This window comes from Candidatus Phytoplasma meliae (genome assembly GCF_016876135.2).
Genome location: NZ_JACAOD020000018.1, coordinates 1 through 52,656 on the forward strand (window position 1 = coordinate 1; position 52,656 = coordinate 52,656).

The 52,656-nt window shown below is 26.7% G+C and carries 46 protein-coding genes; 35 read left to right on the top strand and 11 right to left on the bottom strand.

Annotated features, from left to right (window positions below; all coding sequences use genetic code 11):
* Positions 1–319 precede the first annotated feature (319 nt).
* The 5 genes from CHTY_RS03260 to CHTY_RS03275 form a co-directional block, all read right to left on the bottom strand.
* On the bottom strand, positions 320–655 hold the full coding sequence (locus CHTY_RS03260; protein ID WP_203552451.1) for a single-stranded DNA-binding protein: 336 nt from the start codon (positions 653–655) through the stop codon (positions 320–322).
* A 158-nt stretch (positions 656–813) separates the two neighbouring features.
* Positions 814–1,374 carry a DNA adenine methylase gene (locus CHTY_RS03265; protein ID WP_281411826.1) on the bottom strand — a complete coding sequence of 187 codons (561 nt, stop codon included), beginning with the start codon at positions 1,372–1,374 and terminating at the stop codon, positions 814–816.
* Positions 1,358–1,666, bottom strand: a complete 309-nt coding sequence (locus tag CHTY_RS03590; protein ID WP_281411827.1) for a DNA adenine methylase — start codon at positions 1,664–1,666, stop codon at positions 1,358–1,360. The genes CHTY_RS03265 and CHTY_RS03590 overlap by 17 nt, the downstream gene beginning before the upstream one ends.
* Positions 1,650–1,844, bottom strand: a complete 195-nt coding sequence (locus tag CHTY_RS03270) for a hypothetical protein (RefSeq protein ID WP_203552452.1) — start codon at positions 1,842–1,844, stop codon at positions 1,650–1,652. The genes CHTY_RS03590 and CHTY_RS03270 overlap by 17 nt, the downstream gene beginning before the upstream one ends.
* A gap of 31 nt (positions 1,845–1,875) precedes the next feature.
* Complete coding sequence (locus CHTY_RS03275) at positions 1,876–2,490, bottom strand: sigma-70 family RNA polymerase sigma factor (protein ID WP_203552453.1); 615 nt, start codon at positions 2,488–2,490, stop codon at positions 1,876–1,878.
* A gap of 709 nt (positions 2,491–3,199) precedes the next feature.
* Here CHTY_RS03275 and dnaA point away from each other — a divergent pair.
* The 10 genes from dnaA to CHTY_RS03320 all read left to right on the top strand — a co-directional run bounded on the left by dnaA (position 3,200) and on the right by CHTY_RS03320 (position 15,545).
* A complete protein-coding gene (gene dnaA / locus CHTY_RS03280; protein WP_203552398.1) occupies positions 3,200–4,630 on the top strand; it encodes a chromosomal replication initiator protein DnaA in 1,431 nt (476 codons plus the stop codon).
* A gap of 145 nt (positions 4,631–4,775) precedes the next feature.
* On the top strand, positions 4,776–5,912 hold the full coding sequence (gene dnaN, locus CHTY_RS03285; RefSeq protein ID WP_203552399.1) for a DNA polymerase III subunit beta: 1,137 nt from the start codon (positions 4,776–4,778) through the stop codon (positions 5,910–5,912).
* Positions 5,913–6,141: 229 nt separating this feature from the next.
* Entirely contained in the window at positions 6,142–7,800 is a 1,659-nt protein-coding gene (locus CHTY_RS03290) for an AAA family ATPase (protein ID WP_203552400.1), read from the top strand.
* 261 nt (positions 7,801–8,061) lie between these two features.
* On the top strand, positions 8,062–9,189 hold the full coding sequence (locus tag CHTY_RS03295) for a metal ABC transporter solute-binding protein, Zn/Mn family (protein WP_203552401.1): 1,128 nt from the start codon (positions 8,062–8,064) through the stop codon (positions 9,187–9,189).
* 19 nt (positions 9,190–9,208) lie between these two features.
* On the top strand, positions 9,209–9,973 hold the full coding sequence (locus CHTY_RS03300; RefSeq protein WP_203552431.1) for a metal ABC transporter ATP-binding protein: 765 nt from the start codon (positions 9,209–9,211) through the stop codon (positions 9,971–9,973).
* 13 nt (positions 9,974–9,986) lie between these two features.
* Complete coding sequence (locus CHTY_RS03305; RefSeq protein ID WP_308705375.1) at positions 9,987–11,051, top strand: metal ABC transporter permease; 1,065 nt, start codon at positions 9,987–9,989, stop codon at positions 11,049–11,051.
* The gene (locus CHTY_RS03310) at positions 11,051–12,133 is read left to right on the top strand and encodes a metal ABC transporter permease (protein ID WP_203552402.1); all 1,083 of its coding nucleotides are present in this window, start codon (positions 11,051–11,053) and stop codon (positions 12,131–12,133) included. The genes CHTY_RS03305 and CHTY_RS03310 overlap by 1 nt, the downstream gene beginning before the upstream one ends.
* Positions 12,134–12,432: 299 nt before the next feature.
* Positions 12,433–13,782: a coiled-coil domain-containing protein gene (locus CHTY_RS03315; protein WP_203552454.1), complete on the top strand. Its 1,350-nt coding sequence runs from the start codon at positions 12,433–12,435 to the stop codon at positions 13,780–13,782.
* Between the two features lie 802 nt (positions 13,783–14,584).
* Entirely contained in the window at positions 14,585–14,707 is a 123-nt protein-coding gene (locus tag CHTY_RS03595; protein ID WP_281411824.1) for a hypothetical protein, read from the top strand.
* A 169-nt stretch (positions 14,708–14,876) separates the two neighbouring features.
* The gene (locus tag CHTY_RS03320; RefSeq protein WP_203552404.1) at positions 14,877–15,545 is read left to right on the top strand and encodes a hypothetical protein; all 669 of its coding nucleotides are present in this window, start codon (positions 14,877–14,879) and stop codon (positions 15,543–15,545) included.
* A 143-nt stretch (positions 15,546–15,688) separates the two neighbouring features.
* Here CHTY_RS03320 and sufU read toward each other — a convergent pair whose 3' ends face one another.
* From sufU to CHTY_RS03335, 3 genes are all read right to left on the bottom strand, one after another.
* Positions 15,689–16,111 carry a Fe-S cluster assembly sulfur transfer protein SufU gene (sufU, locus tag CHTY_RS03325; RefSeq protein ID WP_246454098.1) on the bottom strand — a complete coding sequence of 141 codons (423 nt, stop codon included), beginning with the start codon at positions 16,109–16,111 and terminating at the stop codon, positions 15,689–15,691.
* A gap of 25 nt (positions 16,112–16,136) precedes the next feature.
* The gene (locus CHTY_RS03330) at positions 16,137–17,051 is read right to left on the bottom strand and encodes a metal ABC transporter substrate-binding protein (protein WP_203552405.1); all 915 of its coding nucleotides are present in this window, start codon (positions 17,049–17,051) and stop codon (positions 16,137–16,139) included.
* A gap of 79 nt (positions 17,052–17,130) precedes the next feature.
* Complete coding sequence (locus CHTY_RS03335; protein ID WP_246454099.1) at positions 17,131–17,997, bottom strand: MetQ/NlpA family ABC transporter substrate-binding protein; 867 nt, start codon at positions 17,995–17,997, stop codon at positions 17,131–17,133.
* 910 nt (positions 17,998–18,907) lie between these two features.
* Here CHTY_RS03335 and CHTY_RS03340 point away from each other — a divergent pair.
* The 12 genes from CHTY_RS03340 to CHTY_RS03395 all read left to right on the top strand — a co-directional run bounded on the left by CHTY_RS03340 (position 18,908) and on the right by CHTY_RS03395 (position 30,052).
* The gene (locus CHTY_RS03340; protein WP_203552406.1) at positions 18,908–20,290 is read left to right on the top strand and encodes a DEAD/DEAH box helicase; all 1,383 of its coding nucleotides are present in this window, start codon (positions 18,908–18,910) and stop codon (positions 20,288–20,290) included.
* 75 nt (positions 20,291–20,365) lie between these two features.
* The gene (locus tag CHTY_RS03345; protein WP_203552407.1) at positions 20,366–21,250 is read left to right on the top strand and encodes a deoxyribonuclease IV; all 885 of its coding nucleotides are present in this window, start codon (positions 20,366–20,368) and stop codon (positions 21,248–21,250) included.
* A 620-nt stretch (positions 21,251–21,870) separates the two neighbouring features.
* The gene (locus CHTY_RS03350) at positions 21,871–23,325 is read left to right on the top strand and encodes a 2-hydroxycarboxylate transporter family protein (RefSeq protein ID WP_203552408.1); all 1,455 of its coding nucleotides are present in this window, start codon (positions 21,871–21,873) and stop codon (positions 23,323–23,325) included.
* Positions 23,326–23,431: 106 nt separating this feature from the next.
* The gene (alaS, locus tag CHTY_RS03355) at positions 23,432–26,026 is read left to right on the top strand and encodes an alanine--tRNA ligase (protein ID WP_203552409.1); all 2,595 of its coding nucleotides are present in this window, start codon (positions 23,432–23,434) and stop codon (positions 26,024–26,026) included.
* Positions 26,027–26,133: 107 nt separating this feature from the next.
* Positions 26,134–26,571, top strand: a complete 438-nt coding sequence (ruvX, locus tag CHTY_RS03360; RefSeq protein WP_203552435.1) for a Holliday junction resolvase RuvX — start codon at positions 26,134–26,136, stop codon at positions 26,569–26,571.
* A 24-nt stretch (positions 26,572–26,595) separates the two neighbouring features.
* Positions 26,596–27,186, top strand: a complete 591-nt coding sequence (locus tag CHTY_RS03365; protein WP_246454102.1) for an O-methyltransferase — start codon at positions 26,596–26,598, stop codon at positions 27,184–27,186.
* Between the two features lie 69 nt (positions 27,187–27,255).
* Positions 27,256–27,726, top strand: coding sequence for a transcription elongation factor GreA (greA, locus tag CHTY_RS03370; protein WP_203552411.1), 471 nt, complete (start codon positions 27,256–27,258; stop codon positions 27,724–27,726).
* On the top strand, positions 27,716–28,285 hold the full coding sequence (locus CHTY_RS03375) for a YqeG family HAD IIIA-type phosphatase (protein ID WP_203552412.1): 570 nt from the start codon (positions 27,716–27,718) through the stop codon (positions 28,283–28,285). The genes greA and CHTY_RS03375 overlap by 11 nt, the downstream gene beginning before the upstream one ends.
* 1 nt (position 28,286) lies before the next feature.
* Complete coding sequence (gene yqeK / locus CHTY_RS03380) at positions 28,287–28,868, top strand: bis(5'-nucleosyl)-tetraphosphatase (symmetrical) YqeK (protein ID WP_203552413.1); 582 nt, start codon at positions 28,287–28,289, stop codon at positions 28,866–28,868.
* Positions 28,865–29,434: a 16S rRNA (guanine(966)-N(2))-methyltransferase RsmD gene (gene rsmD / locus CHTY_RS03385; protein WP_246454103.1), complete on the top strand. Its 570-nt coding sequence runs from the start codon at positions 28,865–28,867 to the stop codon at positions 29,432–29,434. Before yqeK ends, rsmD begins: the two co-directional genes overlap by 4 nt.
* 56 nt (positions 29,435–29,490) lie before the next feature.
* Positions 29,491–29,703, top strand: coding sequence for a YneF family protein (locus tag CHTY_RS03390; RefSeq protein ID WP_203552414.1), 213 nt, complete (start codon positions 29,491–29,493; stop codon positions 29,701–29,703).
* Between the two features lie 7 nt (positions 29,704–29,710).
* Positions 29,711–30,052, top strand: coding sequence for a hypothetical protein (locus tag CHTY_RS03395; protein WP_203552415.1), 342 nt, complete (start codon positions 29,711–29,713; stop codon positions 30,050–30,052).
* A gap of 51 nt (positions 30,053–30,103) precedes the next feature.
* Here the strand turns inward: CHTY_RS03395 and CHTY_RS03400 are convergent, their stop codons facing one another.
* Positions 30,104–30,532: an OsmC family protein gene (locus CHTY_RS03400; protein WP_203552416.1), complete on the bottom strand. Its 429-nt coding sequence runs from the start codon at positions 30,530–30,532 to the stop codon at positions 30,104–30,106.
* Positions 30,533–30,873: 341 nt separating this feature from the next.
* Between CHTY_RS03400 and rsgA the strand changes: the two genes are divergently transcribed.
* From rsgA to CHTY_RS03425, 5 genes are all read left to right on the top strand, one after another.
* Positions 30,874–31,827 carry a ribosome small subunit-dependent GTPase A gene (gene rsgA, locus CHTY_RS03405; protein ID WP_203552417.1) on the top strand — a complete coding sequence of 318 codons (954 nt, stop codon included), beginning with the start codon at positions 30,874–30,876 and terminating at the stop codon, positions 31,825–31,827.
* A gap of 144 nt (positions 31,828–31,971) precedes the next feature.
* Positions 31,972–33,063 carry a redox-regulated ATPase YchF gene (gene ychF, locus CHTY_RS03410; protein WP_203552418.1) on the top strand — a complete coding sequence of 364 codons (1,092 nt, stop codon included), beginning with the start codon at positions 31,972–31,974 and terminating at the stop codon, positions 33,061–33,063.
* A gap of 194 nt (positions 33,064–33,257) precedes the next feature.
* The gene (gene ileS, locus CHTY_RS03415) at positions 33,258–36,002 is read left to right on the top strand and encodes an isoleucine--tRNA ligase (RefSeq protein ID WP_203552419.1); all 2,745 of its coding nucleotides are present in this window, start codon (positions 33,258–33,260) and stop codon (positions 36,000–36,002) included.
* Positions 35,992–36,804, top strand: coding sequence for a YitT family protein (locus tag CHTY_RS03420; protein ID WP_203552420.1), 813 nt, complete (start codon positions 35,992–35,994; stop codon positions 36,802–36,804). The genes ileS and CHTY_RS03420 overlap by 11 nt, the downstream gene beginning before the upstream one ends.
* A 187-nt stretch (positions 36,805–36,991) precedes the next feature.
* Positions 36,992–39,733 carry a cation-translocating P-type ATPase gene (locus CHTY_RS03425; protein ID WP_203552421.1) on the top strand — a complete coding sequence of 914 codons (2,742 nt, stop codon included), beginning with the start codon at positions 36,992–36,994 and terminating at the stop codon, positions 39,731–39,733.
* Positions 39,734–39,897: 164 nt separating this feature from the next.
* Here the strand turns inward: CHTY_RS03425 and CHTY_RS03430 are convergent, their stop codons facing one another.
* Positions 39,898–40,167, bottom strand: coding sequence for a hypothetical protein (locus tag CHTY_RS03430; protein ID WP_203552422.1), 270 nt, complete (start codon positions 40,165–40,167; stop codon positions 39,898–39,900).
* Positions 40,168–40,223: 56 nt separating this feature from the next.
* Positions 40,224–40,508: a hypothetical protein gene (locus tag CHTY_RS03435; RefSeq protein ID WP_203552423.1), complete on the bottom strand. Its 285-nt coding sequence runs from the start codon at positions 40,506–40,508 to the stop codon at positions 40,224–40,226.
* A gap of 620 nt (positions 40,509–41,128) precedes the next feature.
* On the opposite strand from CHTY_RS03435, the gene rpsD reads away from it, so the two are divergent.
* From rpsD to ftsH, 8 genes are all read left to right on the top strand, one after another.
* Positions 41,129–41,725: a 30S ribosomal protein S4 gene (gene rpsD / locus CHTY_RS03440; RefSeq protein ID WP_203552424.1), complete on the top strand. Its 597-nt coding sequence runs from the start codon at positions 41,129–41,131 to the stop codon at positions 41,723–41,725.
* 319 nt (positions 41,726–42,044) lie between these two features.
* A complete protein-coding gene (mgtA, locus tag CHTY_RS03445; protein WP_203552425.1) occupies positions 42,045–44,702 on the top strand; it encodes a magnesium-translocating P-type ATPase in 2,658 nt (885 codons plus the stop codon).
* An 86-nt stretch (positions 44,703–44,788) separates the two neighbouring features.
* Complete coding sequence (locus tag CHTY_RS03450) at positions 44,789–45,562, top strand: diadenylate cyclase (RefSeq protein ID WP_203552426.1); 774 nt, start codon at positions 44,789–44,791, stop codon at positions 45,560–45,562.
* A gap of 21 nt (positions 45,563–45,583) precedes the next feature.
* Positions 45,584–46,450 carry a DegV family protein gene (locus tag CHTY_RS03455; RefSeq protein ID WP_203552427.1) on the top strand — a complete coding sequence of 289 codons (867 nt, stop codon included), beginning with the start codon at positions 45,584–45,586 and terminating at the stop codon, positions 46,448–46,450.
* Between the two features lie 60 nt (positions 46,451–46,510).
* Positions 46,511–47,497, top strand: coding sequence for a tRNA (adenosine(37)-N6)-threonylcarbamoyltransferase complex transferase subunit TsaD (gene tsaD / locus CHTY_RS03460; protein WP_203552428.1), 987 nt, complete (start codon positions 46,511–46,513; stop codon positions 47,495–47,497).
* Positions 47,498–47,719: 222 nt separating this feature from the next.
* Positions 47,720–49,237 (top strand): DUF2963 domain-containing protein, encoded by a 1,518-nt coding sequence (locus CHTY_RS03465; RefSeq protein WP_203552429.1) that lies wholly within the window; start codon positions 47,720–47,722, stop codon positions 49,235–49,237.
* Positions 49,238–49,267: 30 nt separating this feature from the next.
* Entirely contained in the window at positions 49,268–50,800 is a 1,533-nt protein-coding gene (locus tag CHTY_RS03470; RefSeq protein ID WP_203552430.1) for an ATP-binding protein, read from the top strand.
* Between the two features lie 3 nt (positions 50,801–50,803).
* The gene (ftsH, locus tag CHTY_RS03475) at positions 50,804–52,609 is read left to right on the top strand and encodes an ATP-dependent zinc metalloprotease FtsH (RefSeq protein ID WP_246454105.1); all 1,806 of its coding nucleotides are present in this window, start codon (positions 50,804–50,806) and stop codon (positions 52,607–52,609) included.
* The last annotated feature ends 47 nt before the right edge of the window (positions 52,610–52,656 follow it).

Here is a 52,656-nt window from a genome sequence, read left to right on the forward strand (position 1 = left end):
GAGTTTTTTAATTAATTCTTTTTTAGTCATTTTTAATTTTCTCCTTTTTGTTTTTGTTTTCGTTGGTTTTAGTTTTTGGTTTTAATTTACTGCGGTCTTTGAAGTAAGTACCGCGGTAGATTTCAGTCATGGCGTCGCTCATATGATTTTCTCCTTTGTTGGTTTATTTAAAAAAATTAAGATATTTAATACAATATGTTTTTTCATTTTAAAATCAAAATAACGGTCCAAAAAAAGACCGTTATTATAGAAATAGCGCCTCTACCCGAGGCTCTATTCTTTTATCTCCTTGATAAGGAGGATATAATAATATGTTGTTTTAAAATGGTAAATTATCAGCTGGAGTAGGTTTATTATCTAAAAAGATGACATTATGTACGATCACTTTTGTATTTGTTTTCTTTTGACCTTCGTTATTGGTGTATTGTTGAATAGATAATGTTCCTTCTAAATAAACTTTAGAACCTTTATATAAGTATTTATGGCAGTTGTCCGCTTGGGTTCTAAAAACCACACAAGGAATAAAAAGAACTTTATCTTTGTTGTTAATTGCTAAATTGAAATCTATTTTAGGGATTTGTTCGTTGTTGCTGTTAATATATTGTTTTTCGAGATTATGAGTGATACGACCTATTAATTGAACTTTATTTAACATAAAATTTATCTCCTTTAATTTGTATTTTTTTTAATATTAATAATTGATTAAGTTTTGGTTTTGGTGAATTTTAAAACTAATTTTATTTTTTTTTGGAATTTTATATTTCGTTGATACCAAAACTTAATTTTTTTCAATAGTTTAAAGACTTATTGAGGTCAAAAGGGAGTAATTTGATAATTGGTGATAATGATTTCGTTCTTATTATTTTTATTGGTTAAATTATAATTAGTGGTTGTTTTCACACTTTTAAAACGATAATCATTAAACAAATTTCTAATTTCGGGCGTATCATAATTGGTATATAACCATTTAGCTCCTCTTTGATGAGCTTGTTCAAGGCAATGAAATAAATTAATTTGTTCTTGGAAATTAAAGGGTTCTTTATAAAAAGTTGATGTCTTTATATCTTGACCATTGTAATAAGGTGGATCGATGAATAAAAAATCATCTTTTTTAGCATTTTTTATTATTTTTTGATAATCAACACATAATAAAACATGTTTATTTTTGAAAAAATGTTTTTGTAATGTAATTAAATCATTTAAATTTAATATATTAGTTTTTTGTTTTGGATTGTAACCAAAACTTGTATATAATTTGTTGTTTTTATATCTTAAAATTCCTCGAAAAGAATATTTGCCTAAAATAAAGAAAATAACAGCCTTTGTTAACCCTTTTTTTCTTTTAGATGATAAATAATTATAGTAACTTAACAACGTTTGAAAAGCAGTTTTTTTGTTCTATTTGGGAAGAAGTTTGATAAATCAAATTTTCAATTGATAATGTTTTTTTGTTAAAAGATTGAGGGTTATAAAGTATATTTTTCCAAATCCTCATAAGGTTAACATCGTTATCGTTCAAAACCGCCTTTTTAGGTTTTAAGGAAAGATAAAGAGCACCACTACCTAAAAACGGTTCATAATAGGTTTTGAATTTTTTGGGAATTAAAGGTAAAAGCTGAGGTAATAATTTCTTTTTAGAACCTACCCAATTAATGAAATTTTGCATGTTTGTTCTCTTTTAACCATAAATAAAATAAAAAAACGATATCTGAGATCAGGCTTATTAAGGTGTTTGCTTTAATTCCTAAATGGAAACCAAAACATAAAGTCATAATGTTGGTTATAATGAAACCAAGGTAAGTGAAAGTTAACATTATTAAAATTATTTGAGGGTTTATTTTCATTTTGTAACTCCTTTTCTTAACAAAAAAGACCTTATTTAAGGTCTTTTTGTTTTTTTAATTTATTAATTGCTATTTTTTTAATATTTTCTACTTGTCTTAAAGTTAAATTAAGTTTATGGCCTATTTCTTGATTGGAATAACTAGGTTGATAATCTTCATTAATATTGCCTAAAGGAACACCGAAACTTAATCTAATGACATTAAATTCATTTCGACTTAATTTGGTTTTAAGTTTTTTAAGCAGTAATTCATGGTTTACTTGTTTTAACCACAATTGATGAGGATTAGGAATTTGATAATGCCAAACGTGTTTATCTTCTTGAAAAGAAGTGTTATTAGATTGATATGTTTTTTGAGGGATTGAAGGGGAGTGACTTTTTCTTATTAGTTCTCTTATTTCTGATTTGATAGTTGGAGTGGCATAAGAGATAAAGTCATAACCTAAATCTTGGTAATTATTTAAGGCTTTAATTAATCCTAAGATTCCTTCTTGATATAAATCCTCTCTAGTTAATAAACGCGGATAATATTTAAATTTGTTTGCTATTTTTTTTACTAAGGGTAAATGTAAATCGATTAATTGATTCCGAATTTCTAAATTCTTTTTATTTTTTAAAAATTCTTTAAATAATTCTTGTCTTAACATTTTATTCCTTTCCAAAAATATTTTTTTGAAAAGATATGAAAATTATTTTAGTCTTTGAAAAGAAAAAAGACTAATGACTTAATCATTAGTCTTAAAGAATTTTTAAAAAATAAAAAGTGTCTAAACTTTTGGAACACCTCAAATATTTAAAATTTAGTAAATAAAATAAAAAAATATTTAATGTGGAAAAGTTACATAAAATAAGCATCATTTTTTTAAAAATAAATCATTAAAATAAAAGTTAAGAAAAATGAAAATTTTGTTTCCTAAATGGATTAAAAAAGTTCCTATAAAAATTAATAACATCTTTTTTATAATTATAAAAGGGTATTTTTTTAAAAGAAATAAAATTATTATTTGTTCCTAAAATTTATTATTTTTTTCAAAAAAATCACCTTTTTTCAAGTTAGGAAAAGTAAAAAATTTTTGTTCCTAAAATTTATTATTTTTTATGTTATGATTTTATGTGAATAAAGTTATTTTTCTTGAAAATAAGGAAATTCTCTTTATCTAAAAAAAGAGAAAAAAATGTTACTTAATGATAAAAAAAGTTACTAAAAAAATCCTTCTTTTTTAAAAAAAATAAGGAATTAAAAGCTGATTTTAAACTTAAGTGTACAAAAAAATCTATTACAATAATAAAATAATAAAATAATAAAATAATAAAATAATAAAATAATAAAATAATAAAATTTAAAAAGGTAAAATAATGGAATCTTATATTAAAATTTGGAAAGAAATTTTAGAAAAATTATCTAAAATTTATAGTGATGAAGCTTTTAAAGAAACATTTTCTAATATAAAACAAATTTATCAAAACGATAAAGAAAAAAAAATAATCATTTTAGTAGAAACAGATTTTATCAAAAACAAAATTTATAAAATGTATTTTAAAAAAATAAAAGAATTAATAAAAAATGAAATTAAGAAAAAAATAATCATTGAATTCATTTCCAAAGAAAAATTTTTATCAAATAATATTAATGAAGAAAATATAGAAATTAAGAAAAATCAAGAAAAATCAGAAGTAGAAATTAAAAATTCTCTTTTAAATATTCCAATAGAAGAAAGAAAAATAAAATTTAACAAATATAATTGCGGAAATATAAATCATAAATATAATCTAAATAATTTCGTAATTGGAAAAAGTAACAAATTTGCATTTAATATAGCTAAAAAAATAATTAAAGAAACTAAAATTTCAATTAATCCTTTTTATATTTTTGGCAAAACTGGTATCGGTAAAACTCATCTTATACAAGGAATTGGAAATTATATTATAGAAAAACAAGCTAAAAAAGTAATATATGTAAAAGCAGATGATTTTATTGAAGAATTTACTAACCAATTAAGAAAAGCTAAAATAGAAGATTTTAATGAAAAATATCGTGATATTGATGTTCTTTTAGTTGATGATATCCAAATTATGGCAGGAGCTATAAGAACTCAAATGGAATTTTTTAAATTATTTGATTATCTTTATTTAAATCAAAAACAAATCATCATTACAAGCGATAAACCTGCATCAGAATTAAAAAATATTATGAATAGATTAATTTCGCGTTTTGAAGGTGGATTAATGGTTGATATTCAAAAACCTGATTTTTCACATCGTGTCAATATTTTAAAGAAAAAAATATTAGAATTTCAAGAAGAAAATCAAAATCCCATAAAAGTTAAAAAAGAAATTTTAGAATTAATTGCTTCTTTTTTTATCAATAATATTAGAGAAATGGAAGGAGCTTTATTAAGATTATTAAATTATGCTCAAATATTTGATTATGAAATTGATTTAAAAATCGCCAATGATGCTTTAGAACCTTTAATTAAAAGTAAAAAAAATATTTCTTATGATGAAGATGTTTTAGAAAAAATAAAATTAGTAGTTAGTAATTTTTTCAATATTAGTATTCGTGATTTAATGGGAGAAAAAAAACAACATAAATATACTTTTCCACGTCATATTGCAATGTATTTAATTAAAGAAATAAAAGGATTTCCTTATAATATTATTGGTAGTTTTTTTAAAAAAAAACATTCAGCAGCTTTTAAAGGTTATCAAAAAATTAAAAAGAAATGTGAAAATGACTTGGAATTAAAAAAGTCAATTGAACTTATTTTAAAAAAAATCAATTCTTAATTTGATTTGAAAAAGTAAAAAAATAAAAGATTAAAAAGATTAAAAAGATTAAAAAGATTAAAAAGATTAAAACAAGAATTAAGATGAAAATAATAATAATAATAATTGATAATAAAAATAAAAAAGAAAGGATAAACTAAATTAAATGTATTTAGAAATTAACAAAAATATCTTTTTAGAGCAACTTTTAAAAATTCAAAAAATTTTACCACAAAAAACATTTTTCCCTATTTTTAATGCTTTAAAATTAACAGCTTGTAAAAATAATTTAATTTTAGAAGTTAATAATGGTCATATTGCTATCAAAATAAAAATTAATGATTCAAGTTTGAAAATCAAGAAAGAAGGACAAATAGCTTGCTTAGGAAAATACTTTATTGAAATAATTAAAAAAATTAATGATTCTTTAATTAAAATTACAATTACAGAAAATAATTTTTTAGTAATTAAAACTAACTTTTGTGAATATAAATTAAAATTAATGGAAATTTTAGATTTTTTATCACTTGATTTTGCTTTCCATAAGTTAGCTTTTTTTGAAATTGAAACTTTACGTTTTAAAAATATGATTAAAGAAATAAATATTGCTAATGCTAAAAATGAAAAAAGACCTATTTTAATGGGAATGAATTTAATTTATCAAGAACAAACGTTAAAAGCTTTGGCAACTGATTCTTTTAGAATGAGTCGTAAAAATATTAAATTAGATATCACTTATAATGATTTTAATATTGTTATTCCTAATAAAAGCTTAGAAGAATTAATTAAAATATTGGAAAATTGTGGAACTAAAACTTTAAAAATTTATTCAGATAATCATAAAATTTTTTTAGAAATTGATAATTTATGGTTTCAAACTACTCTTTTAGAAGGTAATTATCCTAAAATTCAAGAATTTAATTTTTTAAATTCTGCTTCTAAAATTGTTTTAAATAGAGAAGAATTAATAAAAATTTTAGAAAGGGTATCTTTATTTTTCGTTAAAGAAGAAGGGAATAACAATATTATTACATTTGTTTTAACTGAAGAAAAAATAATTGAAATATCGACTTCAAGTCAAAATTTAGGAACTGCTTTAGAACAAATTATCCCTTTAGAAGTTGTCTCTTCCAGTTTTAAAATAGCTTTTAATGCTAAATATTTAGAAGATATTTTAAAAGTTTTAACCATGAAAGAAATTATTTTTTATTTTGAAAATCCTTTAAAACCATTTATCATTACTACTTTAGAAAAAGAATCTTCTATTCATTTAATTTTCCCAATTTTAATAGAAAATAATTAATTTCTTTATATTTTTATATAATGATAAGATCATTGAAATATTAAATATAACTACTTTTTGTGTTATAATATAAGTAAGTTACTATTTTATATTATCGATAAATTAATAATTTTTTTATATTTTTATTTCTAATGTATTATTTTTTTATTTAATTTCAATATTTCAATATCAAGGTTTAAGAAAACAAATAAATATAAATAAAATTTTAAAAAAAAGGAGATTATAATTTATGAAATGGGAACCTCAAAGATTTGAAGATGAAATAAATCAACAACCCTCTCAAACACCACAAAACCCAATTTATCCCTTTCCTAAATCTCCTAAAAGAGATTATTTATCAATTATTGCTCGTATTTCAACTATTATTGTTAATTTATTTGTTATCTTTTTTTTAATGATGTTGATGGCAGGAGCTAAAGAATTGCACAAAACTTTAGAACAAACAAAAGAAAAAGATACTAATTGGGCTCGTGATAAACAATATCAACCTTCTAAAGATGGTAAAAAGTTAAGTATAGATAATTTTGTTGGATATGATGAATTAAAAACTCAACTGAAAGAATATATTGATGTAGTAAATAAAAAAACAAATAAGAAAATAAATGAGGATTTGCCAAGAGGAATTTTATTACATGGACCTCCTGGAACAGGTAAAACTTTTTTAGCTAAATGTTTAGCTGGTTCTGTTTGTGATAATGCTCCTTTTTTTATTACAACTGGTTCGGATTTTGTTGAAAAATATGTTGGTGTTGGGGCTCTTCGCATAAGATCGCTTTTTGAAACCGCTTTCAAAACTGCTCAAGAAAAAAATCAAAAATATTTCTTTATTTTTATTGATGAAATCGATGCTGTAGGTTTGAAAAGAACAGGAGATTCTCATAGAAACTCAGAACAAACATCAACCCTAACTGCTTTATTAACTCAAATGGATGGTTTTTCATCAAATCAAATTCCTCAACCTATTATAATTGCTGCTACTAATAGAGATGATGTCTTGGATGAAGCTTTATTAAGAGAAGGACGTTTAGGAAGAAAAATTTTATTAGATTATCCTGATTTTAAAACCACTAAAGATTTACTTCAAAAAATGCTTTGTAAGAATTTCTCTAATGATGATCAAGCTGAAAAATTTTATAAGGAAATAGCAACAGTAATTCATGGTTCTAATTTTTCTCCTGCTCAAATTATGTCTTTGGTGAAAGAAGTGAAAAAAAAAGGTTCGATTGATCAAAATACTATTTATGATGCCATGGATTTAATTTTACTTGGTGCTGTGAAAGAAGAGGAAAAATCTAATAAAGATAAAAAACGAACTATAATTCATGAATTGGGACATGCAGTTATTGCTAAATCTTTAGGTTTTAAAGTTCATCGTGTTACCACTAAATCACGTGGTAAATCAGGTGGTTATACTATTTATTTACCTTCAGAAGATACTAAATTTTTAACTAAAAATGATTTAATTAAAAAAATTATCATTGCTTTAGGAGGACGCGCAGCTGAACAAGAAAATTTAGGAGATATTAGTATTGGCTGTGGTGATGATTTAAATAAAGCTTATCAAATTGCTCGTCAGATGGTTTTAAATTTTGGGATGTCATTAGAAGATAATATGAAAGGATTAAACCCTTTAAAAGAGGTTCCACAAAATGTTGAAACTGAAAAAAAAATTGAAAACATTATTGATGAATCATATAAAATAGCAAAAGAAATTATAAAAAAACAAAAAGATATAAAAAATATATTTAAAGATGATTCAGAACAATATCAAGAACTTAAAAACAATAACAATTTATCTGATAAAGATTTTAAAGATATTACAAAAAATGATATTGAAATTGAAGATAACAAATCACAATTTAAAGATAACAAATTAAAATTAAAATAATCATAATTATTCAATTTAAACTATCCGAACTATTAAAACAACAATTAATAGTTTGGTTTTTTTATTAAATTTATTTACCATATCTTTTGTTTTTAGTGTATAATATTATATTAACAGTTATTTTAAAGTAACATGGTGCACTGTTAATATGATTAATAAAATTAATTCACAAGATATTAATAAAGTTTTAACTGTTTTTGATTTAATAGTTTTAAATAAGTATTAAAGATTAATGAATTAGAAAAAAAGTATTTATAATTTATGAAGGATTTTCAAAAAAATAAGAAAAAGTCAATAATTACAATTTTTTTAATAATTGGAATAACCGCTTTTATTTTATTAATTCCTATAATTGCTTCTTTTCAACAAAAAACCTCTCAAAATTCAAATAAAACAATAGTCACAACAACAACTATGCTTCAAGATTTAGTGAAGCATTTAATTGGCGATGTTAATTCAGCTGAAACTAAAGAAACCAAAGAACAAGAAAAATATCAAAAAATAAAAAACATCGAATGCCAAACTTTAATGGGTGTGGGAATTGATCCTCATAATTATAAAACTAAGTTATCAGATCGTCAAAAAATTAAAGCAGCTGATTTAGTAATTGTGAATGGACTTCATTTAGAAGCTAAAATGCCTGATGCTTTTCAACGTTTTGCTAAACCTAATTGTTTGCTTGATGTAGGTGAATTGTTAAAGGCTGATGATGAAGATAAAGAGTTTTTATTAAAAGAATCAAATTCACAAGATTATGACCCTCATATTTGGTTTCAAATTGATTTATGGATCAAAACTTTTTTAAATTTAAAAGAAGCACTTTTAGAAAGAAAAATAGTTAACTCACAAGAAGACAAAGAAAAATTAAACACCAATTTTGATATTTATAATACTGCTTTAGGAAAATTAAAAGAACATATTATCAATTCAATGAAGCCTTTATCCAATAAAGTTATAGTAACTGCTCATGATGCCTTTTCTTATTGGCAAGATTTTTGTCAACGCCACAAAGTCCCTTTCGAATTAGAATCAATCCAAGGTATTTCTACTCAAACAGAAGCTAGTAATAATAAAATAGTCATTTTAGCACGCAAACTAGCTCAACAAGATGTTAAAGCTATTTTTACTGAAACTTCTATGCCTAAAGATTCTTTAAAAAGTTTGAAAGAAGAGGTTGACAAACAAAGAAGAGTTCAGGGATTCAGTGGTGAAATTAAAATAGTGGAGCAGGAAGAATTATATTCAGATTCTTTAGGAACAGATAAATATCAAGAAAGTTTTCCAGATCCTTCCCATTCCCAAACTTCAAATCAATATTCACACGCAACTTATATTGGAACTTTTTTAAATAATCTTAAAATTATAACGGAGAACTTATCAAGTGAATAATCAAACTAAACTAGATCAAATGGCAATTATAGTTAAAGATTTAACAGTTAGTTATTATTTAAAACCTGTTTTATGGGATATTGATCTTGATTTTTATCAAAGTTCTTTAACAGCCATTGTAGGACCTAATGGAGCAGGAAAATCTACTTTAATTAAAACTTTAATTGAATTAATTCCTAAAGTTTCTGGAGAAATTTTATTTCAAGGAAAAAAGTATAAAAAAGTAAGAAAGAAAATAGCATATGTTCCACAAAGAAATTCAGTTGATTGGGACTTCCCTACTACTGTTTTTGATGTTGTTTTAATGGGTCGTTATGGACATTTAGGTTGGTTTCGTAGACCTAATAATAAAGATCATCAAATAGTCATTCAATCTTTACAAAAAGTAGGGATGGAAGCTTTAAAAGAACGCCAAATCTCAGAACTTTCTGGGGGACAGCAGCAAAGAATTTTTTTAGCACGTGCTTTAGCACAACAAGGAGATATCTATTTAATGGATGAACCTTTTCAAGGAGTTGATATTCAAACTGAAAAAAAAATTATCGCCGTTTTAAAAGATTTACAAAAAGAAAATAAAACTATTATTGTAGTACATCATGATTTAGAAACGGTTCCTCAATATTTTGATCATGTTGTTTTGTTAAATATTCAAAAGATAGCAAGTGGATCTATTGCAACTACTTTTACTGCTGAAAATATTCAAAAAACATATCAAAATTATCAATTAAAAAATATTGCTCCTTCCTCCCCCCCTCCTCTAATCTCAGGAAATAAGAAATATTAAAAGGTAAATTAATGTGATTGCTGATATTATATATATTTTATGTCAAAGTAGTACTTTAAAAATTTTTTTAGGCATTTCTTTATTAGGTTTTGCTGCGGGTATTTTAGGAGTTTTTGTTATTTTAAAACAAAAAGCTTTATTAGGGGATGCTGTTTCTCATACTGTTTTGCCAGGAATTGCTATATCTTATCTTTTTTTTCATAAAACTGCTATTTGGGTTATTTGGTTAGGTTCTTTTGGGGCCGCTCTTGTTTCTTTATTTTTGATGGAAATTATGAAAAGGTATTCTAAAATTAAAATAGATACTATTTTATCTTTATTGTTATCTTCTTTTTTTGGTTTAGGGAATGTTTTAATAGCTTATGCTCAAAAAGGTTCTCAAGATAGTTCTATTGCTGTTTTAGAAAAATTTATTTTTGGACAAGTGGCGTTAATTTCCAAAGATGATTTGATTTATATAGCTATTGCTTCTTTAATAGTTTTGGTAGTTGTTTTTTGTTTATGGAAAGAATTAAAGATTTTTATTTTTGATGAGGTATTTGCTAAAAGTATGGGTTTTAATAATATTTTTATTAGTGTTATTTTTAATACTTTATTAATTGGGGTTATTGTTATTAGTTTAAAAATTACAGGGATTATTTTAACTAGTGCTTTTTTAATTATGCCTGGTGTTATTGCTCGTCAGATGAGTGATAAATTATTAATCAATTTAATGATTGCTTCTTGTATTATGGTTTTTTCTGGTTTATTTGGGGTTTTAGTAAGTACTTTAAATGCTAATGTTCCTACAGGACCTGCTGTTATAGTTACGACAGCTATTCTTTTATTTATTGTCTTTTTATTTTCTCCTAAATATGGTGTTTTGCCACGTAAATTTAAAAACTATTGTTATCAAAAAAAGATTCGTAAATTTAAACAATTAATTCATTTTTATAAACATCTTACTTATTTTAATGTTCTTGAAATAGATGCTTTTTTATTTGAAGAAAAGTATTTAAGTAAACAACAAGAACAAGTTATCATTACTGCTAAGGGAATTCATTTAGTGGAAAATTTAATTGATGGACGATTTAAATAATGTTGAAATTAATCCATCAATTTGATTTAGATGTTTATGTGGTTTTAATTTTTTGTGCTTTAGCTTTGTCGGTTTTAGGTGTTTTTTTGGTTTTAAAAAAAGTTTCCATGGTTATTGATGCTATTAGTCATAGTGTTTTATTAGGGATTGTTTTAGCTTTTTTAGTAGTTAGAAATTTAAATTCTCCTTTTTTAATTTTAGGAGCTACTGTAATTGGACTTTTGACTGTTTGTTTAGTTGAATTAATAGGTACTAATCCTAGGATTAAAAAAGATTCTGCTATTGGGATTGTTTTTACCTTTTTCTTTGCTTTAGCTATTATCATTATTAGTGTTTATATTCGTGATGTTCATATGGATGCTGATGCTGCTTTATTAGGAAATATTGAATTAACTAATCAAAGACAATTACCTAAAATTATTATTGTTTTATTAGTAAATCTTGGTTTTATCATTCTTTTTTATAAAGAATTAAAGATTTTTATTTTTGATCCTGCTTTAGCTGCTATTTTAGGTTTTTCTTCTTTAATCATTAATTATTGTCTCATGGCTTTAATATCTGTGACAGCTGTTATTTCTTTTGATATTGTTGGTTCTGTGATGACTATTGCATGTATTATTGGTCCTGCTTCAATTGCTCTTTTATTAAGTAAAAAATTAATTAATTGTATCTTGTTATCAATGTGGTTTGCTTTTGTTACTTCTAGTTTAGGTTATTTTTTAGGAATTATCTTGGATCTTCCAGTATCAGGATTAATTTCAGTAGTTATTTTAGTTCTTTTTTTATTAGTTCTTATTTTTGAACCACAAAATGGAATAATAGCCAAGATTATTAAAAATTATTTTCAAAAAAAATCTTTTATGATAATTACTTTCTTAATGCATTTATATAACAATGATAAAGCTTGTAAAATTAATTATTTATCCAAATTAAAAGAAGAATTACAATGGTCTTGTGTTAATTATGATCGTTGTATCCAAAAATCTTTAAAATTAGATTATATTGTGATTAAAAATAATTATATTTTTCTAAAACCTTTAGGTAAACAAATTTTAGAAGAAAAAATAGCTTCTTCTATTTGACCATTTTTATTTTACTAGCTACCTCCAATTCTTCTTAATAGTTGGAATATTTACAATTTATACTTCAAAATAAGGTATAATATATAGGTAATTTCATTTTTAAATTTATATTTTTATTACTATGATATTAATTATAAATTTTATACTTATTGTTTGTTTTATCAAATTTTTAATTTTTAATTTTTTTTGATTATGAATGTTTTATAAATTAGTATCTTAAAATAGAGAACCAATTATAATATAAAGTACATAATTGATCGAATATAAAAATTTTTTGCTAGATACAAAGGAGTTAAATTATGAATTTGAAAATTAAAAAAATATTTTTTATAGGAATAATTTTACATTTATTTTATTTATGTTTTTTATTAGTTTTACATATTTTTAATTTTGTTCACTGTTTTAAGAATAAAAATCCTTATCGAGATAATGTTGTTTATGGTGTTGATGATTATGATCGTAATTTTATAAATAATAATACAACAACTGATAATTCAGGTACAAGCCAAGGAGTTGATACAAAAGTAAAAGAATGTGAAAATAAATCAACTAAACAACAACAACAATTAACTCAAGAATTAGAAGCAATAGAATCTATTCAAACAGAAATTAATCAATTAATTGAACAAAATCCTGAATTAAAAGATGATTTAACAAATCATGATAAATATAAATCAGCTCAAGATGTGTATGCCAAAATTAAAGGATTACAGCAAGAGAATAAGTTTGCAGAAGCTTTAAACTTGTTAGGTTTTAAACAAAGTTTATGGCAGTCTGTGAAGTCTATGTTTATCTCTTCTCAAACAACTTTAAAAGATGCTTTTACAACGGTACTAGATGATTTAAAAAAAATCAAAGAAACTAAAAATAAACAACAACAACAATTAACTCAAGAATTAGAAGCAATAGAATCTATTCAAACAGAAATTAATCAATTAATTAATGAAACACCAGAGTTGGAAAACTTGTTAATTAATGCTCAAGAGTTTTTAATAAACGATAAAAATTATAAACAGATTCAAAGTGCGCACGATGAAATTAAAAAATTACAGCAAGAAAATAAGTTTGAAGAAGCTTTAAACTTGTTAGCTCCTGAACGAAGTTTCTTGGAGTCTATGTTTACCTCTTCTCAAACAACTTTAAAAGATGATTTTAAAACGGTACTAAATAATTTAAAAAATATCAAAAATAAATTCACTGATACTAATCAATCAAATGCAGTTTTATCATCAGAAGAGAAAAAAAGTTGGTGGTCTAAAATAACTAATCTTTGGCCATCTGTTTCAGCTCAACCAGATAATGATGCATTGTTGCAATATGAATCAGAAAAAAAGATTCCAGCATTAGACAAATTTTTTAATGAACATCCTTTTGTAGCGCGAATACTTGCTAGATGTTTAGGCGAAAAGTCAACTAATTTATCACAAATTATTTCTTTTTTAAGTAGACAAATTTTCGAGGTAACAGGAAAACATGTAAAAAATGAAGTTGTAAAGGCTGAAATAGAAATTCCTGAAAAAGCGAAAAAAGCTGTTGGAGAGCATGTGACAAAAATTATTATTGCATCTGTTTCTAGTGTCTCTTTGTTAGTTACCATGATTTACTGGATGGTTCTTAAAAAACGTTCTTCAAAAAATAAAATTAAATAACATCGTGTTTTTAATCCTTAATATTAATAATTTAGTAAAAAAAGAGGATTTAATATTTCCTCATGTTAAAAATTAGTAATTTATCAAAAAAATGGATAATACATGTGGTTTAAAGGATGTTTCTTTTTCTTTGCCTGAAAAAAGGATAATTTTTATTACAGATAAATCAGAATCTGAAAAATTTACTTTACTTAATCTTTTGTGAGGATTAGATTATTCTACTCAAGGAAATATTTATGTTTATTGTCAAAATATTATCTCTTATTCTTTTGACTCCTTAAATTCTTATCGTAATCATTTTTTAGGTTTTGTTTTTCAAGAATATAATTTATTAGAGAATTTAACTGTTTTAATTTATTATTTATATGAAACAAGTTATATACATTAAAACATAAAGATATTGGTATTTTAAAATCATTAGGACCCTTTAATCAAGATGTTACTAAAATCTTTAACTATTTAAAGTTAAAATTAAGTTTGATTCAATGTATCGGTGTATTTGTTTATGGATTGTTTTTGTTAAAATACAATTAACAATACGTGAAAATTTTATTGACGTATTAAAATACTTTTTCCCACATTTATATATAGCGCTTACATTAAACCTTATTATCTTTTTAACATTATCTTTTGTTTATCCTCGCGCACTTAATCATATCGCTGTGAAAAAATAATAAAAAAATATTCAAATAAAATATAAAAAAAGGTGTATAAAATGGACAATTATAATATAATTTTATTTTTTTTAGTATCGTTAATTTTGTTATTATTCAGTTTTTTTGTAAATAAAGCGAACAAAACAATGAATGAAAAAAATAGAAAATTAATTGAAAAAAATATACAATTATCAAAAGAAAAGATAACACAATTAGAACAAAACAATATTTTATTAAAACAATTAAACGAAACATTAAAAAATAAATAAATTAATAAAAAAAGCTAAATGTTTATTCATTTAAACGTTTGGCTTTTTTATAACTTTTATATATTTTTGTAACAAAGTTATTCCAAATTATATATTCAAAGCATATAATTATAATGTAATAATTATAATTTTAATTATTATTAATACAACTAGAAAGACATACATGTAGATGTTATATAATTTGAAAAATAAGAAATTATTGTTTTGGGGATTGACAATTATTGCAATAATATCTTTTATCTTAGTCCTATTTATGATTTTATTTTTCTGTTTTGCAAACAATAATGAAAAGCAAAACAATAACAATGAAAGCGTTCATAAGATCAATGCGATAAAACCAATTGATTATAACCCTAAAAAAATTAAATTAAACTTAACTAAACAAGAAAATAATAAACAGATAATTAATGATTATATAGTTTTTGGAATGTTTCCTAAAGATAAAACCAATTATATTATAAACGGTATTAAAAATAATGTCAGAACAGAGGGAATTAATGAATATTTTTATGATGAGAACGCTACATTAATCAAACAACAAATTTATAATTTTGATCAGACTTTAGGGAATAAATATGAATTTAGCTATTTTGATTATGATAATCGACGAGTACGCGAAAAATTGTGTTATAGCCCTCATGGCATAAAAGAAAAAAGATATACATATGATTATAATAGCAATGGGCAAATTATTAAAGCAAAAGAATATACTTTCGGAGATAGAAGCGATTTTCAATATGATTATTTTTATAATGATCATCAAGAATTGATATACCAACAACAATATTTTCCTGATGGTGTTTTAGGTATAAAATCATTTTACCTTTATCAATCATAAAGACACTGATATTTTCACATAAGAATAAATTATTTATAATTCAATGTAAATTTGGATGATATTAAAAAAGACCTTTTTAAAGGTCTTTTTTATTTTTATATTTTGTTGTTTATTTAATTGATTATATATATTCATATAATAAGTTATTGGGACCAAAAAGCTTCTAAAGTTTGCCAAGGTAACAAAACACAATTAATTTTATGAGGTAATTGATAAACTATATCAAAAGTTTTTAAATCTTGATTAAGTTCATTATCATGATAAGTTTCTTGTTTAATCATTGCTATAAAATGTTTGATTTTTCTTAAAGATGCTTCTTTATCTAATTTTTTCATATGTATAGACATTAGACTTGCAGAGGCACAACAAATGGAACAAGCATTAGCTTCATATTTAAGATCTAAGATTCTTTGATTGCTATCGAGTTTTATTTGGATGATAATTTGATCACCACAATAAGAAGTTGTTTTTTCAAATTGCCAATAACCTTGATGTTTGATATCAGTTTGATTTTGAGGATTTCGATAATGATTCATAATTATTTCATGTTTTTTTTGATCTAACATTTTATCTTTTCCCTTTCTCCTTAATCTATAAATGACAACTTGACGATTGTGTTTTATGTAAGAATTTGTTTTCTATTTTCTTTTTTAAAGCAATAGGATCTTCAACCATAATATAATCTTGGGTGGTACCACCATATGCAAATTGATGTTTTTTATAATTAGGGCTATTTAATACTTTTTGTAAAATAGCTATTTTAGGGTTATTTTCGTTTTCTTTGGTGGTGGCTAAAATGACGGCATAAGATAAAAAGACATCTTCTTGGGGCTCAATGTTGTAATCTGGTCCTTCGCCGATAGAACCTATTCTAATAAAATTATCATGACGCATCATCCCAGGGCAATTAATAGCTAAATCATATTTTTGTTGATTTTGAAATTTTTGGGATATATCTAAAAGATGAGAAGTTTTCATAAATTGTAAATCATAAATATTTTCGATATCCATTAAATTTAATTCAAAACCTTTGGTTTTGATTTTTTCTTCAGGAATGTTAATAAGTTTTAATTTTTTTAATAAAAAAAGAGAACGAGATAAATCACAAGGAGCTATATGTAACTCATTGAAAGGGGCAAACAAAAGGCGTAAATGTTTATGTTTTTTGACATCTTCTAATGTTTTTACTCCTAAGGCATTATTTTTATGAATGAATAAGCCGTATTTAGGGTGAAATAATGGACTTACCATTACTAAAAGTTTTTGTGCAGGACTGTTTTGATAAATATTGTTATATCCTTGCATAGTGTGAAAATTATTACTAATATTAGCATCAATTAAACCAGCTTTAAGAGCATCGTTGCTTGATAATTGATATTGGTCGATTACCTCTTTTTCGCTTAAAATTTGAAGTTGAGTGTTATAGGCGTTAAAATCATTTTTTATTTCTAATAAAGTGTTAATTACTCGTTCAAAAGGACTTGCTATTTTAATTATTTGTTTCATATTGATAAATTCCCTTTTAAGTTTAGTTTTGGGTAACTTGATTTTTTATTTTGTTAAAGTACCACATTTAATTATTTTGTTATTTTTTTAACCATAATTTTTTAATTTTTTGAGCTTCTTTTTGAGGATCCTTAATCATAATATAATCATGTTGTGGACCACCTTCTTGAAAATGAAACTTTTTAACTTGAGGATGATTTAAAATTTTGGTTAAAGTTGCTATTTCAAGACTATTTTTGTGACTTTTTTGACAAGCTAAACCAATAGCATAAGAAGCAATAAAATCATCTGTTGGTTCTTCGGTTCCTTCGATATTAGAAGCTATTTTTAAAAAATCAGGATAAGGATTCATAAAAGCAGGCCAATTAGCCATTAAATCATATTTTTGAGGATTGTTTAAAAATTTTTCAGGGATTTGGGATGATTTAGTAAATTCTAATTGATAAGGATTTTGAATATCATTAAAAGAAAGGTTAAATTTTTTAGTTTGGAGCGTTGTTTCTTTGATTGTAATTAAACCTATTTTGTTTAATAAAATTAAGGAACGAGGAACATCACAAGGACCAATATAAGAAAAAGCAGTGGCTAGTAAAATTTTTAAATTGGTGTGTTTTTTAACTTCTGCTAAATTTTTTAAAATAGGGTTACGCTTAGTGTTGATGTATAACCCGTATTTGGAATGGTAAAAGGGTTGGACAAATTCTAAAATTTCTTGGTTGTTGGCTTTTAAAAAATCATTAAAAGCGTTTAGTACATGAATGTTGGTGTATAAAAGACCATCTATTTTCCCTGTTGATAACATTTCAATCCCTTCATGGGTTTGATAATCTACTTTAAATACTTGGAGGTCAATGTTATCGTTTTTAAATAATTCTTTAGCTTTGTTTAAAGTGTTGATGACAGATTGCATAGGGCTTGCAATTTTTACAATTTGGGTAGTTTTCATAATTTGGTAAATCCCTTTTTTTTTTTTTTTGATGAATAAAACCTTATTTAAGTTAAACCCAGTTGGTTTACTTTAAGAGCATTGAAAGGAATGTGTATTCGAATGAAGCCAAATGAATTAAAGAAAACGAAATAAGTTTAATAATGAAAAAAATCACCTGTTTCAGGTTTAAAGCTTATCTATTTTTGTAAATAGTTAATAGAAAAACCACTTTAATATTATAAACAAATAATAAAAATAAATAATCCTAAAAAAGATAATTAATATCATTATTATATTGTTTTTTGATGTGATAAGTGATTGTTATGAATGGTTGAATTGATTATTTTCAATTTCAATATGAAAATAATTGTAATTAAAACTTAATTTTATTTTTTTGGCTTTTATTGTGTTAAGTTACGCAAAAACTCAATAAAAGGGAATATAGGAATTATACATAAAGATATAATTAAAATCCATCCTAAAATATGAGAAATTTTAATTTTGGTATGAAATTTGTTTTTTTTATTTTGTGGTGGGTTATTTTTTAGATTTTTCTTTTTTTTATGTTCTTGATTATTTTTTTTAGGTGCCATAAACGATTTTCTTTCTTTCTTCTGTTTTTTTGGATTTTTAATATTTTGTGAGTGATTGCGGTTTGCTATTTGAAATATTAATTAATATCAATTATTTGAAATTATTGGAAACTGTTATTTTTTTAATTATGCCTAAGGCTTACTTTTATTTTAACTTGAAATTAGTGTTTTTGAACCATTAATTTATGAAAAAAATACAAATACACTATAATCCATGTTTGTTCATGAAAATATAGTTAAACACGTGAATACATAAATGCGTAAATAAAAAAATAGTTTCTATCATTAGTTGATATTAGTTGATATAATATATATGATTCAAGGAGGTTTTCAATTTGCAAAACTATATTCAAAAAAAAATAATTCAACTTCAATTTAAAACTTTAACCCCTATTCAAAAAGAAGTTTTCGCGCAATTTTCCAAACCAGGTAATTTAGTAGGTGTGGCTCCTACAGGAACAGGAAAAACCCATGCTTATTTGCTTCCTTTGTTAAGTCAAATTGATTTTCAGAAACCCTTTTTACAAGCCATTATTTTGGTTCCAACCAATGATTTAGTGTTCCAAGTGTGGGAAATGTTAAAAAAGGTTGAAAAAAGTAATTTTACTAAAATTTTGTATGGAGGAATGGATAAACAAAAAGCCTTGTCACAATTTAGCAAAAAACAACCTTCTTTGATTATTGCTACTCCTGAAAAATTTTTAGAATATGCTTTTAAACTTCATAAAATTAATTTAAAACATGTTTCTTATTTGGTTTTAGATGAGGCTGATATGATGTTTGATCAAGTTTTTTTAACTTCTTTAGAACCCTTGGTTAATCATTTAAAAGCTAAAATTTTGTTATTTTCAGCAACTATTACTTTGGCGATGAAACCCTTTATTAATCGTTATTTTGGAAAAGCTCATTTTATTGATGTTCGTCATCAAAATACTTCTAAGTGTACTTTTTTTCTGTTAGAGGCTTCTGTTTCTAATCGTTTGCAAATTCTGATTCATTTGACTAAAGTACTTAATCCTTATTTAGCTTTAATTTTTGTTAATAATAAAAAAGAACAAGAATTAATTTTTCAAAATTTGTGTGATGACCGTTTAAAATTACTTAATTTCAACGCTTCTTCCCCTGTTAAACAAAGAAAACAAGAATTAAAGGCTATTCATAAATTAAAATATCAATATGTTGTTGCCAGTGATTTGGCTTCAAGAGGAATTGATTTTGATGCTTCATGTGTGATTCATTATAATTTACCTTCTCATTTAGAGTTTTTCCATCATAGAAGTGGTAGAACTGCAAGGATGGGTAAAAAAGGGGAAGTTATTGTGTTATATGATTTTTACGATGTTAAAGAAAAAGATAAAATTAAAAAATTAACTCAAATGGGAATTGTTTTTCATAATGCTTCTTTAAGTCATGAAGGTTTTTTAAGACATGATCAAAAAAGCATGATCCAAGATGGCACAAATAAAGTTAAGACCCCTTCGCGTGCATCAAAAATGTTATCTGATAAAACAAATAAGTGCGTGATTGTTAAAAATAGGGATCTAAAGTACAATAATGATGGTAAACAAGCAAATTTGTCGAGAAAGAAAAAAGCTAATTCTTATTCTCGCTCCAATCATCTTCCTAAAAAGCAAACATTAAAAGGGAAAATTAGATCTTTAAAGAAGCAGAAAAAAAAGAAAATAAAAAGTCAAACTCAAGGTTCAAACCAAAGTTAAAATATATGCTTTAATTGTTCTAAGACTAGTTTTCTTGTTTCAAGCTTTATCAAATTACAAAAGGGAGTCTTTATTATGTTGATTTTAGGTAGTCATGTCCCAATGAAGAAACCAGATAACTATTTAGGCGCCATTAAACATACTTCATCTTACCAAGCTAATACTTTTATGGTATATAGTGGAGCTCCTCAAAACACTATAAGAACTAGTATTAGTCAATTGCAAATTCCACAAGCTTTACAACTGGCTTCTCAAAATAATTTAACTACTAATTATTTTGTTGGGCACGCCCCTTATATTGTTAATTTAGCTAATCCTTGTGAACATAAAAGGATCTTTGCTATTAATTTTTTAGTAGAAGAATTAGTGCGATTTGACGCTATGAAGATTAATCAAATGGTTTTGCATCCAGGAAATGCTTTAAAACAATCAGTTTCGCAAGCAATAGCTTTAATTGCTCAAGGTTTAGATGTGATTTTGGCAAAAACTAAACATTTAAAAATTAAAATTGCTTTAGAAACTATGGCTGGAAAAGGCACTGAAGTGGGAAAAACTTTAGAAGAATTACGTCAAATTCGTCATTTGGTTAATTATAAGCAACGAGTTTCCTTTTGTCTTGATACTTGTCATCTTTTTGATGCTGGTTATGATTTGAAAAATAATTTAACTTTATTTTTACAAGATTTAGATCTTCTTTTAGGAATTAACCATATTTCAGTTATTCATCTTAATGATTCTAAAAATATTTGTGCTAGTCGTAAAGATCGTCATGAAAATATTGGTTTTGGTGAAATAGGGTTTGATGCTTTAATGAGGTTTGCTAAGCATTCTTTTTTTGAGCAAATACCAAAGATTTTAGAAACTCCTTATATTAATGGGAAAGCCCCTTATCAAAAGGAAATTCAAATGATAAGAAATAAAAAATTTAATCCCGAATTAAAAAAAGCTTTTTTTCCTTAATATGTTTAAGAAAACTTCAATAAAATAACAAAAATATCTTATAATTAATATTGGTGTTTGTTATTTTTTAATTTGATCAATCAAACCCCTAAAAAATAATATAGTTAAGGAATTCAAATAATTATTCAAAAAATAATTCATAATATTTTGACTTTTTGGAACAGTATCCAAGTAAATTATCAAATGTTAATTATAGCTTCTTTAGTTAGTTTGATATTTGCTCTTTTGCGTAGTAGTATTAAAATTATTATTAGTTTAATATTATTATTTTTAATATTTAAATTTTGTTTCAAAATCAATTTTTTTACTAAAACATATTAAATTATTTGGTAAGTTGATATAGTAATTGATATTTGAAAAATTTTAAAAAACTGCAAATATAAATAATTTCATTTTGCTAACAACTCTTTTTTTAATTGAAAAGGGTTGTTTTTTACTTAAAACTTAAATTATTGGGTTGATTAATAGTGTTTTTTATTTACACTTACGCTAATATGATTTTGCCTATTTATTATTTGTTTTGAATAGTTGCAACGGTATTTAATGGTATGTTTTTGCTTGCGTGTTTTTTTGATGCATGCTTTATGCAATAGTAATAAATTAATAAAGGATTTTTAAAATTGAACCTACGTGATCATAATCAAAAAAATGTTAATGTTACAAGTATATGTCAGAATAAAACCATTTTTGGTTTTAAATACTTGATATTTGTTGTTTTTTTACTTATTGCCATTGGGCAAATATGTTTTTTTCATCAAGAAGGTAAAATAGATAAATTATGGCACCCCTTAATTACTCCTTTGTTTTTAACTATGGTATTTGGTTGTTTATTTAATTTTGTGGGTAATCAAATTCCTTATTTAAATAAGTTTGGTTTGGGTTTTTTGTTTTGTATTTTGGTTCCTTCCTTTTTAGCTGATTGTGGCATTGTGCCTGGTGAAGTGGTTAAACGGATTGATAAAGCCTTTTTTAATAAACCTTCTTCCTCGGATTCATGGGGTATTGGTATTAATTTTGCTCAATTTTTTGTTACTATTGTAACTGTTAGTAGTATTTTGGCGATTGATAAAAATTTGTTAAAAAAATCTATTGTTAAATTTATTCCTTTAACTCTAATTGCTTTATTTTGTTCTTTTTTGTTAGTAGGTGGCGTTGGTGTTTTATTAGATTATCATCCTCCTCGCGAACATGGATTTATTTCGCGCAATCCCTTTTTAGATACTATTGTTTATTTTTGCAATCCTTTAACAAGTGGTGGTACTAATTTAGGTATTACTCGTTTTCAAGAAACTTTTGCGATAGTTTTTAAAAATAAAAATTCATTAATTACTACTGCTCCTGATAAAATTAGAAGTGTTTTGATTGCTCCTTTGATTTTAACGCGTCTTTTAGCTATTATGTTAGGGGGAATCCTTTATAAATTATTTGACAAAACTATTTATAGTGGTCATAAACAATTAGAAATTAATCAAATAACTAAGACAGAAGATATTAAAAAACTTTCTTCTAAGGCGCAGCAAAATGATTTTAAGGATTCATATCAAAATCTTGGTATGGGAATGATGATTGTTTTTGCTTTGTATAATGTTTGTATGATGTTAAATCAATTTTTGTTTAAAATGGATACAATGGTTTATTTGATTATTGTTTTAATTTTCATTAAAAGATTTGATTTGCTCTCCCTTCGCTATCAAAATTATGTTTTTCACTTATCTAAATTTACAGTTACTAATTTTACTCCAGCAGCTTTAGTTTGTTTTGGGGTTGCTACTAATTTTCAAACTTTAAAAGCATCCATGTTTGATTTCAAAATTGTTATTATGGTTTTGGTGTCGTTGTTAACAGTTGTTTTGGTTGCCTTTTTGTTAGCTAAAAAGTTTGGTTTTTATCCTTTAGAAGCTTCTTTGACAGCAGGTTTATGCTCTCATAGTGTAGGAAGCATGGGTCATATTGGTATTATGTCAACAACTGATCGTATGAATTTGCTTCATTTTGCCCATATTGCTACTCGGATTGTAGGACCTATGATATTTGTTTTTATGAATCTTGTGTTTAATTTTTTTTATAATACGTAAGTGATTTAGTTATTAATGGTTTTATAATATTATCTAATTCTATGTTTTATGATTAATATCATACCAAACCATCCCATCAAAAATGAAAAAAGGAGTTGAACAGTTAATGAAATCTTTTGAAATTAGAAAAATGTGGTTAGATTTTTTTGCGAGTAAAAAACATTATATAGAAAAATCATTTTCTTTAATTCCTCATAAAGACTCTACTTTATTATGGGTTAACGCAGGAGTAACTCCTTTAAAAAAATATTTTGATGGAACACAAGTTCCTGCTTGCCGTAGAATTGCCAATATTCAAAAATGTATTCGCACTAACGATATTGACAATGTTGGTCAAACCTCGCGTCATCATACTTTTTTTGAAATGTTAGGAAATTTTTCCATTGGTGATTATTTTAAAAAAGAAGCGATTCATTTTGCTTATGAATTATTAACTGCTTCTCAATGGTTTGCTTTATCTTTGGATAAACTGTATATTACTTATTTTCCCACAGATCAAGATACTTATCAATATTGGCTTGATTTAGGAGTGAAGAAAGAACATTTAATTCCTTTAAAAACTAATTTTTGGCAAATTGGTGCCGGACCTTCTGGCCCTTGTACGGAGATTTTTTTTGATAGAGGGCCCAAATACGATTTACGTCATAAAGAATTAATTATAGAAGATATCGAAAATAATCGTTTTATTGAAATTTGGAATGTTGTTTTTTCTCAATACAATTGTGATCCTAATATTCCTATGGAACAATATCCTGAACTTCCTAGTAAAAATATTGATACAGGAGCTGGTTTAGAACGTTTTGCTACTATCTTTCAAAATACTAATAGTAATTTTGAAACTGATCTTTTTTTGCCTTTAATTAAAGCCTTAGAACAATTATCGCAGGTGACTTACCAAGGACAAACAAGTTTTAAAGTTATTGCCGATCATCTTAAAACATTAGTTTTTGCTATTAATGATGGGGCCGTTTTAACTAATGAAAAAAGAGGTTATGTTTTAAAAAAACTTTTAAGAAAAGCGGTTAATCAAGGTAAAAAAATTAATTTACATTGTCCTTTTTTACATAAGTTAGTTCCTGCAACAGTTAATATGATGCGTGATTTTTATCCTGAGTTGGTTCAAAATCAAGATATGATAACTAAAATTTTGTTGCAACAAGAAAATATTTTTGGAGAAACACTAAAAACGGCAGAAGCAAGGTTTTTGCAGTGTGTCTATCAAAAGCATTTATCAGGAAGTAATTTTTTTAAACTTTATGATACTTATGGCATCCCAGAAGATTTAATCATTGAAACTGCTCAAAAACATCATGTTACTTTTGATCATTTGGAATTTAAAAAATTATTAGAACAACACCAAAAGATGTCTAAACAAAAGCAATTATTTATGGCTGATATGAATCAACAAGAAGAAAAGTTTTTGAATTTTAAAGAAAAAAGTGAATTTGTTGGTTATCATCAGGGGCATGTGACAACTAAAGTGATAAGGGTTTTTGATCAAGGAATAGTGTTATTGCAAACTCCTTTTTATGCTCCTATGGGAGGTCAAATAGCAGATGATGGTTTTATTAATGGTGTTTTAGTAAAAAATATTGTTAAATTGCCTAATGGTCAATTTTTGCATGAAGTGACAGGTGATTTTCATGAAGGACAAGAAGTGGTGGCTCAAATTGATCAAAATAAAAGGGAACAAATTTCTTATCATCATACAGCTACTCACCTTTTGGAAGAGGTTTTGCGTCAAACATTAGGGAAGCATGTTGAAAAACAAGGTTCATGGGTTGGCTTTGACTCTTTACGTTATGATTTTAATCATTTTGAAAAAATAACTCCTGAAATTTTAATCAAGGTAGAACAGCGGATCAATCACCAAATTAACGAGCGTTTAGGTGTTCAGATAGAAGAGCTTTCTTTGCCAGAAGCACAAATACGTTATAGTTCTCTTTTAGAAAAGAATCAAAAAGCAAAATATTATAATAAAGTGAGAATAGTTAAAATTGGCTCTGATTTTATTGATTTATGTGGTGGCACTCATGCTAAAAATACTTATGCTTTAAACCGTTTTGCTATTTTATCTTGTGAGACTATTAGTTCAGGTGTTTACCGGATAGAAGCAGTTTGTGGCGCTCATCTTAATCAAAAAATAACTCATAAATTATCATTTTATCAAAAGAGTCAACAGGATTTAATCAAAAAAGCTCAAAAAAATGAAATACCAGGTGTTATCTTTGATATTCCTGTTGCTCCTAAGATACAACAAAGTTATCAAGATATTGTTAATGCTCAACAATATGTTCAGTTATTGCAACAAAAATTATTATTGTTTGAAAAAAGAATCTTAGAATATCATCAAAATAAATTGATCCAAGAAAAAGATCGTTTTTTGCCTGATCGCATCACTAAAGAGCTTTTGGTGATCATTGAAGAGCCAAAACCTATAGAAGCTTTAAAATATTTGATGCATTATCTTTTTGATTCTTTGCAATTAGAAGTTTTATTTCTTTGTTATGTGACTTCTGAAAAAGTGGTTTTTTTGTGTAAAAGTAAAACTATACATGCAGGTCAATTAGTGAAAGAAGTTTCTTTATTAGCTTTAGGTGCTGGCGGAGGAAGTCCTTTTTTAGGACAAGGTGGTACTAAAATAACTAAAAATATGAAGCAAGTTATTAAATTTTTAAAAGAAAAATTTAACACTTGTTAATGTGATCCACCCTTGATATCTGCTTTTTATCATTTTATTTGGTATCATATTGCACACACACGCGCATATATAAGATAAAATTATGACACATAAAGGAGTTATCAGTTATTTTAAATATCAATAAAAACTCTTATTTAGGTTTGGATTTGGGGGAAAAAACTTTGGGGATTGCTTTATCCCAAACAGGAGTGATTGCTCAAAATTTCACTACTCTTTTATTCCCATCTCATCAATATCAACAATTAATATCACCTTTACAAAAAATTATTACTGATTATCAAGTAAAAATGATTGTTTTAGGTTATCCTAAACATATGAATAATGATATTGGCATTAAAGCTAAAGTAAGCATTACTTTTAAAAAGAGACTGGAAAAAGCTTTTCGTGATGTGGAAGTGGTTTTGTGGGATGAACGGTTATCCACTTTACAAGCATTATCAATGTTAAGACAAAATAATAAAAAAAAAGCTAAGATTAAACAACTTAAAGATGGCATTGCAGCTACTATTATCTTACAAAACTATCTAGATTATCAAAAACGTTAAAGTGAAGGGATATGTAACCTCATGATGTTTAATAAAACAATATATTTAGCTAAATTAAAAAAATATGCTCAAGATCATCATATTCCTATTTTACAAGATACTAGTTTAACTTTAATTTTGCAAATAATGGAGCAATATCAAATTAAAAATATTTTAGAAATTGGAACGGCTATTGGGTATAGTGCTTTGGCGATGAGTAATGAAAATACTACCATTGATACTTTAGAAAGAGACTTTCTTAGTTATCATTTGGCTAAAAATTTTTTACAAGCGATTCCTTTTCAAATTAATATTATTTGGGCTGAAGCTTTAATTTATCCTTTAACTTGTTTAACTACTTATGATTTAATTTTAATTGATGCCGCCAAAGCTCAATATCAAAAGTTATTTTTAAAGTATTATTCTTTGTTGCGTCCTCAAGGTATTATTATTTGTGATAATCTGCATTTAAATGCTTTTTTAAATGAACAAAATAGTTCTCAACCAACACCTAAACATAAAGGTATTTTAAAAAAAATGGATGATTTTAAAGCTTTTTTAGAAAATCATTCAGATTTTACAACTATTTTTCATAATATTGGCGATGGGTTAAGTATTTCTTATAAAAAAAGATAAAATAATAGTGGATGGTAAATATAAGTTTATGATGCTTTTATTAAAAATAAGTTTAAAGGAGTTTTTGGGATGAAGAACACAGTTTATGAATTAACGCCATCAGGGATAGCGAAATTAAAAAAAGAATTAGTTGATTTAACAGAAGTCAAACGGAAAGAAAATTTGGAAGCTTTGAAAGAAGCACGTGAACAAGGGGATTTGTCGGAAAATGCTGATTATGATGCAGCCCGCAATGAACAAGCTTTAATAGAACATCGTATTTTAGAAATTAAAAATATTTTAAAAAATGTGCGAGTAGCTAAAGTTTCTAAAGATAAAGAAATTGGGATTGGGAAAAAGGTCTTTTTAGAACTTCTAAATTCAGGCTCTCAACAAACTATTGAATTAGTTAGCACTTTGGAATCAGATCCTTTTACTGATAAAATTTCTATTGATTCTCCTTTGGGAAAACATATTAAAGGACATGAAATAGGAGATGTGGTTTTTGTTACTAGTGAAACTGGAAATACTTTTAAGGTTAAAATTTTAAATGTGGAGTAACAACAACTTGTTAAAATCACTTTATTTACCAAAATATTATTATCCTTCGGTCTTCCATATTCCCTTTGATTATTTTTTACAAAAAGGGATTAAAGCTTTATTTTTTGATTTAGACAATACTTTAGTTGATGGTCAGCAAAAAGAATTAGATATGAAGACTAAAAAGCTTTTACAGCAACTTTCTGTTTCTTTTAAAATTATGATTCTTTCAAATGCTTCTTATAAGAGATTACAACATGCTTTAACTAAAGATTTTCATTTTATTCATTTGCCTTTATGGATGAAAAAACCTTCAAAGCAAGCATTTCAAAAAGCAATGCATATAGTCGATCTTAAACCTGAAGCTATTTTGATGATTGGGGATCAGTTACATACAGATATTAATGGGGCTAATCGTTCCAATATTACTTCTTTGTTAGTCAAACCCTTAAACCTTAAACAAGAAAGTATTTGGACTAAGTTTAATCGTTTTTATCGAGAAAAGCGTTTTTTAAAGAAATTAAAAGTAAATCATTATCATCTTTGGCAAACTAAATTTCAAGATTTTGAAGGTAAGTGATATGTTATTGAAACAAATTCGTCAAGTTGTCGAAATTAAATTAAAAAGTGATCCGTCGCGTTTAGCACATACTTTAAGGGTTTATCGTACTGCTACTAAAATGGCAAGATATTATCGCAAATCTATTTTGCCTATTCAAATTGCTGCTCTATTTCATGATTATACTAAAAATGATTCTTTGGAACAACAAAAACCTTATTTAACAGCAGCAAGTATGGTTAAATATCAAAATACTCCCTCTATCTTTCATGCGCTATCAGCGGCTAATTTTTTAAAACAAGAGTTAGAGGTTTGCGATAAAGTTATCTTAAATGCTATTAAAAAGCATGTTTGGGGTCACAAGACTATGAATTATGCTGATAAAATTGTTTTTTTAAGTGATAAAATTGAACCAGGAAGAGAGTATCCGCAACAAAAATATTTTGAGACATTGGCGTATCGTAACATTCATCAAGCTGTTTATGAAATGTTAAATTATAACTTTAATTATTTTTTAAAAAAGGGGGTTCCTTTGCCTGCTGATTATAAAGTTATTCTAACATCTTTAAAAGGTGATATTAAAATGAAAAGTAAGTATATATGATGACTAAAACTACTAATATTATCGGAGGTAGATATAAAGGTCATAAAATTAAATTAGTACCTTCTTTGGATACTAAAGCAACTAGTTCCTTAGTGAAAGAAGCTCTTTTTAATATATTAGGAACTGCTGTTAAAGATAAAGTTTTATTAGATTTATTTGCTGGTAATGGTTCTTATGGTTTTGAAGCTTTAAGTCGTGATGCTTTAAAAGTGTTTTTTGTAGATTCTTCCTTAAAAGCTTTTCACACTTTAAAATATAATCAACGTAAATTAAAGCTTGATGATGAACAAAGTGTTATTTTTTATGCTCATTACTTGGCGGCTTTAAAAAAAATGCAAAAATTGAATTTAATTTTTGATTTTGTGATTGTTGATCCTCCTTACTTTAAAGCATTATATGAATCTACTTTTGTTTATTTAGGGCAATTAACTCATGATAAAAGTATTATTATTTGTGAATCGCATCGTAGGATTGATTTGCCTTTGCACATGAAAGAATTTGAATTGGTTAAAGTTAAAATTTATGGTAATAAAAAACTTAATTTTTATCATAAAATGACTATTTAGTTGAATAATATATATTATATATCAATTATAAAACATAATTGAAAGGAGCTTTAAAGATGGAGTTATCAAGTGTTTTGTATTTATTTTTGGGAGTTGTATTAGGAGGGATTATAGGAGCCTTTTTGATGTTCCGTTGGTTTAAGAAATATTTACAAAAGAATCCTCCTATTAATGAACGTCAAATTAAAGAGATGTTTCGTCAAATGGGGCGTACTCCTTCTGAAAAACAAATTCGTCAAATTGTCAATAGTATGAAACAGGCTAAATAAAAGAGTAATGGAACAGGTTTATGTTATTGTAATTATTTTACTCACTGTTGTTATTTTTTGGATCATGAATTATTTTTATCAAAATAAGATGAAAGATAAAATGAAAAAGTATTTATTGTCTTGCGAGCCATTAGAACAAGAAGTGTTAAAAAGTTTTTTACAAGAGAGTCAAAAAGATTTTTTGTTAACTAAAGATGCTGCTATTACTAAAAAGTTATTAAAGTTAAAGATTATTGAGATTAAAACCACTATTGTTAATCATAAATGTAATAGTTATATGCTTAATCCTTTAGTTAAAAAAGTTATTAAGGGTAATCGTCGTTTAACTAAAATGTATTTAAATAATTAAATAATAAAAAAACACCTTTGTAAAAAGGTGTTTTTTGTTTGATAATAAGTTTTATTGGGTAATTAATTCATGATAAGGGGCTACTTTAACCTTAACATGAGGATCAAGGCTAATTAAACGTGAAATAGGACATCTTTGGTGGGTTTGTTCTAAAATTATTTGGGTTTGTTCTAGTGACATCTGATCAATTCCTAAAATAGCAGTTGGTTTAAAACAAAAACCTTGTTTATCTTTTAACATTTCTAAAGTAATTTTTACTTTTAAATCTTTATCTTGTTGCCCTTGTTCTTCTAATACTTTTTTAGAGGTTTTATAAAAACAGATAGCCCAAGAAAGACAAAATAAATCTTTAGGTCCTGATTGATTAGAACTAGGTTCTAAGGCTGAAACTAATTTTTTAGTAGTGCCGCTTTTTTCTTCAAAAAAACATAAATCATTTAAATGGGGATGAAAGTAAGTAGTAGTTTGAAAAATGATCATTTTAAATCCTCTTTCCTTATCTATAAAATAGTTTTGTTTTATTTTTAAAATTACTATTTCTATTTTTATTATAACATTAACATTTATAAAGCGATATACATTTGTTATCTCGCCTAGACCAAAACTAATAATTTTCCTTATTTAATTATTTTTTTTGCGCGTTAATAAAATATGCTTATATGTTATAATAATATTAATTAGTGTTTTTTTGAAATTGCTTCCAATGAACTATCCAATTTTTATTATTTTTTGGTTAGTTATGGTCGGTTAGTGATTAACAAAATAGCGAAATAGAAATAATTGGTATTATTGGTAATATAAAGAAAAAAGGGATTTGTGGTTTGAAAAAAGCTTTAGTGATTAGATTTTTAGCTGGTGTTTATGATCTTCGAGATTTAGAAAGTAAAACTTTTTTACAAGCTAGAAAAAGAGGCACTTTAAAAGGATTTGATGTGAATCTTGATGTTAATAAAACAAATACAATTAATGGCAAACCTAAGAATTTAATTATTAAGGTGGGTGACATTGTAGGTTATCAATTTTGTTATGATAAATATTTAATTGATACTGTTTTTGTGCGAAAAAATGAATTACAAAGACCTAACATTGCCAATATTAATCAAGTATTATTGGTTTTTTCTTTGATTAGACCTCATTTTCAAACGCTTTTATTAGATAAATTTTTATTAATTTTAAAGAAACAAAAATTAGATTTAGTTTTAGTTTTTTCTAAAATTGATTTGCTTGAAAGAAATGATTTGGAAAACGTTAAACAACAAATTTCGTATTATGAAAAATTTTATCCTTGTTATTTTGTGAACAGTAAACAACAAATTGGGATTGATGTTTTAAAGGATATTTTTGCTAATAAAATTACTGTTTTAGCAGGACAAACAGGAGTTGGTAAATCTACCTTGTTAAAAGCATTAATTCCTGATGCATATTTAAAAACACAAGAAATTTCAGAAAGTTTAGGCAGAGGTAAGCACACTACTAAAAATGCTCAATTATATGAATTTAATCATGGTTTTATTGCCGATACTCCTGGTTTTTCGAAGTTAGATTTAAATGATTTTGTTTATGGCGATTTAAAGGATTTTTATCCTGATTTTTTATGTTATGTGCATGATTGTTTTTTTGGTAATAATTGTTTACATTTGCAAGAAGATAAATGCGGTGTGAAGCAAGCTTTGGAAAACGGCGACCTTCCTTTTTGGAGATATCAAAATTATCTTTATTTTATGGCTGAAATTAAAAAAGAGAAAAAAAGTTATCCAAGACACCAAGACAAATAAAAGATAGTAAACATCAATGATAACATTATTTTTTTAATTGCTGTTATTGTGTGGGATTTAGATTTAATCGCAAAGAGCAAACCTCCCCCGTTAAAAACAACAAAAATGCAAAATAAAGAAATGAAGGAGCACAGGAGTTACAAAATGAAAATAGGAATTATTGGATTACCGAATGTAGGAAAATCAACTTTATTTAATGCTTTAACCAAAATGCAAGTTTTAGAAGCCAATTATCCTTTTGCCACTATTGAACCTAATGTAGGAGTTGTGGAAGTCAAGGATCCTCGTTTACAAATTTTAGCTCAGATTTTTCAATCGCAAAAAATTATTTCTACTTTAATTGAGTTTCGTGATATTGCAGGTTTAGTGGCTGGTGCATCTCAAGGAGAAGGGTTAGGCAATCAATTTTTAAGTCATATTCGTAGTGTTGATGCTATTTGTCACGTTGTTAAATGTTTTCAAGATCCTAATATTGCTCACGTTATGACGAAAGGCGATCCTTTGGAAGAAATTAAGATTATTGAAACCGAATTAGCTTTAGCTGATTTAGATCAAATTGAGAAACGTTTACAAAAGTTAATGAAGCAAAAAAAGAAAGGCGATAAAGAGTTATTATTAGAAGAAGCTCTTTTAACTAAAATTAAATATCATTTAACTAATCAAACTTTAAAGGATTTGAGTTTAGATGTTAAAGAAATGAAAATGGTTAAAAGTTTTAATTTATTGTGTTTAAAACCTTCGCTTTATTTAGCTAATGTCAAAGAAAATGAATTAGCCAATATTAAAGATAATCAATTTTATCAAAAAGTATCGTTACATGCCGCGCAAGAAGGTAAAATTATTGTGCCCATGTGTGTGCAATTGGAAAAAGAGTTGTCAGGCTTAGCCGAGGAAGAAAGACAATTGTTTTTAAAAGATTATGGTTTAATCCAAACTGCTTTAAATCAATTGATTCAAGCTAGTTATCAACTTTTAGGATTGCAAACTTATTTTACAGCAGGCCCTAAAGAAGTACATGCTTGGTCTTTTCAAAAAGGACTTAAAGCTCCTGAATGTGCTAGAATTATTCATACAGATTTGCAAAAAGGTTTTATCAAAGCTGAAGTAGTGGCTTATCAGGATTTAGTAGAAGCTCAAACTTTTCAAAAAAGCAAAGAAAAGGGTAAAGTGAGAATCGAAGGAAAAGAATATCAAGTGCAAGACGGCGATATTATTACTTTTAGGTTTAATGTGTAAAAGTGCGTTGGCACGCGCGTTAATAATTAAGATATCAAACGTTTTCGTTTTTAAATTTAATTTTACTTATGACGCGTGTTGCAATCATTTTTTAATAAGATAGTTTTTAGTTTTTGGATTGCATGCTTTTTAATGGTTGTGCTGTGATGGTCATTATATAGATACAATAAATATTAAGGAAACAAGTTAAGATTATGAAAAATTATAAAAATACTCTTTTAATGCCTCAAACCGATTTTCCCATGAAAGGTAATTTGGGTAAAAATGAAATTAATATTCAACAAAAGTGGTATCAGCAAAAGTTATATCAAAAAAAACTAAAGCAAAATCAAGGTGCTCCGATGTTTATGTTGCATGATGGCCCCCCTTATGCTAATGGTAACCTTCATATTGGACACGCTTTAAATAAAATTTTAAAAGATTTTATCGTTCGTTTTCATAGTATGAAGGGTTTTTATGCCCCTTATATTCCAGGATGGGATACTCATGGGCTTCCTATTGAAGCAGCAGTTCTTAAAAAAGATAGAGACAAGTATTTATCTAGTCGTCAAAAACTTTTGGAAAAATGTCAAGCGTTTGCTTTAGAAAATGTGGATAATCAAAAAAAACAATTTCAAAGATTAGGAGTCTTAGGAGATTGGGATCATCCTTATTTGACCCTAGATCCTAAGTTTATGGCGGATCAAGTGAGGATTTTTGGGAAAATGGTGGCTGAAGGAGTTGTTTTTAAAGCTCTTAAACCTATTCATTGGTCGCCTACTTTAGAGTCGGCTTTAGCTGAAGCAGAATTAGAATATCATGAGCACCAATCTCCTTCCATTTATGTTGCTTTTCCTATGGCTGTTGCCTCGGATAGTTTGTTTCAAAATGCTTGTGCAATTATTTGGACTACTACTCCTTGGACCTTGCCAGCTAATAAAGCTATAGCAGTGCATCCTCATCAAAAATATCAATTAATAGATGTTTTGAACAAACGTTATTTAGTTGGTAAAAATGCGCTTCCTCAATTAAAAAAAGCTTTAGCTTGGGATGATGCAACAATTCAAATTATTAAGACTTTTCAAGGAAAAGAATTAGAATATTTAACATATCGCAATCCTTTAGTGCCTACAACTGGATTTTTCATTTTATCAGACCATGTTTTAGATAATGAAGGAACTGGGTTGGTTCATATTGCCCCTGGTCATGGTTTAGAAGATTTTATTGTTGGTCAAAAATATCATTTAGAAGTTGTTTGTAGCATTGATAAAAGAGGATTAATGAGTGCTTGTGCAGGAAAATATCAAGGTTTATTTTACACTAAAGCCAATGATGTTATTATCACTGATTTATCAGAAAATAATTATTTATTAAAAGTTGATGTGATTACCCATTCTCATCCTTATGATTGGCGTACTAAAAAACCAGTGATTTCCTTAGCGCTTTCGCAGTGGTTTGTTTCTCTTAAAAAAATAAAAACTAATTTATTAAAAGCAATTCAACAAGTTAACTGGTTGCCTCAATGGGGTAATTTAAAAATGACTAATATGATGCAAGAACGTGAAGATTGGAATATTAGTCGTCAAAGAACTTGGGGAGTTCCTATTGCTATTTTTTATGCTGAAAACAAAGAACCTATCTTAGATTTGGCAGTTACTAATCATGTGGCTAATTTATTTGAAAAACACGGTATTGAAATTTGGTATGAATGGGATTGTCAGCAACTTTTGCCTCCGAATTATCAACATTCGAATAGTCCTAATGGTATTTTTACTAAAGAACTTGATATTATGGATGTTTGGTTTGATTCAGGAACTTCTTATAGCGTGATTAAACGTAGATATCAAACTGATGTTAGTGCCCTTTATTTGGAAGGCAACGATCAACATCGTGGTTGGTTTAATTCTTCTTTGATTACTTCTGTTGCTGCTTTTCAAAAAGCCCCTTATCATACTGTTATTACTCATGGTTTTGTTTTAGATGGTAAGGGTCAAAAAATGAGTAAATCCCTAGGAAACATTATTGATCCTTTAACCATTGCTTCTCAAAAAGGAGCTGATATTATGAGGTTATGGGTAGCTAATACTAATTATAATTTTGATGTTCGCATTAATAATGCTATTTTGAATCAAGTCGAAGATATGTATCGTAAAATTAGAAATACCTTGCGTTTTATGATGGGCAATTTAGCTCGTTTTGATAAAGATCAGCATTATTTGACTTGGGATCAACGTAAACCTATTCATCAAGCTGTGATTCTTGATTGGGAAGAAATTGTAGTCAAAATACTTCATTCTTATCAAGTTTATGATTTTGAAGCGATTATCAGGAATCTCTTCCCCTTTATTACTAATAAAATTAGTGCTTTTTATTTTGATTTTAGTAAAGATATTTTATATATTGAAAAAGAGGAACATTTAGAACGCCAAATGATTCAATCAACTATTTATGATTTATTATTAGGTTTTTTACAAGTGTTGACTCCTATTATTCCACATACTACGTCTGAAGCTTATAGTTTTTGTCCTTTTTTTGATCATGAAGATGTTTATTTAGAGTCGATGCCACAATTGCATCATTATGAAGGCAAGCATCTTTTAGTAGAATACCATCGTTTTTTAGCATTGAGAAAAAACGTGTTACAAACTTTAGAAAAAGCAAGACAAAGTAAAATTATTAATTCCTCCCTACAAGCACATCTTCATTTAGAATTAACAAAAGAACATCTTTATGTTTGTGATGTGTTGCAAATCAAAGAACAGTTACACCAATTGTTTATTGTTTCCAAAGTGACTTTAGTATCAAAAGATGTTTTGGGAATTAAAGTTGAAAAAGCAAATGGATATCCGTGTCAAAGATGTTGGAATGTAGTCCTTCCCCATATTAATCAAGATTTATGCTTTCGTTGCCATAATATTTTAAACCATCAAGAAAAGAAAGGTGAATGGGATGAAAAATGATAATATCAACATTAATCATGGTGCCAACCATAAGAAATTAAACCCAAAGCCAAGCAAAATCCAATATGGAGCAGAATTAAAAAAATTACTAATTGTTTTTATGGCTTTAATAGGATATGATTTGATTTCTGTTTGGGCTATTAATTGTACTGGAGGACCAAGTGGTAAGGAGGGGTACAAAACTGATCTTTATCCTGGTGGTATTCATGGTTTAGGTGATTTAATTGGTAAACTGTTGTCTAAAATGGGTGTTTTGTCTTATGATCAGATTACTAATTTTGGGATGATTTTTTATTTGGTTGTCAACATTGCTTTTTTATGGTTTATTTCTTATCGTTATTTAGATTTATATTTTACTGTTACCACTGCCTTAGCAGCTATATTTTTACCTTTAATGGGGATGTTGCTTCACGTAGCTGTTAAAGATGGTTTTTTACAAAAGAGTGAACGTTTTTTTGGTCTTTTCGCTCCAGAAGCTGATTTTGTTTCTGATTTTTCACGAGCTATTTTTGCTGGTTTTTTTATTGGTTTTTTTTATGCCATCCCTATTAAATTAAAGTCTTCTACTGGTGGCATCGATATTATTGGTAAATACTTATGGGTTTATAAGAAAAAAAATATCGCTGTTACTATTGAAGTGTTTGGATATGTTTTAGTTTTCATTGGTTTTATTGCTAACCTTTTTTTAGAGGGTCTTCCAAACGAAACTTGGAAACTTTTATTACCGCTTTTATATGCTTTTGTTAGAATTAAGTTAACTGGTTTTATGATAAACATAATTGCTGTTAAAAGCGAACAATAAAAATGATTTATTAAAACTATGCCAAACTGCTTTGTAACAGTTTGGCTTTTGGTCTTTTGGTTGCGCTTGAAAAATATTTGTAAAGACAAAAGTGTGATCATGGGTATATTAAACCATCACTAACCAAAGTTATTTTTCTTGATATGAATTTGCATTTATATTTTAATTAAATAAAAGGATTTTTTTAATGAACACAATCTTTAGTCAAAAAACTCCTGAACAATTACTCAAGATGTTTAAAACTGATTTTAATAAAGGACTTTCGCCTCAAGAAGCCCTGCAAAGATTAACTATTTATGGTAATAATCAAATTAATGCTTTAACTCAGGAAACTTTTTATCAAAAATTAAAAAAACAATTTCAAGATTTATTAGTTATTATTTTGTTAATGGCAGCAGCCATTAATTTAACAATCGGTATTTTTCAAAATAAACATGAAGAAATTTATGAAGCATGTTTTATTTTATTCATTGTGTTAGGTAATGCTTTGTTAAGTATATATTATGAAAATAAAACTCAACAAGCATTATCTTTTGTTGAAAAAAAAGTAGCTCTTAGGGTTAAAGTTGTTAGAGATAATAAGCATCTTTTGATTCCTATGGTGAATTTAGTTCCAGGAGATATTGTTATTTTAGAAACAGGCGATTTGGTTTCTGCTGATATGCGTCTTTTGGAAAGTTTTAATTTAACTGTGGACGAATCTCTTTTTACAGGAGAATCGCAAGCTATTTTAAAACAAGAACTTACTTTGCCGCAAAATAAAAATATAGCTGATTTATCACTTGTAAATATGGTTTTTATGAATACTGTTGTTTTAAAAGGAAGAGGCAAAGGGTTAGTAGTTGCTACTGGGATGAAAACTGAAATTGGTAAAATTACTACTTTTATTGCTAAACCTCAAATTACTAAAACTCCTTTAGAACAAAAATTAACTAAATTAATCAAAACTCTAACTTTATTAATATCTATGATCGTTATTTTGAATGCTTTGATCGTTTTGTTGAAACAAACTGGGTTTGGTTGTTTGCAATGGGATATTTTACAAAGTACTTTTTTAGATTCGCTTGCTTTAACAGTTGCTGCTATTCCTGAAGGTTTGCTAATCATTATGACTTTAATTTTGGCTTTAGGAATGAAGAAACTAACTGTTTTAAATGCAATTGTTAAAAATTTAAAAACCTTGGAAACTTTAGGGGCTGTTAATGTTATTTGTACTGATAAAACAGGTACTTTAACACAAAATAAGATGACTGTTAAACAAATTATTACTGCTGATGCGTTAATTGCTGCACTTCCCTTATGTCATGCCTTTTCTCTTAATCCTCATAGATTGATGTTAGAAAAATTAATGCTTTTTGGTGTTTTATGTAATGATGCTTTAATTAGTCCCAAGCCTAATCAAAAGTTATTAGAAGTTTTTGCTGATCCTACTGAAAAAGCTTTGATTAATTTAGCTTTATTTTATCAAATGGATGTGTTAACTTGGAAAAAAAAATATGTTCGTTTAGGGGAAATTCCTTTTGATGCTCAAAGAAAATTAATGACTACTTTTAATCATAATATGGCAGAAAATACTATTTATCAAATTACTAAAGGGGCTCCTGAAGTTTTATTAAAAAGAAGTCATCAAGTGATGTATCAAGGGCGCATTATCCCTAAAGATGACAGGATTAATCATATTTTAGAAAAACAAATTAGTCAATTAACTCAGCAATCTTTAAGAGTTTTGGGGATAGCTTATAGCATTTTGCCTTTTGATCCTGCTTTTAAAATTGATCAAGTGTTGCAACCAGAATATAATCTTATTTTTGTAGGAGTGGTAGCTTTAGAAGATCCTATTCGTCCTGAGGTTTTTCAAGCTATTGCCAAATGCCAAGCAGCTTATGTGACTCCTATTATGATTACAGGTGATCATCTCCAAACAGCTATGGGGATTGCTCAAAAATTAAATATTTTAGCTACTCGTGATGATTTAGCAATTACAGGGGAAACTTTGAATCATTTGTCGGAAGCAGAATTTTTAGATAAGTTAGAATATATTAAAGTTTATGCACGCACTAATCCTCAACATAAATTAAAAATAGTAAAAGCTTGGCAAAAAAAAGGTTTTGTGGTATCAATGACAGGTGATGGTGTGAATGATGCTTTAAGTATCAAACAGGCTAATATTGGTATTGCTATGGGAATTACTGGAACTCATGTTGCTAAAATGGCATCTGATATGATCTTAACAGATGATAATTTTGCTACCATTGTGAAAGCTTTAGAAGCAGGACGTAATGTTTTTAATAATATTAAAAAAAGCTTAGTTTTTCTTTTAAGTTGTAATGTGGGCGAAATTATGTTAATTTTACTTAGTAATTTATTTGGTAGTTATTGGTTTGGCGGGGATTTTAAAATTTTAACAGCTTTTCAAATTCTTTGGATTAATTTAGTGACAGATTCCCTAGTAGCAATGGCTTTAGGATTGGAACCACAAGAACAAAACTTAATGTCTCAAAAACCACGTCAGATGAATGAAAATCTTTTAAATAAAAGTATTTATTATAAAATTATGATTGAAGGCTGCTTAATTGCTTCATTAGCTTTTTTAGCTGCTTTGGTTGGTTATTATTGGCATGGATACAATCATCAATATGCTCAAACTTTTGCTTTTATGGTACTTGCTATTTCTCAATTAATTCATGTTTGGAATTTACGTAGTTTTAAGGTATCTATGTTTAAATTAAAACCTAATCTTGCTTTAAGAAAAGCCTTTGGTATTAGTTTGTTGTTGCAATTAATAATTATTTTAATCCCTGCTATCAGGTCACTTTTTAAATTAATGCCTTTATCAAGTGTTGATTATTTGATTATTTTCTTTTTTTCCTTATGTCCTTTAATTGTGGTTGAAATATATAAAAAAATAATGACAAAGAGTTGTGTTTGATTGATTATTTTTGTTTTTGAAAGATCATTAATATTCGTATTTGAATATTCAATGATATATCTTTTTTTTATTTTGATAAAATAGGATATGAAATTAAACAGTAATATTAAAAAAATAAAGTTAAACCGTTGATGTTGATAAAACAAACAGTTTAACTTTTTTTGTTATTTTTTTAAATGTAGGGTTAATTCTAATCTTTCTTTTTGAGCTTTTAAATCTTTTATTTGTTCTTGTAATTGTGCTTTTTGTTGTGCTAAACCCATGATTTGATTTCTGTTTTGTTTAAAAATAACACCACCATTATAAACAGTCATCAAGAAATAACAACCTCCAAATGTTAATATTGATCCAACTATTTGCGCACCACTTAACTTAAAAGGGGTTTTGACTTCGGGATGTGAATAACCTTGTTGTTGATAATATGATCCTTGCATAATTAATTGCTTTTCTCCTTATATTGATTTTTAATATAATATTAATTATTTTTTATTTAATCTTGTTTTTGATAAGCTAATGATTTAGTGATATCTACATCTTTTTCTAATTGTTTTAAATTTTGTTGTAATTGCATAATTTCAGATATAAGTTGTTGTTTTTTCATATTTTGTATTTGAATATCTCTATTATAAGCCAAAGTTTTGAATAAAGGATATGTCATAATTAAACCAATTCCGAAAGTTGAAATACCTATAATAATCCATATTATTTTGGCAACACCACTTAATTTACATACATAAATTTCTTCTCCAAGATATTCATTTTGATAATTATACATTTTTTCCCCTTTTTACTCCCTTTTCTTTTTCTTTTTATTGCAATAGTAATCTTTTCTCTTTTATGAGATTAAAAAAACAATTACTAGCTATATGCAATAGTAATCTTTTCTCTTTTATGAGATTAAAAAAACAATTACTAGCTATAATTATACACGAAAAACAAAAAAAAACAAGTTTTATACTCACACAACCTTTATATCTCAGCAATCCACTTAGCTTTTTATATTTTAAAAAAATATTATCAATAACGATTAGTGTTATCGGTTGGCGTTATTAAAACAATAATGATTATGAAATAACTGATATGTTTTATATTTATATGATATGTCAATGATATTTATTGACGCATTACATTAAATTTGTGTATCCCCTTTAACACTAAAAACACATTAAACAACTTTATTATAAGAAAATGCAATAAAAACTTGACTATTGCTCTCTTTTTTTATAAAATATTAGTGATGGTAAAACAGTGATAGCTAAAATCATTAAAAAAATCTCTGGTCTTTAAGAGACTTTTCTAAGTAATTCTTTGCTGTTTGAGAAAGAAAGGAAAGCAGGTGATTGTTAATGATTGAAGTTATGAAACTTTACCTTAATAAAAGGAGAGTTAAAACTAATGTCAAGATATACAGGTTCACTTTGGAAGGTTTCAAGACGTCTTAATTATTCTGTGACAGAAACCGGAAAAGAATTACGTAAAAGAGCTTATGCGCCAGGACAACACGGTCAAAAGCGTTCTAAATTAAGTAATTATGGGTTACAATTACAAGAAAAGCAAAAATTACGTTTTACTTATGGCGTATCAGAAAAGCAATTTCGTAAAATTTTTGAAAACGCTAGTAAATTAAAAGGTATTCATGGTGAAATGTTTTTGATATTATTAGAATCACGCCTTGATAATGTGGTTTATCGTTTGGGTTTTGCCAAAACTCGAGCACAAGCAAGACAGTTAGTTAATCATGGCCATATTTTGGTTAATGGTAAAAAAACCGACATTGCTTCTTATCGTTTGAAACCAGGAGAAACTGTTACTTTAAGAGAAAAATCAAAAAATTTAAAGATTGTTGAAGAAGCTTTGAAAAGTAAATTTGTTCGTTTGGATTATGTTTCTTTAGATAAACAATTAGTTGGCAAATATGTTAGATATCCTCAAAGAAATGAATTTTTGTCTGAAATCAATGAACAATTAATAGTTGAATATTATAATAGATAATTTAAACACCCTTTGAAATAGGGTGTTTTTTGTGTAATGTTTTTTTGTCGCTTCACAAAACAACTTTATTAAACCAACCTGAATCCATATTATATTTTAAAGTTTCTTTCGTTCCATTATTTTATTATTTTGACAATCAGAATATTTAGAAACAAGGAGAAACATTTATTTTGAGGATTACTCAAATGGTAGTAACACGTTTATTTTACTCTTTTTTTAATCACTTTACTGCTTCGCCCTTTTTCGAAAAAACGTCATTTATATGATTTCAGTTTTGTTATATTTTTAACAAATCTAAAAAAAAGGACTATTTATTATTATGAAAAAAAATTATTTTTCACGTGAAGAAACGATTAATTTTCTTCAAAAAACAAGTCATCAAAGTGCAGAAATAACTTTGCAAACTTTGGGTTCCTCGTCTAAAGGTTTAGATAATGCCATAGTTTCTTTGCAAAGAAATTTATATGGCCTTAATGTTTTATCAGAGGAGAATAAACATAATTGTTTTAAAAAAATATTGCAAATGGCCCTTTCCCCCTTTAATATTATTTTATTAATTTTAATGGTAGCCTCTTTGATTAATGATGTCATCATTCCTTCTCGATCAGAAGAAAAAAGCTTTACCACCATCATTATTACTGCAATTATGTTTATTAGTTCTTTGATTGTTCAATTTACTCAAGAAAATAAATATTTAAAAATTACGTCACAGTTAAAGCAATTAGTCCAAAATACAACCGCTGTGAAACGAAATGGTCAAAAACAAGAAATTCCTTTAGAAGAAGTGGTTCCTGGAGATATTGTTCTTTTGGCTGCAGGCGATATTATTCCTGCTGATATGAAATTGCTTGAAACTAAGGATTTTTTTGTTAAAACTACTACTTTTACTGGTGAATCAGAACCTATTGAAAAAAAAGCTCAATCGCAAAGTCAATATGATAATATCTTAGAAGATCAAAGATTAGTTTTGGCAGGAACGACAGTTATTTCTGGTTATGCAACAGGAATTGTTGTTTTAACTGGTAAAAATACTTATTTAGGACATATTAGTAAAACCATTAATCAAAAAAAAGAACTTTCTTATTTAGATACTAATTTAAATGCTATTTCTAAGTTATTAATTGTATGCATTGTTTTAATGACCCCCTTGGTTTTTTTATTGAATTTTTCTAAGAATTCAGCGAATTCATCCCTTTTACAATCTATCTTATTTGCTTTAACGATTGCTTTTGGATTAACCCCTAAAATGCTTCCTTTAATTATTGCCACTTCTTTTTCCAAGGGAATCGTTTCTTTATCTAAAAGCAAAGTGATTGTTAAAAATTTAAACGCTATTTCTAGTTTTGGAGCTATGAATGTTTTATTTACTGATAAAACAGGAACTTTAACTCAAGATCAAGTTTTTTTAGAAGATTTTTTAGATTTAAGCGGAACTAGGAATTTTCGTATTTTAAGACATGCTTATTTAAATAGTTTTTTTCAAACAGGATTGAAAAGTTTAATTGATGAAGCAATTATTACTAAAATGGGCAATCATGAAGCTCATCAAGTTTCTTTGCAAAATCTTTCTCAACGATTTGTTAAAGTTGATGAAATACCTTTTGATTTTACTAGAAGAAGAATGAGTGTAGTTATTGAGGATCAATCTCAAAGACAACAAATGATTACTAAAGGCGCTATTGAAGAGATTCTTGATGTTTGTGATTATTTAGAATTGGAAGGAACTATTAAACCTTTAACTAAAACAGAGAAACAATTAGTTTTAGAAAAAACAACGCTTTATAATCAAAAAGGATTGCGTGTGGTAGGAGTAGCTCAAAAACAAATTATTCCTAATCAAACTCCTATTGAAGAGCAACAAATGGTGTTAATCGGGTTATTAACTTTTTTAGATCCGATTAAACCTAGTTCTACCCACGCTATCGCTTTATTGCATCAAAAAGGGATTATTGTTAAAATTTTAACAGGTGATAATGAAGTTTTAACTAAAGCGATTGCTCAAAAATTAAATATTGATACTACTTATTGTTTACAAGGTCATATTGTTGATCAACTTAGTGATGAATCGTTATATGAACAAGCTCAAAAAACCTATTTATTTATTAAATTGTCGCCGGAGCACAAAGCTAGGATTGTTGGTCTTTTTCAAAGAAAAGGTAAAGTTGTTGGTTTTATGGGTGATGGCATTAATGATGCTTTGGCTATGAAAAAAGCAGATTTAGGTATTTGTGTTGATACTGGTGCTGAAATTACTAAGGAAATAGCTGATATTATTCTTTTAGAAAAACAATTAAACGTGTTAGAAAAAGGAGTAACAGAAGGTCGTAAAACTTATACTAATGCTATTAAATATATTAAATTTACTTTATCTGCTAATTTTGGTAATTGTTTAAGTATTTTGTTAGCTAGTTATTTTTTGCCTTTTCAACCGATGTTAGTTTTACAAATTTTATTTTTAGATTTAGTTTATGATTTGATTTGTTTTTCGATCCCTTTTGATAATGTGGAATCATTTTATTTAAAAAAACCGTGTAAATTTGATTTTAAAAATATTAAAAATTTTATGTTGTGGTTTGGCTTCCTTTCCTTTTTAATCGATTTGTTATTTTTAATAGGGTTAAAATATATCTTTAATGAGGCAGCGTCTGAATCTTTACTTCAAACTAGTTGGTTTATTTTTTCGATGTGGTCACAAACGTTAACCCTTTTCTTATTAAGAACTGATAAAATTTTTCCTAAAAAAGGACCCCATAATCTTCCTTCTTTTGGGATTATGATTTGTTCTGTCATAGGTTTAATTATTGCTACTATATCTCCTTGTGTCCCTTTAATTGCTATACCTTTGAAGTTAGAGAAAAACATTTTTAGTTCTCATCGAGACATTTGCTTTTTTCTAATTTTATTATTAATCTTTTATGCTTTGGCGATGCTTTGGGCTAAAAAATTCTTTATTAAAAAAAATAAACAATTATTATAATATTTGATATTGGGGTGTTAATTGTGAATGCATCTTGCCTCCCCCTTCCTATTTCTTGACACCTCAAATATTTGGAAAGGTTTTTTATGTTTGGTTCTCCCTTTTTAACTTTTTTATTTTTGACCTTAATGTTGATTTTTGGTCATTTTTTCCTGGTAAAATATCAAATTTTAAAAATCTTATACCTTTTTTTGTGGTCTTTTTCTCTTACTCATCTTTTATTAAAATCGCATCACTCTTCCATTGATAAGTTTTTTCAAGATAGCTTTAATGTAAAAATTACAGATTATTTTTATGATACTTTATTAAATTTTATTTTACTAAGTATTATTATTATCAAAGCTCCTTATTTAAGAGTAGTTTTGAATAATTGGAGCAAACATTGGGTTGTTAAAAGAAGAAATATTTTTATGGGAGGCGATAAAACTCAAAAAGAAATTATTAAAACAGTAATAGAACTCTCTTCTCATAAGATAGGTGCTTTAATTACTATTGAAAAAAATAGTACTTTAGAACAATATGCTCAAAAAGCTATTTTAATTAATGGTGATGTTTCTAAAGAGTTGTTATTAAATATTTTTACCCCTAATACTCCCTTGCATGATGGAGCTGTGATTGTGAGAGGTGATAAAATTTTGTGTGCTAGTGCTTATTTCACCCTATCCTCAGCTAATGATAATTTTGATAAAAAAACAGGTTCACGTCATCGTGCTGCTTTAGGGATTAGCGAAACTACTGATAGTATGACTATTGTTGTTTCTGAGGAAACGGGTAATATTTCTATTGCTTTAGAAGGGATTATGATTAAAATTAACGAAAAAACAAAACTTCAAGAATATTTAGCAATTTTTATGAATTAAAACAGAAAAAAGAGGGACAAAATGCAAAAAAGAAAATTTGGAATTGTGGTTGATTCTACTTGTGGCAGTAATTATGGTAAAAATTTATTTAATGATATTTCCATAGTTCCTTTAACTGTGATGGTTGATGGACAAGATTATATTGACGGTACCATCGATAATGAAAAATTACTTCAATTTATTGATCAAAAACGTAAGGTGACTACTAGTCAACCTAATCCAGAGCTTTTTATTCAAGCTTTTCAAAAACAATTTGATTTAGGTTATCAACATATTATTTGTTTAACTTTGTCACATAAATTAAGTGGAACTGTTAATAGTGCTCTTTTGGCTAAAAAGATATTAAATGAATCAAGAATTACTGTGATTGATACTGAAAATGTTGGTCCTGCAGTTATTTTCGCTTTAAAAAGAATTCATTATTTATTAGAGCAAAATCCTAATATTATCCCTCAAGCATTAGCTTTACAAATTAAACAAGAACAAGATCAAGGGGTCTTATTTTGTACTGTTGAAAACTTAAAAATATTAGCTTATAATGGGCGTATTAGTAAATTTAGGGCTCTTCTGGGCAATCTTTTAAGGGTTCATACTATTTTGAAATTTCAAAAAAGTATTTTATTGATAGAAAAGAAAGTTCGTAGTTTTAAAAAATGTCTTGATTATTTAATTAACAAAAGCATAGATTGTAAAACATCCAATAATATATTAGATATACAAGTGATTTATGTTGATGATGATCGAAATGCACAAGAACTTATGACTCAAATTAAGAAAATAGGTGATCCTCAAATTCAAATTTCGTTGTATGGAAAAATTTCTTCTGTTATAGCTGCTCATATTGGTTATAAAGGTTTTGGCTTATATATTAATGAAATTAAAAAATAAGTTTCATTTGGTATATTGCAAATATAATTTTAAGATGATATAAGTTTAAAGGAAGAATATATGATTATTTTATCTTTTGAAACTAGTTGTGATGAGACCAGTGTTGCTGTGACGCAAGATGGGAAAACAGTTTTATCTAATATTGTTTTTTCTCAAATTAAATATCATCAAATTTTTGGTGGTGTAGTTCCTGAAATAGCATCACGCAAACATATTCAATTTATGACTTTGGTGTTGGAACAAGCTTTAAAAGAAGCACAAGTTCAACCTCAAGATATTGATTTAGTGGCGGTTACCCATGGACCTGGTTTAATTGGTTCTTTATTAATTGGCATCAATGCTGCTAATGTTTTTGCTTATGTTCATCAAAAACCTCTTTTAGGCATTAATCACTTATTAGGACATGTTTATGCGGCTCAAATTGAGCACGAAATTAAACCTCCAGCATTAGTTCTTTTAATTTCAGGAGGACATACTGAATTGCTTTATTTAAAAGAACATGGGCAAATTGAAGTTTTAGGAACCACTTTAGATGATGCTGTGGGAGAAGTTTATGATAAAATTGCTAAAGTACTTCAATTACCATATCCTGGAGGCCCTTTGATTGATCAATTAGCTCAACAAGGGCAAGATACTTATTGTTTCGTGAGACCTTATTTAAAAAATAATAATTTAAATTTTAGTTTTTCGGGTCTTAAAAGTCATTTAGTTAATTTAATTCTTAATCGAAATATTGATACTTTAAATGTTTCAAATATTTGTGCTTCTTTTCAAGCTAGTGTGATTGATGTTTTGTTTGAAAAAACTAAAAGAGCGTTAACAAAATATCCTGTTAAGCAGTTAATTGTAACAGGTGGAGTGGCTTCTAATATGGGTTTAAGACATAAATTTAGTAGTTGCTTTACACATTTAGAAGTTATTTTTCCAAGTGTTGCTTATTGTACTGATCAAGCAGCTATGATAGGGATTGCTGCTTATTATCAAAATAAAATTACTAAAGCTACTTATAAATATGATTTAACTGCCTTACCTAATTTAACTTTTTAATAAATTAATATAAAAGAGACTTTTATAAGTCTCTTTTTTTGTTTTAATAAAATGTGATCCAAAATATAAAAAAACAAGTAAAATACTCAGATATCAAGATTATATGAGCATAAAACTTGTTTTTTTTTTTTTTTGGTGTATAATTGTAATTAATAGTTATTTATTGATGACTATTAAACTTAACACATAAGAAAATAAAAAGTAAAGAGGGTTAATTTTTAAATGCAAAAACAAAAGAAATATAAAAATTATTACATTTTATTATTTTTAATATTTAATATTTTAATTTATTTTAACTATAATAATTTTATTTATGCAGATGTTCCTCCAACAAACTCACCTGAAGAAGTCGATAATTCCACAACTACGAATGATCCACAACAAAATAGCGATGCACATCAAAGATTTATAGATGCTTATAAAATTGCGAAGTTGAATGAATTCAAAACAACATTATGTAATTATGAAATAGTAGCACAAGTAAATCAATTACCTGTTAATAAATGGGAATTTAAATTTATCGATACAAAAAATACAAATATTGTAAAACATTTAAAATTAACTTTTAATGAAATACAAAATGATGAAAATTATGTTTACTATCAAATAAAAAATGATAATGAAAATTATAATTATATATGTAAATTTAATAAAAATACAAATAAAATTATTACAAGCACGTATTATCAACCAAATAGCGAAAAGATAGATTTTATGCATGAATTCGATCCACAAAGTGGTGAATTAATTAAAACAACTTCTTATAAAAGCAATGGGAATGATATTGTATATATTACACAATATGAATATCATAGTAATGGGAAATTGATTAAAGGTACAGAAAAACTGATGAACCCCGAAAAACTTCTTTGTATTAACGAATATGACCCAACAACAGGTAAACAAATCAAAATAACCCGATGCAAACCAGATGGCACTATTTCTTTCATTCGAGAATACAATTCAACAACAGGCAACCAAACCAAACTTACGTGGTACGACCGAAACGGTACCATTTTCTTAATCGACGAATTCGACCCAACAACAGGCAACCGAATCAAAGCAACCAAATACAACCCAGATAGAACAATTAAATTTATTTTCGAATATAACCCATTCACATCTAAACCAACCAAATCAACCAACTACCACAACGGAACCATTTCCTTCATCGACGAATACAACCCAACAACAGGCAACCGAATCAAAACAACCCAATATAACGAAGATGGTAAAACAATTGCTTTTGTTAAAGATGAAAATGATAATATTATTTTAAATAATTCTAACAATAATCCACCTCAAGAATCATTAATCAATAAACTAACAAATAGAACAACGATTCGTATTACAGAAAGAAACCAAACACAAGCAAAAGAAACTATTCTGCAAGGGAATTCTTCTTTTCAAGATGAAACATTAATGGTTGAATTTCCACAAAATGAAAACTTTGTAGTGGTTAGTTCTAACAAATATAGTGGTAGAGTTCAAATCCCTTTTGAAATCGCTAATATAGAGGTATCACAAACATCTAATAATCCTAATAATGCAGATAATTTAAATAATAACAACATACAAGAAGATAAATCCAAATCAACAATGAAGCTATCAAACCCACCAAAAGATAAATCTCATAAAATGACTATAATCATAATTACCATAATCATTGCTCTTATTGCAGGAGGAATGGGTGGTTATTATTATTACATGAAAAAAATAGTTAAAAGGAACACTAAATAAATCTATTAAAATGCAGAAAGGGAAAAATAAATGGAAAAAAATAAAAAGATAATTTTATTACTTCAAAAACTATCTTGTATCATCATTTGTTTTATATTTTTAGGAAATATGATAGTTAATCTTGTTGTACATGGCACAACACACAATCAACAAGATCAATTACCAGATAAAGTTCAAAATACAAACTTAGGTTTATTAGAATATGCACTAGAAAGCGATATTAAGAAAGCATTACAGCAAAAGAATCCAACTTTAACTAATGATGATATAAATAATTTACAAGTTAATTTTATTCTTGATACAAACAAAGCAACTCTTACTTCTAGTCAATTATCAGGCGCAGTTGAAGTAATTTTTGAAATTAAACAAAAATTGAACCAAAAAATTAATAATAATATAGATTTAGGAACATTAAATTATAAAAAAGAAGAGGACGTTAAACAAGCGTTAAAAAAATTAAAAGAAGCAAATAAAATATCTTTAAACGATCAACAAATTGATAAGTTAAAAGTGGACTTCATTCCTTACCAAAATAAAGCAAATATTGCGTCTGATGAATTTAGTGGTCAAGTACAAGTAACTTTTAGCAAAGATTTTCTACCCAATGTTATAATAAGCGAAGAAATTAAAAAAGAATTTGAACATATTATCAGATATTTTAAAGATTTTCAAATATATAAAGATGTAGGAGCTACACTACCAAAAGGATATATTTTGCATGGTCCTCCTGGAACAGGTAAAACTTATATTGTTGAACAATTAGAAAAAGAATTAGAAGGAGCTTATTTTATTTATAGATCAGGACCTGAATTTACAACATCGAGAGTAGGAGCTAGTGAAACATTAGTAAGAGATATGTTTAAAACAGCACAACATCAAAATAAACCTTGTGTTATTTTTATTGATGAAATTGATGCTATTCTTAGTAAAAGAGGTGCTACTGAAGGAGATTCAGGAGGAGCTGTTAGGAGTCATAATTCAACTGTTAACCAATTTTTAACAGAATTAGATGGCTTTAAAAAACATCCTTATCCTATTATTGTAATTGGTGCCACCAATAAAGTAGAATTATTAGATGAAGCAGTTGTGCGTCCAGGAAGATTAGAAAAAAAGATTTTAATTAGTTTACCCAACAAAGAAGATACTAAAAAAATATTAGCTTTGTATCTTAAAAAAATTAATCTTGCATCAGATTTAAAAGAACATGGTCAATTAAAAGATGAATTTTTAAATTCATTGGCAGAACAATGTTATGAATTAAAAATGAGTCCTGCTTCAATTAAATATTTTGTCAATGAAGCTGCTTTGATGGCTGTCGAACAAGAAGGTGAAGCAACTATTTCTCAAAATAACTTACAAAAAGCTTTAGATAAATATCAAGATGAACAACTTAAAAAAATTATTAAACCACAAAACTTAGAAACTAAAACTTTTAGCATTACAGAAAGCATACTATTGTGGAGCGCTATTTTAACTTTTGTTATCTTATTGATTTTATGTAGTTATTTATTTTTTAAAAAATATCAAAAAAAACAACAACTTAAAATTTGGGGAGGAAATTAAAAAATGCCAAAAATATTAAGAATGTTAAAAAAACCAAAAACTATAATAATTTTAAGTATGACAAGTTTACTTTTATATTTGCTCTTTTTTGAATTAAGGCAACAATGGGAAGATCAAAACGGTTATTTGAATCCCATAGCATTAATCGAAAAAATAGAACAAACAGATGTTAAAGAATTAAAATCAATTAAAATAAGGATGTTAGGGGGAAGCATTACTAGACATTCAGAAGGAATTGAAAAAGTAATTGTTGAAACTAAAAATGACGGAACATGGTATACTCATGCTGATACTCAATTTATGTTTGTTCACTTTCTTCATAAATTAGAAAAAATTGGTGATGAAAAAGGAAAATTAATTACTTATCTTAACAATAAGCAATATTTTCAAACTAAACCATTTAGCATTGTTTTAAATCCTCTTTTAGGTATTTTATCTTCGGTATCTTCTGTTTGGTGGATGATTTATCTTTATAGAACAAGAGCATTTAACAAAAAAGATAATAATTTTGCAATCACCAATAAACAAAAACAAATCACTTTCAAAGATGTTGCAGGCAATGAAGAAGAAAAAGCAGAATTAGTCGAAATGGTTGATTTCTTAAAACAACCTCAAAAATATCATAATATGGGTTCTCAAATTCCTAAAGGAGTTTTATTATCAGGGCCTCCTGGAACAGGAAAAACCTTACTTGCCAAAGCTTTAGCAGGAGAAGCAGGTGTTCCTTTTTACTCCGTAGCAGGTTCAGAATTTGTTGAAGTATATGTTGGAGTTGGTGCATCCCGTATTCGTGAATTATTTAAAGAAGTAAGAAAAAATGCCCCTTGTGTCTTATTCATTGATGAAATAGAGGTATTAGGAGGACAAAGAGGTGGTCATTCTTTTAATTCAGAAAAAGACCAAACCCTAAATCAACTTCTAACTGAAATGGATGGCTTTAATCCTTCTGCAGGAATTATTATTGTAGCAGCTACTAATAGATCTGATATGCTTGATGCTGCCTTGTTGCGCCCCGGAAGATTTGACCGTCGTATTATGGTAACTCTTCCTGATGTTAAAGCCAGAGAAGCTATTTTAAAACTTCATGCTCAAAACAAAAAATTAGTTAAAGATATTGATTTTCATCAATTAGCCAAACAAACTCCTGGTATGAGTGGAGCAGAACTTGCTGCTGTATTAAATGAAGCCTCTATTTTAACTGTTAGAAATAATGAAAAACTAATTACTATGGATACCTTACAAGAAGCAATTGATCGTGTTTGGATGGGTCCTGCGAAAAAATCACGTAAATATACCGAAGAAGAAAGAAAAGAAACTGCCTATCATGAAGCAGGACATGCTGTTATTGGATTAAAAGTAAAAGATGCTCCTGCAATTCAAAAAATTACCATTGTTCCACGTGGACAAGCAGGTGGTTATGTTTTATTTATGGAAGAAAAAGAATTATTTTTCCATTCTAAAAAACGTTTTCAAGCAAATATTGTATGTTCTTTGGCAGGAAGGGCAGCTGAAGAAATGATCTTTGGACTTGATAATATTAGTGATGGATGTTTCTCAGATTTTCAATCAGCTACTAGAGTAGCCCGTGCAATGGTTACTAAATACGGAATGAGTGATTTAGGATTAATGCAAGATTCACCATTTGCAGATAAAAAAGCTATTAATGATGCTATGAAAAAAATTATTGATAATTGTTATCAAATTGCTCAAGATGTATTAAAAGAAAACCAAGATTTACTTCATAAAATAGCTAATTTATTACTGGAAAAAGAAACTATTATCAAAGAAGAAATTGATAAATTAGTTTAATTATTAACATATATATAATGAAAAGAGACTTTTGTAAGTCTCTTTTT

Excerpts from the sequence above, each read along its gene's own strand:
- CHTY_RS03260 (WP_203552451.1), bottom strand. The coding sequence starts at position 655 with ATGTTAAATAAAGTTCAATTAATAGGTCGTATCACTCATAATCTCGAA.
- CHTY_RS03590 (WP_281411827.1), bottom strand. The coding sequence starts at position 1,666 with ATGCAAAATTTCATTAATTGGGTAGGTTCTAAAAAGAAATTATTACCT.
- CHTY_RS03270 (WP_203552452.1), bottom strand. The coding sequence starts at position 1,844 with ATGAAAATAAACCCTCAAATAATTTTAATAATGTTAACTTTCACTTAC.
- CHTY_RS03275 (WP_203552453.1), bottom strand. The coding sequence starts at position 2,490 with ATGTTAAGACAAGAATTATTTAAAGAATTTTTAAAAAATAAAAAGAAT.
- dnaA (WP_203552398.1), top strand. The coding sequence starts at position 3,200 with ATGGAATCTTATATTAAAATTTGGAAAGAAATTTTAGAAAAATTATCT.
- dnaN (WP_203552399.1), top strand. The coding sequence starts at position 4,776 with ATGTATTTAGAAATTAACAAAAATATCTTTTTAGAGCAACTTTTAAAA.
- CHTY_RS03290 (WP_203552400.1), top strand. The coding sequence starts at position 6,142 with ATGAAATGGGAACCTCAAAGATTTGAAGATGAAATAAATCAACAACCC.
- CHTY_RS03295 (WP_203552401.1), top strand. The coding sequence starts at position 8,062 with ATGAAGGATTTTCAAAAAAATAAGAAAAAGTCAATAATTACAATTTTT.
- CHTY_RS03300 (WP_203552431.1), top strand. The coding sequence starts at position 9,209 with ATGGCAATTATAGTTAAAGATTTAACAGTTAGTTATTATTTAAAACCT.
- CHTY_RS03310 (WP_203552402.1), top strand. The coding sequence starts at position 11,051 with ATGTTGAAATTAATCCATCAATTTGATTTAGATGTTTATGTGGTTTTA.
- CHTY_RS03315 (WP_203552454.1), top strand. The coding sequence starts at position 12,433 with ATGAATTTGAAAATTAAAAAAATATTTTTTATAGGAATAATTTTACAT.
- CHTY_RS03595 (WP_281411824.1), top strand. The coding sequence starts at position 14,585 with ATGAATGAAAAAAATAGAAAATTAATTGAAAAAAATATACAATTATCA.
- CHTY_RS03320 (WP_203552404.1), top strand. The coding sequence starts at position 14,877 with ATGTTATATAATTTGAAAAATAAGAAATTATTGTTTTGGGGATTGACA.
- sufU (WP_246454098.1), bottom strand. The coding sequence starts at position 16,111 with ATGTTAGATCAAAAAAAACATGAAATAATTATGAATCATTATCGAAAT.
- CHTY_RS03330 (WP_203552405.1), bottom strand. The coding sequence starts at position 17,051 with ATGAAACAAATAATTAAAATAGCAAGTCCTTTTGAACGAGTAATTAAC.
- CHTY_RS03335 (WP_246454099.1), bottom strand. The coding sequence starts at position 17,997 with ATGAAAACTACCCAAATTGTAAAAATTGCAAGCCCTATGCAATCTGTC.
- CHTY_RS03345 (WP_203552407.1), top strand. The coding sequence starts at position 20,366 with ATGTTGATTTTAGGTAGTCATGTCCCAATGAAGAAACCAGATAACTAT.
- alaS (WP_203552409.1), top strand. The coding sequence starts at position 23,432 with ATGAAATCTTTTGAAATTAGAAAAATGTGGTTAGATTTTTTTGCGAGT.
- CHTY_RS03365 (WP_246454102.1), top strand. The coding sequence starts at position 26,596 with ATGTTTAATAAAACAATATATTTAGCTAAATTAAAAAAATATGCTCAA.
- greA (WP_203552411.1), top strand. The coding sequence starts at position 27,256 with ATGAAGAACACAGTTTATGAATTAACGCCATCAGGGATAGCGAAATTA.
- CHTY_RS03375 (WP_203552412.1), top strand. The coding sequence starts at position 27,716 with ATGTGGAGTAACAACAACTTGTTAAAATCACTTTATTTACCAAAATAT.
- yqeK (WP_203552413.1), top strand. The coding sequence starts at position 28,287 with ATGTTATTGAAACAAATTCGTCAAGTTGTCGAAATTAAATTAAAAAGT.
- rsmD (WP_246454103.1), top strand. The coding sequence starts at position 28,865 with ATGATGACTAAAACTACTAATATTATCGGAGGTAGATATAAAGGTCAT.
- CHTY_RS03390 (WP_203552414.1), top strand. The coding sequence starts at position 29,491 with ATGGAGTTATCAAGTGTTTTGTATTTATTTTTGGGAGTTGTATTAGGA.
- CHTY_RS03395 (WP_203552415.1), top strand. The coding sequence starts at position 29,711 with ATGGAACAGGTTTATGTTATTGTAATTATTTTACTCACTGTTGTTATT.
- CHTY_RS03400 (WP_203552416.1), bottom strand. The coding sequence starts at position 30,532 with ATGATCATTTTTCAAACTACTACTTACTTTCATCCCCATTTAAATGAT.
- ychF (WP_203552418.1), top strand. The coding sequence starts at position 31,972 with ATGAAAATAGGAATTATTGGATTACCGAATGTAGGAAAATCAACTTTA.
- ileS (WP_203552419.1), top strand. The coding sequence starts at position 33,258 with ATGAAAAATTATAAAAATACTCTTTTAATGCCTCAAACCGATTTTCCC.
- CHTY_RS03420 (WP_203552420.1), top strand. The coding sequence starts at position 35,992 with ATGAAAAATGATAATATCAACATTAATCATGGTGCCAACCATAAGAAA.
- CHTY_RS03425 (WP_203552421.1), top strand. The coding sequence starts at position 36,992 with ATGAACACAATCTTTAGTCAAAAAACTCCTGAACAATTACTCAAGATG.
- CHTY_RS03430 (WP_203552422.1), bottom strand. The coding sequence starts at position 40,167 with ATGCAAGGATCATATTATCAACAACAAGGTTATTCACATCCCGAAGTC.
- CHTY_RS03435 (WP_203552423.1), bottom strand. The coding sequence starts at position 40,508 with ATGTATAATTATCAAAATGAATATCTTGGAGAAGAAATTTATGTATGT.
- rpsD (WP_203552424.1), top strand. The coding sequence starts at position 41,129 with ATGTCAAGATATACAGGTTCACTTTGGAAGGTTTCAAGACGTCTTAAT.
- mgtA (WP_203552425.1), top strand. The coding sequence starts at position 42,045 with ATGAAAAAAAATTATTTTTCACGTGAAGAAACGATTAATTTTCTTCAA.
- CHTY_RS03450 (WP_203552426.1), top strand. The coding sequence starts at position 44,789 with ATGTTTGGTTCTCCCTTTTTAACTTTTTTATTTTTGACCTTAATGTTG.
- CHTY_RS03455 (WP_203552427.1), top strand. The coding sequence starts at position 45,584 with ATGCAAAAAAGAAAATTTGGAATTGTGGTTGATTCTACTTGTGGCAGT.
- tsaD (WP_203552428.1), top strand. The coding sequence starts at position 46,511 with ATGATTATTTTATCTTTTGAAACTAGTTGTGATGAGACCAGTGTTGCT.
- CHTY_RS03465 (WP_203552429.1), top strand. The coding sequence starts at position 47,720 with ATGCAAAAACAAAAGAAATATAAAAATTATTACATTTTATTATTTTTA.
- CHTY_RS03470 (WP_203552430.1), top strand. The coding sequence starts at position 49,268 with ATGGAAAAAAATAAAAAGATAATTTTATTACTTCAAAAACTATCTTGT.
- ftsH (WP_246454105.1), top strand. The coding sequence starts at position 50,804 with ATGCCAAAAATATTAAGAATGTTAAAAAAACCAAAAACTATAATAATT.